This is a genomic window from Niveispirillum sp. (assembly GCF_017996735.1).
Classification (GTDB): Bacteria; Pseudomonadota; Alphaproteobacteria; order Azospirillales; family Azospirillaceae; genus Niveispirillum.
Window position 1 is genome coordinate 1 of sequence record NZ_JAGOGJ010000023.1, and the last position, 57,671, is coordinate 57,671.

The following is a 57,671-nucleotide window of genomic DNA, read 5'->3' on the forward strand; positions in this document are numbered from 1 at the left end:
ATGTATGACGGGGCCGCGATGGCGGCGCGGGGGGTGATGGTCGTTTCAATCAACTACCGGCTGGGTGTGCTAGGTTATATGGCGCATCCGGGATTGAGCGCGGAGAACCCGGACGGCATCTCCGGCAATTACGGCTTGCTGGACCAGATCGCCTCCCTACGCTGGGTCCGCGACAATATCGCGTCCTTTGGCGGCGATCCCGACAATGTCACCATTTCGGGGGAATCCGCCGGGGCGCTGTCGGTCATGTATCTGATGGCCTCTCCCCTGGCCAAGGGCCTGTTCGCCAAGGCCATCGTGCAGAGTGGCTACATGATCTCGGGCCCCGAACTGAAGAAACCCAACCATGGGGAGTTCGCGGCGGAGGCCATAGGCGCCTATATGATGGCCCAGGCCGGGGCCAATGATGTGGCGGCGATGCGTGCGGCGGATGCCCAGGCCCTGGTGGATGTGGGCGCCCGGCTGAATTATTTCCCGCTGGGTACCGTGGATGGCAAGGTGCTGACCGGGCAACTGGTCGATATATTCGACCGGGGCGAACAGGCGCCCGTCCCCGTGCTAGCCGGGTTCAATGGCGGCGAAATCCGCACCCTGCGCCACCTGTTGCCGCCCAAGCCGGCCGATGCCAAGGCCTATGAGAAAGCCATCGCCGAGAAATATGGCGACCTGGCCGACCTGTTCCTGCGGCTTTACCCCTCCGATAATCTGGAGGAAAGCATGCTGGCCGTGTCCCGCGATGCGCTGTACGCCTGGACGGCGGAACGGCTGGTGCGTAGCCAGACGGCGTTGGGGCAGGGTGGCTATTCTTACCTGTTCGACCATGCCTATCCGGCCACGGCGGAGAAGGGGTTGAACGCCTTCCATGCCGCGGAAATCCCCTATGTCTTCGGCACCATGGACCGCACGCCCGCCTATTGGCCCAAGGCGCCGGACAATCAGGTCGAACGGACCCTGTCCGCCGCCATGACCGATTATTGGGCCAGCTTCGCCAGCACCGGCAGGCCGGTGGCGACGGGGCAGCCGGACTGGCCGGTCTTTGGCAAGGATGAGGGCTACATGGCCTTCATCGATGCGCCACAGCCGGGGCGGCGCCTGATGCCGGGCATGTTCACCCTGCACGAAACCGCCATGTGCCGGCGCCGGGCTGCGGGAACGATGCAGTGGAACTGGAACGCCGGCCTGATTTCCCCGGTCCTGCCGCCCAAGGGGAAGGATTGCTGATCACGTCGCCGTTATTTCACCCTGGCGTGAAGGGGCGGCAGTCGAATTTCAGGAACAATCTGCGCCCCCGAAGCCCGCATCATGCTGCACCTACAGCCGGCCGACGCCGGGCACGGCGGCCCAGCGCCACGATGGAGAAGAAGGACACTGCACACATGGCGCAGAGATAGAGGGAGATGGACAGGGTCGACTGGTAATGCGCATAGAGCGCCGTGGCGATGATCGGTGCGAAGCCGCCGCCCACCACCGACCCGACCTGATAACCCAGCGAGGCGCCGGAATAGCGCACATCGACGGGGAACAGTTCCGCGAACAGGGCCGCCTGCGGCCCGTACATCATGCTGATGAACAGCATCTCCACCGCGATGGCCAGGACGATCAGGGGGGTGGAGGCGGTCTCCACCAGCGGGAACATGGCAAACGCCCATAGCCCGCTCAACACCGCGCCGATCATGAAGATGCCGCGCCGCCCGTAGCGGTCCGACAGGCCACCGAAGATGACCAGCACCGGCAGCATCATGGCGCTGGACGACATCACCGCCAGCAGCATGGTTTCCTGCGCGATGCCCAGCGTCGCGGTGCCATAGGCGACGATATAGGTGATGGCGATGTAGAAGCAGGTATTATTGGCGACAAACGCCCCGCCGGCCAGCAGCACGTCGGGCAGATGGTCGCGCAGCACCTTGGTCAGGGGCAGTTCCCGGGGCTTGTCCGGGGTGGTGGGCACCGCCTTGTCGAATTCCTCCGGCTCCTCCAGATGGCGCTGCACATAGGTGCCGATGGCGACCAGGACGACCGACAGAAGGAAGGGCACGCGCCATCCCCAGGATTGGAACGCGTCCGGCGATACCGCCTCGCTGACCAGCAGAAAGACGGTATTGGCCAGGACCAGCCCGACCGGCACCCCGATCTGCACGAAGCTGCCATAGTAACCGCGCCGGTTGGCGGGCGCGCTTTCGATGGCCATCAGCGCGGCCCCGCCCCATTGCCCGCCCACGGCCAGCCCCTGGGCGAAGCGCAGCAGCACCAGGGCCAGGGGCGCGAAAATCCCCGCCTGGGCATAGTTCGGCAAAAGGCCGATGGCGGTGGTAGCGATGCCCATGATCAGCAGGGCGATGGACAGCGCCCGCCTGCGCCCGAACATGTCGCCCAGATGCCCGAACAGGATGCCGCCCAGCGGCCGCACGATGAAGCCGACGGCAAAGGTGCTGAAGGCCGCGATCTGTGCCACGAAGGGCGGCATGTCGGACGGGAAGAACTGGCCCGGAAAGACCAGGGCGGCGGCTGTGCCATAGATGAAGAAATCATACCATTCGATGGAGGCGGCGGCCCCCGCCGTGGCCGCCACCTTGGTGGTGGACCGGGATTGTGCTGTCGCTGTCATGGCCTGTCCTCCGGTCAGCGGTTGGCGGCGGCGAAGGCGGCACCCTGCCGGCCCACGACATCGACCAGATCACCGATGCCGATATGCATGTCGATGCGATGCAGGCCCCAGTCGGGGAAGGTGCGGCCCTTCACGACCACGTCGCCCGGCACATCCTGTGTGCGCACATCATCCTTTCCGGCCTCCACATGCACCGCCAGATAGTGGCTGTCGCCATCGGTCACGCAAGCCGCGCTGAGCAGGCCCGGTGTGGTGACGAAGGGCGTGTCGATGCGCTGTCCGTTGCGGGTCCAGGCGAAGCCGTCGCGTGCCCAGGGGCCCAGATCGGTCTGAAAATAGGCGCGCAACGGCGCCGACCCGCCGCCCAGGCTGGCGGGATTGGTGCAGAGCCCGTGGGAATTGGGGAAGGCCTGCATGGTCATCGGCTCCACCCCCCGCCCGAACAGGCTGTTGGCCGACGGCGGGACAGTGTCGCGGAAGGAGGCGTAGGAGATGACGCAGCCCGTCTGGTCCGCCGCCCGACAGGCGGGGATATGTTTCAGCGATCCGCCGACATCGGCCCCGTTCGGCACGACAACATTGGTGCCCGGCAGGATGGCGGCGACGAGTTGCTTTTGCACCGGTTTGCCGTCGATCTCCGCCTTGATCAGGGACAGCAGCACGGCGGCCCCCTGGCTGTGCCCGATCAGGACGACGCCCCGGCCCTTGTTGTCATGCGCCATGTAATGCCGCCACGCCGCCAGCACGTCATTATAGGCCAGCGCACGGTCGGCGACAGGCCCGGCCCCGCCATTCATGCGGGCATGCAGGGAGGTCAGCGTCGCCTGACGGTAGAGCGGCGCAAAGGTCCGGCACTTGGCCCCGAACCGCGCGAACTGCACCGCCGCCACAAAACTTTCCTCTGGCCCTGCCTTCAGGTCGCTATTGCCGCCGGGATCGGTGGAAACGGTGGGATAGACATAGAAACAGTCGATGGCCGGGTCGGCGGCGCGCGTGAACGGTTCCCGCACCATGCTGCCATCGGCCTGGATGATGGTGGCCGTCAGGTCGATGGCGCAGGCATCGTCCCGGCCGGGACGGCACAGCCAACTGGCATCGTCCGCGTAATCGGCCGGTACTGTCTCTGCCTGCGCCGGGGTCAGCCCCAGCGACAGGACAGCCCCCAGCAGCAGCCGTTTCAGTCCACGCATTGCATCCTCCCAGATCATGTCGTTGGTGCCCCGGCGACGGGGTCGTTCATGTGCCCTTGATAAGCCCGGCCAGATGGCGGGCGCTGGGCTTGGGTGTCCGTGTGAAACGCTCGCGGTCCACGGACACCAGACCGAAATGCTGGCCGTATCCCTGCGTCCATTCGAAATTGTCCAGCAGGGACCAGTAGATGTAGCTGCGCACATCGATACCGTCGCGCAGGCATTGCTCCACCTCCGCCACGCTGTCATTCAGCCAGGCGACGCGGCGGCTGTCGTCGTCGGTGGCGATGCCGCTTTCGGTGACATAGATGGGCTTGGCTGTCTTTGCGGCGGCCAGACGGATCACCGATCCCAGGGCCTTGGGGTAATATTCATACCCCGCCGCCGTCATCTCCACCCCTGCCGGGGCCGCCATCGGCCCCTTGGCATCGACACGGATGCGGGTATAGGCCTGGACGCCGACAAAATCGCTCTGGTTCACCGCATCCCACCAGCCGCCATAGAGCGTGTTTTCCACCTGTGGCGCCAGGCTGTTCTCCCCCACCGCTTCCACCGCCTGGGTGGTCAGGGTGACGCCGACGGGGAAATCACCGGGGCCGGCCTTGATCGCCTGATAGGCCTTGGCGTGGGCGGCCAGCAGGTTGGGCTCGATCCGGTCGGGTTCCGCGAACAGGATGGAGGAGAAATGCGGCGACCCCGTCGCACGCCCCGCCGCCGCGATCATCGTGGCCCGCTTGGCGCGGTATTCCGGTGTCGCGGCCATGCGGAACACTTTCACCAGCAGGTGGATATTGGCCTCGTTGAAGGGCGAGGCCATGCCGATCTGATCACCCAGTGCGCGGGTCGCGCGCTCACAGAACCGGGCGAACAGGTCGGAACTGTCCGCCGCCTCCCACCCGCCCCGGCTGGCGAACCAGACCGGTACCGTAAAATGGTTGTAGGTGACGATGGGCAGCAGACCATGGTCGCGGCAGGACGCCAGCACGCGGACATAATGATCCAGTTGCGTCTGGTCGAACCGGCCTTCCTCCGGCTCGATCCGCGCCCATTCGATGCCGAACCGGTAGCAGTTCAGGCCGATGTCGCGGGCGATGGCGAAATCCTGCGCATAGCGGTTATAGCTGTCGCAGGCGCTGCCCGACGGTTCCTTGTAGACCGTCTCCGGCAGATGTTCGAGCAGCCAGCTATCGGAGTTGGTATTGTTGCCTTCGCTCTGATGGGCGGAAATGGCGGAGCCCCAGAGAAAGCCCTTGGGCGGCGCCCGGCGGGGTGCGGCCCGCGCGGCCGCGGGCCCGAGTGTGGCGGCCATGGCCATGCCCGCCAGCACCTGGCGGCGTGTCGTGCTCATCCGATCCTCCCTGACTTGTTTCTTATGGGGAAACTAAAAATCAGCCGTAGTCGGCGCGCAGGCGTGTCTTGTCGATCTTGCCCGTGGCGGCCAGGGGCATGCTGGCCACGCGCACAACGGCATCGGGCAGCCACCAGGACGGCACGCGGGGCCGCAGGGCATCCAGCAAGGCCTCATCCGCGATTTCCGTTCCCTGGTGCGGTTCGATCACCAGCACGGGGCGTTCACCCCATTTGGGATCGGCCCGGCCGACGACGGCGACCTGTGCGACCTGCGGCAGCGTGCCGATAACACTTTCGATCTCGCCGGGATTGATCCACTCGCCGCCCGATTTGATCAGGTCCTTGGCGCGGCCCGTGATGGTGATGTTGCCATCCAGATCGATGCGGGCGAGATCGCCCGTGTCGAACCAGCCATTTTCATCGACGGCCCCCTGTTCCTGGCCGAAATAGCGCTGGACCACGGCGGCGCCGCGCACCCGCAGGCGGCCTTCCTGTCCCCGCTGCTCGGGCAGGGCCACGCCGTCGGCATCGGTCAGCAGCAGATCCACGCCCATCGTGGGGCGACCGGATTGTGCCGCGTTGCGCATCGGTGCCTCTGGGGCGGCGGCGGTGCCCAGGGGCGACAGTTCGGTCATCCCCCAGCTTGTCTGGATGGTGACGCCCAGCCGCCGTTCCAGCCGGTCCATCAGGGCCTGCGGCATGGCGGCACCGCCCACCATGACGCGGCGCAGGGTGGGTGTTTCCCCGCCCGTGCGGTCCAGATAATCGGCCAGCCCCAGCCAGACCGTTGCCACCCCGGCCGCCACCGTCACGCCCTCCCGGTTGATCAGGTGGGCAAGGCTGGCCCCATCCTGGTGACGGCCGGGCAGCACCAGCTTCGCCCCCGCCGCCGGCCCGGAAAAGGGGAAGCCCCAGCCATTGGCATGGAACATGGGCACGGCGACCAGCACGCAATCGCGCGAGGTCAGTCCGCAGGCATCGGCTTGAAGCTGATGGACCGTGTGCAGATAGTTGGATCGGTGCGTATAGGTGACGCCCTTGGGCGCACCCGTCGTGCCCGACGTGAAGCAGAGGCCGGCGGGCGCATTCTCGTCTGCCCACTCCCACCCGACATCCCGGCCCAGGGTGGCCAGAAGATCGTCATAGGCCCAGACCTTCACGCCCCCGCAATCGGGCGGCGGGTCGGATGCGCCCGGCTCGTCCAGTACCACGACACACTCAATCCCGGGGCACAGTTCGACCAGCGTGCGGGCCAGTTCCGTCAGGTCGGGGCTGACGGCCAGTACACGGTTGCCGGCCTGCCGGATCATGCCGGCCAGATGGGCCGGCGACAGGCGGGGGTTCAGCGTGTGGCAGACGATGCCCACACCGACAGCCCCGTACCAGCATTCCATATGCGCCTGACTGTTCCAGGCCAGCAGGCCCAGATTGTCCCCGGCGTCCAGGCCCAGCGCCTGAAACGCGCCGGAGAGGCGCCGGGCGCGGTCGCGCAACGCCGCATAACCGATCCGGGTGGTGACCCCGCCGCCACCGGCCGTCACGACCTCCGTGGCGCCATGCCACTTGGCCGCATGCTCGATGAAACGGTCCAGCGTCAGCGCATAGGGCTGCATGGCGCCGGCTTGTAAGGGGGTAGTCATCTTGTTGCTATGCTCCCGCGCATCGCTAGGGGGATGTCTGTCGTTTCCGGGCCGCTTCTTCCCGGCAGATGGCTTCGAACCCGGCGGCCATGAATTTCGCCATGTGCCGCCGGATGGAGACAAAATCGTCGGAGGAACAAAGACCGTGGGACAGTTCGTCCAGACGGCCCGTGCGGGCCATGTTGTGCGTCATGGCGCCGGACACGAAATGGTAGCCCCAGAAGATCGTTTCCTCGTCACAGTCCGGCATGGCCTTTTTCAGCAGGTCGATCAGGGCCAGGACGACCGGGTTGAAATATTTGGTCATCTTCTCGGCACCCCAGCCGGCCGCGCTGTTGGCCTGCGCCGCGATCTTGCCGAAGGCCCGCCACTGGTCCGTCTCATCGATCTGCACATTCAGGTCGGCATCGATCCAGGAGGCCAAGGCCCCTTCGACCGTGATCTTGTCGCCCGCCTCCTCGGCATAGCGGCGCATGGATTCCAGGCGGTTGCGGGCGGAAATCGGCGCCTTGCGGGCCCATACCGCCTCGCAGATGCTGTCCTTACCGCTGAAATGGTAATGGATCAGGGTTGAACTGACGCCGACCTTGGCCGCCACATCCTTCAGCGTGAAGCCGTGATAGCCGAATTCGGCGAAGAGCTGCTCGGCCGCGTCCAGGATGCGTTCGATGGACGCTTCCCGGACACGGGCCTTGTGGTTCTTGCCACGGGCAGGTTGTTCAACGTCGCTCATGATACTCCAAACTCCCGACCTGGGGGCTCCTGCCGGGCGGCGCACTTGCCACCCGGCTCTTTCCCAGTACGGTTAAAAGGCGGCGAACCCGATGTCGAGACGCCAGGCACGTCCCTGCCGCCGCCGGCTTTCGACCAGCGCGTCGGCATGGGCGAAGGGACCGGCCTGCAGCCAGTTCCCCGCCGCCGGATGCTCGCCAATGTCCAGGTAACCAGCCTCCCCCACCGCATAGCGGGGCCAGGCGGCCTCGCCCTCGGCGCGCGGAACGCCGTCGCGGACAAAGGAAAGCCAGTAACCCATCATGGCCGCCGACAGCTTTGCCTCATCCCCGCTCAGCGGCGGTTTGGGCCAGTTCGGGCCCAGGGCCGCATCCGGTCCGACCTGCCCGAACATGTAGGGCAGTTCGCTGGCATGGAAGGCGGCCAGATTGCGGTCCCGCTGGGCCGGCGTGCTGTGCCGGAAATAATAGAGATAGGCCGGCTGTCCCGCCGCCGCCTGCTGCCGCGCCACATTCTGCGCGGCCCAGCCGTAAAGACCGTCGCGGATGGACGCGGCCGCATCCTCCTTCGGGTCGTCGCCGGGATAAAGGGCGAGATAGGCCGAGGCGCCGTCACCGAAGCGGGCACGGATATCCGCCTCATACGCCGCCTTGGTGGCGGGAATATTCTTCGGCATCAGGAAGGGCAGGGACCGGATTTCCCCCTCGTTGAAGCCGGCCAGGACGGGGACCTTGGCCTGTTCACCCAGGGCGAAACTGTCGGCAAGCTGCCGCTTCAGCACGGCACCGTCGATCACCGGCTCCGGCGCCCAGCCGGTGGCCGGACCGGCCCTGAACAGGGTCACCAGATCAGCCTTGCGCAGCGACGCCGCATCGCCGACGCCCGCCGCCTTGCCCAGGGCCGCCCCCATCGCCTCGGCCGAAGGCAGGCCCAACGTCTCCTCCCGCAGGGCGCGGTAGGCCGGCATGTAACCGCTCTGCGTGATGGCGGCGCGGAACAGGCCATGGGCCTGCGGGCTGGCCATCAGGGCGATGACGGACAGACCGCCCGCCGATTCACCCGCGATGGTAACCTTGGTCGGATCGCCACCGAAGGCAGCGATATTGTCGCGGACCCAGCGCAGCGCCGCGATCTGGTCCATCAGACCGTAATTGCCCGACAATTTGTCCGGCGATTCAGCGCTGAGCGCCGGATGTGCCAGGAAGCCCAGCAGTCCCAGCCGGTAATTGATGGACACCAAGATCACGCCCTTCTGCGCAATCTTCGTCCCGTCATAAAGCGGTTCGGAACTGCTGCCCCCCACCAGGGCCCCGCCATGGATCCAGACCATGACGGGCAGGTTCTTTGCATCGTTGGGTGCCCAGACATTCAGGCTCAGGCAATCCTCCGCCATCGCGGCCATGCCACCATAATAGAGGCTGGTGGGCACCGGTGGCGGCTGCAGGCAGGCGGGGCCGAAGCTTTTCGCCTCGCGCACGCCTTGCCAGGGCTGCGCCGGGACCGGCGGGCGCCAGCGCTGGTCGCCCGTCGGTGGCTGGGCATAGGGGATGCCCTTGTAGGACACCACCCCGTCGCTGACGGCCGTACCTTCCAGCAGGCCGCCGCCGCCGACCTGGACACGCGGCCCCGTGGCGGGTGCGGCCATCGCGGCATGCTGCCAGCCCCCGATGGCGACGGTCAGGCAAAGGCCTGTCGCCGCCATCCAGGCCCGCCACCCGGCGGGCGCGGCCGCCCTTACCATAGATTGTACCCCAGGCGCACACCGACGGTCAGCGGCCTTGTCACGGCATAGCGGCTATAGACGAACGCTTCGGGATGCACATAGGTGATGGCGTTGCGGTTGGTCAGGTTCTCGCCATACAGCGTGACGGTCAGATCGTTGAAGGTGATGCCCGTCTGCAGGTTCAGCAGCGTATAGGCGTCGGTGCTGTCATAGGTCGGGCGCGGCACGGTGGGCTTGCCCGGCGTGTTGGGGAACCCGACCGGGAACGACCCGACATGCTGGATCTGGAAACTGGTGAAGGCGGGCCGGTCGTCGAACAGCGTGTAGCTGTAGCTGCCGAAGAACGATCCCTGCAGATGCGGGGAGGCCAGACGTGACCCGTCCACGGCTCCGGAAACCTGCGCCTGCTGCGTCGACAGTTTGGTCACCTTGGCATCGTTCAAGGCGGCGTTCAGACCCAGGGTCAGGCCGCGTGTGGGCCGCACCGTGACTTCCGCTTCCAGCCCCTTGCTGACCGCCTGGCCGATATTGGTGGCGAACTGCACAGAGTCCGACACGCGGTTGGCCTGGACCTGCAGGTTCGACCAGTCGATGTAATAGGCGGCCAGATTGGCCGTCAGCTTGCCGTCCAGCCAGGTGCCCTTGATCCCCGCCTCGTAATTGGTCAGATCGTCGGAACTGGCGCCGCCGGGAATGACCAGATCGCTTGGGGTAACCGTGCTGACACTGCCGGCCCGCACATTATAGACGGGTGTGCGGTAACCCGTGGATACCGTCGTATAGAGCGTCATGTTGCGCGACGGCTCATAGGACAGGCTGGCCTTCCAGGAGGATTTTTCGGTCGACGGATAATCGCGGGTCACCGGTGCCGTGGGCACCAGCGCCAGCGGTCCCCGGATGCCGCCCAGCGCATAGGTGAAATAGGCCGAGTTGAAGCCCGACAGTACATCCACCGTCGTCTTGTACTTGCCATAGCGCAGGCCGCCGATGGCCGACAGCTTGTCGGTGATGTGCCAGGTCAGTTCCCCGAAGCCGGCCAGTTCATAGGATTCTGCATCCGTCACATTCGAATAGAAGGTGCCGTCCGGCATCAGGCCGGTGATGCCGCGTGCGGCCAGGAAGTCAGGCCGCGACGCCTGACGCGCATCCAGGAACTGGTCGCGATGCAGGTAATAGCCGCCCACCGTCCAGTCGAACCGCCCGCCCGTGGCGGAGACCAGCCGCGTTTCCTGCACCAGGGTCTTCCAGACGCCAGTGTTGAACAGGTCATAGGGGAGTGCCAGATTGAAGGTGCCGGACAGATCGACGTCGAAATGCCCCTTCTGGTGCCCATAGCTGGTCGAGCTGGTCAGGTGTGCCCAGTCGAAATCATAATCCAGCGTCGCATTATATTGCTGGGTTTGCGACGTATAGAGGTCCGGCATGGTCGTGTAGCGCTTGCGCTTGCCCAGCGACGGGGTGACCAGCGAGGCGTCTTCCGGCTGGCTGTCCTCATACAGCGCCATCAGCTTCAGGCTGAGCCGTTCGGTCGGCTGCCAGAGCAGCATGGCCCGGCCGCCCACACTTTCCAGCGTGTTGGCGTGTTTCTTCCCGGTACCGGTATTCTCCACATAGCCATCTTCGTGCCGGTAGAAGCCGACAACGCGCAGGCCCAGCTTGTCCTCCACCAGTGGCACGTTCACCATGCCGTTATAGCGCTGGCGCAGACCGTTGGAGGCCGGCGTATAGCCGCCATCCACCGACAGCGACTTGTCGGTCTGGGTCAGGTCCGGACTTTTGGTCAGGATGCGCAGGGCGCCCGACAGCGAACCCGATCCGAACAGCGTGCCCTGCGGCCCGCGCAGGAATTCCACCCGCTCCACATCAAACAGGGTGGGGTCCAGCGTCACCGAATTGCCGATGGTGGTCAGCGGCAGGTCGTTCAGATAGATGGTGGTCGTGCTTTGCAATCCGGCATCATAGCCATTGACCGAGATGCCGCGCGTCGTGACGCTGAGATTGTTGCTGCTGCGGTTATCCATCACCACGCCCGGCGTCTCCTTGGCGATGCCTTCGACGCCGACAATGCCCTTCTGGGTCAGTTCGGTCTGGGTGAAGGCCGTGATGGACAGCGGGACATCCTGCAACCGTTCGGCACGACGGGTCGCCGTCACCACGATCTCTTCCAGTACCACCGCGTCGTTCGACGGGGTCTGGGCGACAGCGGCGGACGCCGCCGCCAGCAACGCCGTTGCCGACGCCGCGCAAGCTAGGTTTCTCAATTTTTCCTCCCTGTTTCGGCGGCGTCTTGGCGACGCTTTTGCGCGAATGGACTGACGTTCTCATACCGTCCGGCCATCGTCAATACTGACTGACACGGAAGTCAGTATTAATTTTCCGGTCAGAGGCGTCGTGGCATAAAAATGGTACGATCGATCAAAATATGTTGACCGCCATCAGGGGCATCCCGTATTCGATGCCATCGTCAAGGGACTGTGCGTCCCGCCCCGGAACCTGACAGGAGTGGTTCTCATGTCCCTGGTCGTGCATCGCCGGAACCTGGACTTCTTGCTTTATGAGACCTTGGGCTTTGGGACGGTGCTGTCGGCCCCACGCTTCGCCGGCTATGACCGCGCGGCGGTGGATGCGGTCCTGGATACCGTCCAGGCCATTGCGGAGAACGAATTTCTGCCCTGTGCGGCCGATCTTGACGCGCATGAGCCGCATTTCACCGAGGGGCGGGTGCAGGTCGATGCGCGGGTCAGACGGGCGCTGGGGGCCTGCGCGGAAGCCGGTCTTTTCTCTGCCGGTTTTGATCATGAACTGGGCGGGCTGGGGATGCCGGCCACGGTGACGATGCTGATCAACGGCATCCTGGCCGCCGCCAATATCGGCATCGCCAATTACCAGCTTCTGACCGTGGCCGGCGCCAACATGCTGGCGTCTTTTGGTACGGATGAACAGAAATTGCTGTTCCTGCGGCCCATGATGGAAGGGCGCTGGTTCGGCACCATGTGCCTGTCGGAGCCGCAGGCGGGGTCGTCGCTGTCCGATATCCGCACCCGCGCGGAACCGCTGGAAGGACGCCTGCACCGCATCACCGGTACCAAGATGTGGATTTCCGGCGGCGATCATGACCTGACGGAAAACATCGTCCATATGGTTCTGGCGCGCCGTCCCGACGGGCCGCCGGGGGTGAAGGGCCTGTCCCTGTTCATCGTGCCCAAATACCGGGTCGGGGCGGATGGCACGCCGGGGGAATTCAACAATATCGCGCTGGCCGGCCTGAACCATAAGATGGGGCAGCGCGGGACCACCAACTGTCTGTTAAATTTCGGGGAAGGCGGCGACTGCCTGGGCTATCTGCTGGGCGAGCCGCACCAGGGCCTTGCCTGCATGTTCCATATGATGAACGAGGCGCGGATCGGCGTCGGTGCCAATTCCGCCATGTCGGCACAGGCGGGATATCTCTATTCCCTGGACTATGCCCGCACCCGGCCCCAGGGGCGTCCCTTGCGCAACAAGGACGCCACCACGCCGCAGGTGCCGATCATCGAGCATGCGGATGTGCGCCGCATGCTGCTGGCCCAGAAGGTGGCCGTGGAGGGGGCGCTGGCCCTGTCCTGCTATTGCACGATGCTGGTCGACCGGATGGCGACAGCCACGGACGAGACGGAACGGCGCGACCTGCACCTGCTGCTGGAACTGTTGACCCCGATGGCCAAATCCTGGCCCGCAGAACATTGCCTGGAAGCCAACAAGCTGGCCATCCAGGTGCTGGGCGGATACGGCTATACCCGCGATTATCCGGTGGAGCGCCATTACCGCGACAACCGCCTGAACGCCATCCATGAAGGCGCCTATGGCATCCACGGGCTGGACCTGCTGGGCCGCAAGGTGCGGATGGAAGGCGGATGGGCTATGGATCTGCTGGTGCTGGAGATCGGCCAGACCCAGGACGCGGCAGAGGCCCAGGGCGGTTTCGGTGACGAGATCGACGCCCTGCATGGTGCGCTGGCGGGGCTGGGCCGTGCCACCCGCGCCGTGCTTGCCTGCAAGGACCCTGAACATGCCCTGGCCAACGCCACCCTGTACCTGGATGGTTTCGGCCAGATTGTGATTGCCTGGCTGTGGTTGAAGCAGGCCGTGGCCGCCAGCCGGGCGCTGGAAAGCGGGACCGGTGCGGGGGAGACGGATTTCCACCAGGGCAAGATCGCCGCCTGCCGGTATTTTTTCCGCTACGAACTGCCCCGCGCCCTGCCCTTGCTGGTTCTGGTGGAACGGCTGGACAGCACCTGCCTCGACGTCACGCCGGCGCAGTTCCTGGGTGACTGAATTGTCCGACCGGGGGCTTGCCGCGCGGGCTTACGGGGCGGTAGTTTTGCGCCACCGAACAGCGCCGTGGGTGCCATGAGTGAGCAAGCCGCATCCGGGCCGATCGAACGACGTCGCGGAGAAAAGCAGGAACGATCCCAGCAGCGCCGGGCCCGCATGGTGGATGCCATTGTCGCGCTGCTGGCAAGCCATGGCATCGCGGGCCTGACGCACCGGCTGGTGGCGCGGGAGGCCGGTGTCTCGTTGGCCGCCACCACCTACTATTTCGACAGCAAGTTCGACATGGTTGCGGCCGCGTCGAACCGGATATTGGACGGTTACAGGTCGGCGTTCCAGCGCGCAGCCCGATCCGGTCGCCATGTGTCCGTCCATGATTATGTTGTCCGGCTGCTGATCAACGCCGTGGAGCGCGATCGGACGGGTTCCGTCTGCTGGACGGAGATCATGCTGGATGCCCCGCGCCATGCGGAAAGCCTGGCCCTGGCCCAGGAATGGTTCGCCGGCCTGCCGATGATCTGGGAAGGCATCGCCGGGGCGACGGGTGTGCCGACCCCGCAGGCGGCCGCCCGTTCGGCCGTCGATACGGTCATCGGCCTGATGCTGATGGTGCTGGGCTTGGGGCTGACGGAGGCGCAGGTCGCCGCCGTCTTCCTGCACGGTGCCGCGCCACAGCACGCCTGGGCGCCGTCCTCTGCCGTTGCCGTCCCACCGGCGGCCAAGCCCGGGCGTAAATCGGCCGAAACGCGCGACAGGATCATTGCCGCCGCCATCGCCATCCTGACGCGGGACGGCAGCGCCGCCGTCAGTTACCGGACGGTTGCTGTGCAGGCGGGGTTGGCCCCGGCGGGCCCGGCCTACCATTTCCCGACGGTGGAAGGCCTGCTGGCCGCTGCCCAGGCGCAGTTGTTCGAGAATTCGAAGCAGCGTTACCGGCTTGCCGCCGCCATGGACAGTGGCCCGCATGATCTGGAACGCCTGATCGACCGGACCGCCGTCGTGTTCCTGCGCGAAGTGACGGCCTTCGGTGATCAGAACCTGGCCAATTTCACCATCTGGCTGGAGGCATCGCGGCGACCGGAGCTGCGCCCCATGATCTGGAACAGCGTCACCGACCAGATCAGGGCCTGGAATCATGTGCTGGAAACCATGGGCGTTGCCTTGCGCCCGTTGGATGCCCTGTTGCCGCAATGTATTTTTATCGGAAAGCTGGTGCGGCTGCTGGCTGTCGGTGCCCCGTTGCAGGAACTGGAAAATGTGCGCCGCGACTTTGCCGCCGACCTGACTGCCTTGGTGGAAAGGCGTTTCTGGCTCTCACCGTGATGTCGATGCAGGTTTTCTTCACCCCGCAGGTCAGCCGGGTGCCATACAGGATCAGCAGCAACCGGGCGCCGCGACGCCGAAATGGGCGCGGCCATCTGGTGATCACGATGTCGCGCGTTGAAGCGCTCCGGCTTCTGGGGTAGAAGCGGATATAATATTATTAAATGGGATCATGCGCGGATGATCAGACTTGGACTTGTCGGGGTCGGTAAGATCGCGCGGGATCAACATGTCCCGGCCTTGTCGAAAAGCGCTGATTTCGTGCTGACGGCGACGGCGAGCCGTCAGGGCACTGTGGACGGCGTCGCGGGGTACGCATCGGTTGAAGAGATGCTGGCGGCCCGGCCCGACATCCAGGCCGTGTCGCTCTGCACCCCGCCCGGCGGGCGGTTCGAACAGGCGATGGTCGCCATCCGGGCCGGCAAGGATCTGATGCTGGAAAAGCCGCCCGCGGCCACGGTGTCGGAGGTGGAGGCGCTGGCCCAGGAAGCGCGCAAGCACGGCACGGTTCTGTTTACCACCTGGCATTCCCGCGAGGCGGCGGAGGTCGATGCCGCCCGCGATTGGCTGGCATCGCGCCGGATTGATGCGGTGCGCATCCGCTGGATGGAGAATATCCGGCAATGGCATCCCGGTCAGGATTGGATCCTGGCAGCCGGTGGTTTCGGTGTCTTCGATCCGGGCATCAACGCGCTGTCCATCGCCACGCGCATCCTGCCGGAAGCGCTGACAGTGCTGGATGCGGAGCTGGAGGTGCCGTCGAACCGCGTCAGCCCCATTGCCGCATCGATCCGGTTCCGCACCGGTGACGCGCCCGGCGACGTCCGCCTGGATTTCCTGCAGACCGGCCGGCAGACCTGGGACATCGAGGTCGACACCGATGCCGGCATGCTGCGCCTTGGCATGGGCGGCAGCATCCTGGAACTGCCCGGCCAGCCGCCGGTGAGTGGCGCTGACGAGGAATATGCCCGTCTTTACAAGCGGTTCGCAGAACTGGTGCGCACGCGCCAGAGCGATGTGGACTTGCGCCCGCTGCTGTTTGTGGCCGACAGTTTTATGATCGCCACGCGCCATCTGGTGGCCCCTTTCGACTTCTAGACCGGTTTTCGGTTGAGGGGGAACTGTTCCGGCCATGCCTTATGCCGAAAAAATATCAGATAAATAAGATGTAATCGTGATGGTCCGCGTACCGGGGGCATAAGTGAATTTTTACTTTTAGCCCCCTGAATCCCCATCGAACATTGAGGCCCGCTTGTTTTCCAATGCATCCGATGCCGTGCGTCCGCGCGGGGAACGATGTGGGAAACCATGACAGACATTTTGATGATCGCGCTGGTCCTGGGGCTGTTCGCCCTTGGCATCGGCTACGCCTACGCTTGCGAGGGAGTGTGAGGCGATGCTGGATTTGATCCTGGGGATCGTCACGGCCGTGGGCCTTGCCCTCTATCTGATCCATGTCCTGTGCCGGCCCGAGCGTTATTGAACGCCGCCGGATAGCGGAGTTTCCGACTTGACCCTGATTGGCTGGATACAGATTGCGCTGTTCTGCGCGATCATCATTGCCGTCACGCGGCCGCTGGGCGGCTACATGACGCGCATCTTCGCGGGTGAACGCACCCTGCTTTACCCTGTGCTGCGGCCGGTGGAGGCGGGCTTCTACAAGCTGGCCGGTGTCGATGACCGGACCGAACAGCATTGGCTGACCTATGCGGTGGCCATGCTGCTGTTCAATCTGGCTGGTGTGGCCTTTCTTTACGCCGTTCTGCGGTTCCAGGACCTGCTGCCGCTCAACCCGCAGGGGTTGCCGGCAGTGGCGCCGGAACTGGCCTTCAACACGGCCATCAGCTTCGTTACCAACACGAACTGGCAATCCTATGGTGGTGAAACCACCATGAGCTATCTCAGCCAGATGACGGGGCTGACGGTGCAGAATTTTCTGTCGGCGGCGACGGGCATCGCGCTGGCGCTGGCGCTGGTACGCGGCTTTGCCCGCCGGTCGGCGCGGACCATCGGCAATTTCTGGGTCGATATGACCCGTGCCACGCTGTACCTGCTGCTGCCGATCAGTATCCTGGCCGCGCTTTTCTTCGTCTGGCAGGGTGTGCCGCAGAATTTCGACGCCTATGCCATGGCCACCACGGTGGAGGGCGCGAAGCAGACCATCGCCCAGGGGCCGGTTGCCAGCCAGTTGGCCATCAAGATGCTGGGCACCAATGGTGGCGGCTTCTTCAACGCCAATTCGGCCCATCCCTATGAGAATCCCACGGCCCTGTCGAACTTTGTGCAGATGGTGATGATCTTCGCCATCGGTGCCGGTCTGACCAATCTGTTCGGTCGCGCGGTCGGCAATGAAAAGCAGGGCTGGGCCATCCTGGGGGCCATGGGCGTGCTGTTCCTGGCGGGCGTCACGGTGACGTGGTGGGCGGAGGCCGGCGGCAATCCCCTGTTTGCCGGGTTCCATATCGATCAGACCCTGGGCAACATGGAAGGCAAGGAGGTGCGGTTCGGCACCGCCATGTCGGCGCTTTTTGCCGTCATCACCACCGCTGCATCCTGTGGCGCCGTGAACGCCATGCATGACAGTTTCATGCCGCTGGGCGGCATGGTGCCCATGGTGAACATGCTGCTGGGAGAGATCATCGTGGGCGGCGTGGGGGCGGGCCTGTACGGCATGCTGCTGATGGCCGTCATTACGCTGTTCGTGGCTGGCCTGATGGTGGGCCGCACGCCGGAATATGTCGGCAAGAAGCTGGAAGCGCGGGAAATCAAGATGACCGTCCTGGCCATCCTGGCCATGCCGGCCATGATCCTGGCCTTCACGGCCGTGGCCCTGGTCATTCCCGATGGCCTGTCGGGTATCCAGGATGCGGGGCCGCATGGCTTTTCCGAAGTCTTCTATGCCTACAGCTCCGCCGCCGCCAACAATGGCAGCGCCTTTGCCGGCCTGACCGCCAGCAACGTCTGGTACACGGTGACGCTGGGCATCGCGATGTTTGTGGGGCGTTTCCTGATCATCGTGCCCATGCTGGCCGCTGCCGGGTCGCTGGCGGCGAAAAAACTGGTGCCCCCCTCGGCCGGCAGCTTCCCCACCACGGGGCTACTGTTCGTCGGGTTGCTGGTGGGTGTGATCCTGATCGTCGGCGGGTTGACCTATTTCCCCGCCTTGTCGCTGGGGCCGGTGGTCGAGCATCTGATGCTGACCGCCGCCGTGCAACCCTGAGCGGCCGGAGAAAAATCATGAGGAATGCTGATATCGTGACAGGTCACGGCAACAAGCGGCTGGCCCGGACCTCCGTCCTGGACGGCGCCATCCTGTGGCCCGCCGTCCGGGCCAGTTATGCGAAGCTGCATCCGGCGGTGCTGGTCCGCAACCCGGTGATGTTCCTGGTGGCTGTCGTGGCGGTCTTGAGCAGCGTCTTGCTGCTGCGCGACCTGGCGGCCGGGAACCAGGGCACGGGCTTTTCCATCCAGATCGTGCTGTGGCTGTGGTTCACGGTGCTGTTCGCCAATTTCGCCGAAGCGGTGGCGGAGGGTCGTGGCAAGGCCCAGGCGGCGTCCCTGCGGCGGGCGCGCACGGAAACGGTGGCCCGCCGCCTGCTGGGCGAAGGTCTGACGGATGGGGTGGAGACGGTTCCGGCGGCGGTGCTTGTCGTGGGTGATCATGTTGTGGTCGCGGCGGGCGAACTGATCCCCGGCGATGGCGAGATCGTCCAGGGCATCGCCACCGTGGATGAAAGCGCCATCACGGGGGAAAGCGCGCCCGTGATCCGCGAAAGCGGCGGTGACCGGTCGGCAGTGACGGGCGGAACGCGGGTGCTGTCCGACCAGATCATCGTGCGGATCACGGCGGCCCAGGGCGCGACCTTTCTGGACCGGATGATCGCCCTGGTCGAAGGGGCGGAACGCCAGAAGACGCCGAACGAAATCGCCTTGAACCTGCTTCTGGTCGGCCTGTCGCTGATCTTCCTGCTGGCCGTGATGTCCATTCCGGGCTTTGTCGCCTATGCCGGCGGGTCGGTGCCGGTGGTGGTGCTGGTGGCCTTGTTCGTCACGCTGATCCCCACCACCATCGGCGCCCTGCTGTCCGCCATCGGCATTGCCGGCATGGACCGGCTCGTCCGTTTCAACGTGCTGGCCACCTCCGGTCGCGCGGTGGAGGCGGCGGGCGATGTCGACACGCTGCTGCTGGACAAGACGGGAACCATCACGCTGGGCAACCGTCACGCCACCGACTTTCTGCCGCTGGCCGGCGTGACGCCGCGTGAACTGGCCGAGGCCGCCCAACTGTCCAGCCTGTCGGACGAAACGCCGGAAGGCCGGTCCATCGTTGTGCTGGCCAAGGACAAGTACGGGCTGCGTCAACCCGAAATCCCCACCCAGGAGGCCCGCTTCGTTCCCTTCGCCGCCCAGACGCGGATGAGCGGCGTCGACATCGCGGGCGTGCCCATCCGCAAGGGAGCGGTCGATGCCGTCCTGCGCCATGTCGCGGCGCTGCGCGGGACCAATCTGGTGAAGATGCCGGAACTGGAGGCGATATCCGACCGCATCGCCACGGCCGGTGGCACGCCCCTGGCCGTGGCGCGCGGTGACCGGGTGCTGGGCGTTGTGCATCTGAAGGACATCATCAAGGGCGGTATCCGGGATCGTTTCGCCGAACTGCGCCGCATGGGCATCCGGACGGTCATGATCACGGGCGACAATCCCCTGACGGCGGCGGCCATCGCCGCAGAGGCCGGGGTGGATGATTTCCTGGCCCAGGCGACGCCGGAGGACAAGCTGAACCTGATCCGCCGCGAACAGGCCGACGGGCGTCTGGTCGCCATGTGCGGCGACGGCACGAACGACGCCCCGGCTCTGGCGCAGGCTGATGTGGGGGTCGCCATGAATACCGGGACACAGGCCGCGCGTGAGGCCGGTAACATGGTGGACCTGGACAGCGACCCGACCAAGCTGATCGAGATCGTGTCCATCGGCAAGCAGTTGCTGATGACGCGCGGCAGCCTGACCACCTTCTCCATCGCAAATGATGTCGCGAAATATTTCGCCATCATCCCGGCCATGTTCGCCGGCATTTACCCCGCGCTCGGCGCCCTGAACGTCATGGGACTTGCGACGCCGCAATCGGCCATCCTGTCGGCCATCATCTTCAATGCGCTGATCATCATCGCCCTGATCCCGTTGGCGCTCAGGGGGGTGGCCTATCGGGCGCGGTCGGCGGCCAGTCAGCTTTCCCGCAATCTGCTGGTCTATGGCGTCGGCGGCCTGGTCGTGCCGTTCCTGGGTATCAAGCTGATCGACATGGCCGTGACGGCCATCGGTCTGGCATAAGGAGTTGCCATCATGTTGAAGGAAATGCGCCCCGCGCTGGTCCTGCTGGTCCTGTTCACCCTTCTGTGCGGGATTGGTTATCCCCTGGCCGTGACCGGCATGGCCAAGGCCCTTTTTCCCTGGCAGGCGTCCGGCAGCCTGATCCGCGGTGCCGATGGTGCGATCGTCGGCGCCGAACTGATCGGTCAGGATTTCAAGGGTGAACGCTATTTCTGGCCGCGCCCGTCGGCGGCGGGCGGCGGTTATGATGCCGGCGCCTCCTCCGGGTCGAACCTGGGACCGACCAGCGGTCCCCTGATCGAGCGGGTCAGAAACGAGGCGGAGCGCCTGCAGGCTGGTGAGGCCGACAAGGTTCCCGTTGACCTTGTCACGGCGTCGGGGAGCGGCCTTGATCCCCATATCTCTCCGGCTGCCGCCCGGTATCAGGTGGCCCGCGTCGCCCAGGCCCGGGGTCTGGGCCGGGCGGAGGTCGGGCGTCTGGTTGACGCGCATGTGGAACAACCGCTGCTGGGACTGTTCGGGGAACCGCGCGTCAATGTTCTGAAATTGAACCTGGCCCTGGACGCACTGGCCCGCTAAGCCGCCTCTGCCCGCAGGACAGGGCCTTCACGTCATGCGCCGACACCACCGGGTCGGCCGTGACATGAAGGCCCTGTCCTGCGCATCTTGTTCACCAACCCCATTGGACCGGCCCCATGTCGCCCAGCAACGATCCCCCCCGTGATGACCGCCGCCCGTCGCCGGATGCTCTGCTGGCGGCGGCGTCGGCCGAACGGCGGGGCAAGCTGAAGATCTTTCTGGGGGCCGCTCCCGGCGTGGGCAAAACCTATGAGATGCTGCGCACGGCCCATGCGATGATGGCCGATCACGTCGATGTGGTGGTCGGCGTCGTCGAAACGCATGGCAGGGCGGAGACCCAGGCCATGCTGGCCGGGCTGGAATTGTTTCCGCGCCGGGTGGTGGATTATCGCGGGCAGCAGCTTCTGGAGATGGATCTGGACGGCTTGCTGGCCCGCCGTCCGACGGTTGTGCTGGTCGATGAACTGGCGCACACCAACGCGCCGGGCGGCCGCCATGCCAAGCGCTATCTGGATGTGGAGGAACTGCGCGATGCGGGCATCGACGTTCTGACCACCCTGAATGTCCAGCATGTCGAGAGCCTGAACGACATCGTTGCGCGCATCACCCGCATCCGCGTGCGGGAGACGGTGCCCGATCAGGTGATCGACAGCGCCGACGAGGTGGAGGTGATCGACCTGACACCGGCCGACCTGATCAGGCGGCTGGGTGAGGGCAAGGTCTATGTCCGCGATGATGCGCAGCGGGCGCTGCGGCATTATTTCTCCCCCGGCAACCTGACGGCCCTGCGGGAACTGGCGCTGCGACGGACGGCACAGCGTGTCGATGACCAGATGGTCAATTACATGCGCAGCCACGCCATCGCCGGACCCTGGGCGGCCGGGGATCGTATCCTGGTCTGCATTTCGGACGATCTGGCCACGGGTGGGCTGGTCCGTTATGCCAAACGGATGGCCGATCGCCTGAAGGCCCCGTTCACGGCCATCTATGTCGAAACGGCCCGGCACCAGCGTCTGACCGAGACGGCGCGCGACCGTGTCGCCGAATCCCTGCGCCTGGCCGAACAATTGGGGGGCGAAGCCCTGACCCTGCCGGGCCGCACGGTGACGGAGGCCATTGTCGGCTTTGCCCATGGCAACAACATCACCCAGATCGTGATCGGCAAGACGCAGCGGTCCCGCTGGTTTGAGCTGCTGCACGGATCGGTGGTGCATGACCTGCTGCGGCTGGCCGAAGGCATATCCGTCCATGTCATCGCGGGCGAACAGGCCGATCCGGACAGCAATGCCGCGCGCCGTCCGCCCATGCGGTCCGGCAAGCGTTCCACATGGCAATGGCGGCCCTATCTTATCTCCTCTCTGTTCGCGACGGCGGCCCTGGCCGCGAGTATGGTGGTGGATGACTGGCTGGGCATGCAGAATATCAGCCTGGTTTTCCTGATGGCCGTTCTGGGCAGCGCTGTGCTGTTCGGCTTTTTGCCGGCTTTGTTCACGGCCTTCGTGTCGGTGGCCGCGTATAATTTCTTCTTCCTGCCCCCCTTGCACACCTTCACCATCCGCGACCCGTCCAACATCTGGGCACTGGGCTTTTTCCTGGCCGTGGCACTGCTGACCAGCCGGTTGACGGCGCGGGTGCGTGAACAGGCGGAAATCGCGCGCGGCCGGGCGCGGACCACGGCGCAATTATCTGCCTTTGCCAGCAAACTGGCGGGGATCGGCGATCTGGACGACCTGTCCTGGGCCTGCTGTCACCAGATTGCTCTGATGCTGACGCTACGTGTGGTCCTGCTGCTGCCGGACGAGGGGGGGCTGGCGCTGGCATCCGCCTATCCGCCCGACGACCATCTGTCCGATGCCGATCACGCGGCCGCCCTTTGGGCATTTGAGAATGGCAAGCCGGCGGGCAGGGGGGCGGCGACGCTGCCCGGCTCGTCCCGCCTTTATCTGCCGCTTCGCACCGACCGGTCGGTGGTGGCCGTTGTCGGGATCACCAATGACGATCCCACGGCCGGACCTTTGCTGACACCCGACGAGCGGCGATTGCTGGATGCCCTTCTGGATCAGGCCGCCGTGGCGATCGAGCGGGTGCGACTGGTCCGCGCCATTGATCAGGCCAAGCTTGAAAGCGAGACGGAACGGCTGCGATCGGCCATGCTCACCTCGCTTTCCCATGATCTGCGCACGCCCCTGGCCGCCATCATCGCCGCCGTGACCAGCCTGAAGGCCAATGGCGGCGCCTGGGATGGGGAAACGCGCGCGGCGCTTCTGGACACTTTGCACGTGGAGGCCGAACGTATGGGCCGTTTCGTGCGCAACCTGCTGGACATGACGCGGCTGGAGGCGGGGGCGCTGGAATTGAAGCGTGACGCCATCGATCTGGCGGATGTCGTGTCGGGCGCCGTGCGGCGGGCGGGAACGATCCTGGGCCGGCACAGGCTGGAGGTCGACATCCCCGCCGACCTGCCGCTGGTCCTGGGTGACCATCTTCTGCTGGAACAGGCCTTCTTTAATCTGCTGGACAATGCGGCCAAATACGCGCCGCCCGGCAGCGTCGTCCGGATCGTGGCCGGACGCAAGGCCGCGCATGTCCGTCTGTCGGTGATGGATGAGGGGCCAGGCGTCCCGGCGGAATGGCGGGAGCGGATATTCGACAAATTCTCCCGGGTACAGGCCCGCGACCATCAGCAGGCCGGCACCGGCCTGGGACTGGCCATCTGCCGGGGCTTTGTAGAGGCGATGGGGGGAACCGTCGCGGTCCGTGACCGCGAGGATGGACGCACCGGTGCCTGTTTCGACATAACATTGCCGGTGGACCCGCGCGGGGACCTGCCGATCGAGGACATGACCGCATGAGCAGATTGCACCGATTGCTCATCATCGAGGATGAGGCCGCTATCCGGCGGCTTCTGCGCACCATTGTCGCCCCGCATGGCTGGGAGGTAGCGGAGGCGACAACCGGGGCGGCGGCGCTTGAGCAGGTGCGCCACACCCTTCCGGAACTGATCCTTCTGGATCTCGGCCTGCCCGACATGGATGGGCTTGACCTGATCGCGCGGCTGAAGCGTGAACGGCCGGTACCCATCATCGTCCTGTCCAGCCGCGACCGCGAGGCGGACAAGGTGACGGCCCTGGATCTGGGGGCTGACGATTATGTCACCAAGCCGTTCAGCGAGGGGGAACTGCTGGCGCGTATCCGCACAGCTCTGCGGCACGCGGTCCAGCAGGTCGGCGGCCGGCCCCATATCCAGATCGGTGACCTGGATATCGATCTTGTGATGCGGCAGGTCCGCCGGTCGGGCGAGCGCGTGCATCTTTCGCCACGGGAATTCGACCTTTTGAACCTGCTGGTCCGGCATGGCGGACGTATCCTGACCCATAAGCAGATATTGGAGCAGGTCTGGGGACCGGCGCAGGCCGAAGAGGTGCATTACCTGCGTGTCTATATCCGGCAGTTGCGGCAGAAGATCGAAGCCGACCCCAACAACCCCGCCCTGATCCTGACGGAGCCGGGGATCGGTTACCGTTTCAGCGATCCGTGAGCGATATTTCGTGACCGTGTAGACCCGCCCAAAACGAATGGCGGCCCGGATCGCTCCGGGCCGCCATCGTCATTCAAACCCGCCCCGTTTACTTCACATCGAAGCGGTCGGCATTCATCACCTTGGTCCAGGCGGCAACGAAGTCATCGACAAACTTCGCCTCGCCATCGCTGCTGCCATAGACCTCGGCCAGTGCCCGCAGTTGGGAGTTGGAGCCGAAGACAAGATCGACCCGCGTCGCGGTCCATTTGATGGAGCCGTTGGTGCGGTCGCGGCCTTCGAACACGCCCTGGGTTCCATCGGTGGCGTTCCAGACCGTGCTGGCATCCAGCAGGTTGACGAAGAAGTCGTTGGACAAAACCCCCGGACGCTTGGTGAACACCCCATGCTGCGCCCCGCCGCTATTAGCGTTCAGGGCACGCATGCCGCCCACCAGCACCGTCATTTCCGGGGCCGTCAGGGTCAGAAGCTGGGCCTTGTCGACCAGCATCTCTTCCGCCGGCACCGAATATTCGGTCTTCAGGTAGTTGCGGAAACCATCGGCCACCGGCTCCAGCACCGCGAAGCTGTCGATATCCGTCTGTTCCTGGCTGGCATCCGCACGGCCCGGCGTGAAGGGTACCGTCACGGCATGACCGGCATCCCCGGCGGCCTTTTCCACCGCCGCAACACCACCCAGCACGATCAGGTCGGCCAGCGACACCTTTTTGCCGCCCGTAGCGCTGCCATTGAATCCGGCCTGGATGCCTTCCAGCACGCCCAGCACCTTGGCAAGCTGTGCCGGCTGGTTCACGATCCAGTCCTTCTGCGGGGCCAGACGGACACGGGCGCCATTGGCCCCGCCACGCTTGTCAGAGCCCCGGAAGGTGGAAGCCGACGCCCAGGCCGCACCCACCAGTTCCGGCACCGACAAACCCGACGCCAGGATGCTGGCCTTCAGGCTGGCGATATCGGCGGCATCGACCAGGGCATGATCAACCGCGGGGATCGGGTCCTGCCAGATCAGGTCTTCCGCCGGCACTTCCGGCCCCAGATACAGGGACTTCGGACCCGAATCGCGGTGGGTCAGCTTGAACCAGGCCCGGGCAAAGGCGTCGGCAAACTCTTCCGGGTTGGCACGGAAGCGCTTGGAGATTTCCAGATAGACCGGATCGGTGCGCAGGGCCATGTCGGCCGTCGTCATCATGGGGGCGTGACGGCGGGTCGGGTCATGCGCGTCGGGCACGGTGGTGGCGGCGGCCGGGTCCTTGGGCTTCCACTGGTGTGCGCCGGCCGGGCTCTTGGTCAGTTCCCATTCGTCATAGCCCAGCAGCGTATCGAAATAGGAATTGTCCCACTGTGTCGGCGTGGGGGTCCAGGCGCCCTCGATGCCGCTGGTGATGGTGTAGACACCCTTGCCGGTACCCAGGCTGTTCAGCCAGCCCAGGCCCATGGCTTCCAGCGGCGCACCCTCCGGCTCCGGTCCGACATGGGCCGGGTCACCGGCGCCATGGGCCTTGCCGAACGTGTGGCCGCCAGCCACCAAAGCCACCGTTTCCTCATCATTCATCGCCATGCGGGCAAAGGTCTCGCGGATGTCGCGGCCCGATGCCATCGGGTCCGGATTACCGTTGGGCCCTTCCGGGTTCACATAGATCAGGCCCATCTGGACGGCGGCCAGCGGGTTTTCCAGGTCGCGGTCACCGCTGTAGCGCTTGTCACCCAGCCAGGTATCTTCCTTGCCCCAGTAGATATCCTCTTCCGGCTCCCACACGTCGGCGCGGCCACCGCCAAAGCCGAAGGTCTTGAAACCCATGGATTCCAGGGCGACATTGCCGGCCAGGATCATCAGATCGGCCCAGGAGATGGCCTTGCCGTATTTCTGCTTGATGGGCCAGAGCAGGCGGCGCGCCTTGTCCAGGTTGCCATTGTCGGGCCAGGAATTCAGCGGCGCGAAACGCTGCGTGCCCGACCCCGCCCCGCCGCGCCCGTCGGACGTGCGGTAGGTGCCGGCGCTGTGCCAGGCCATGCGGATGAACAGGCCGCCATAATGGCCATAATCGGCGGGCCACCAATCCTGGCTGTCGGTCATCAGCGCTGTCAGATCGGCCTTCAGGGCGGCATAGTCCAGGCCCTTGAACGCCTCGGCATAGCTGAACCGGCCGCCGAACGGATCGGACAGGGCCGTGTTCTGGTGCAGGATCTTCAGGTTGAGCTGGTTGGGCCACCAGTCACGGTTGGAACGCCCGCCAAAGGTGGCATTGGGACGAATCCCATGCAGCACAGGGCACTTGGCAGCACTCCCCGAATTATTCCCGTCCATTCTTATTCTCCTGTCATGGATCGTTGAAGGGTGCGGACACGAAAGGGTTCGCCGCGCACAAGCGGCATCGCGCCCGTCAGGACGTCAGGTATCGGTTTTTAGGATCAACTCGACCCGTTCCGGCATAGCCCGCCGGCCCGGCACATAAGGTCCCCAGCCGTCCCGGTGAACCGGAACCCGCGATCCATCCTGAGAAGGTGACGCGACGCGGTTGAGACATGGGGGGTTCCTCATCCTCGCGGAATAAGATTTAGCAAACTTATGTGATAAGATTAAGTCGGATTTTCTGATTGCGCTAATAAGGTGAGCTTATGACTAACCTGACGTTGAAGCAGCTTCGCTATTTCGATGCCCTGGCGCGGTTGGGTCATTTCGGGCGGGCGGCGGATGATTGCGCCATCTCGCAGCCGGCCCTGTCGATGCAGATCAAGGAACTGGAGGAGGCGCTGGGCGCCGCCCTGTTCGAACGCGGGCCGCGCCAGATCTGGCTGACCGGGTTCGGGGAGGAATTTGCGGCGCGGGTGCGTGAGATCCTGCGGTCGGTGGATGAACTGGGCGATCTGGCCCGTGCGGCGCGGGATCAGTTGGCGGGGCGCCTGCGTATCGGGGTGATCCCGACGGTGGCCCCCTATCTGCTGCCCGCCATCATCGGCGATCTGACGCGGATGAATGCCGACCTGGACATCCATGTGCGCGAAACGGTGACGCCGAAGCTGCTGCATGAACTGCTGGAAGGCCGGCTGGATACGGCGGTCGTGGCCTTGCCCGTCTCCGAACCGTCACTGACCGAGGTGGCGTTGTTCGAGGAGCGTTTTGTGCTGGTCCGCCCGGCGGAAGAAGAGGGCAAGCCCGTGCCCGGGCCGGAGGCGCTGCGCGAGATGCGCCTGCTGCTGCTGGAGGAGGGGCATTGTTTTCGTGATCAGGCCCTGTCCTTCTGCAACATGAACAGCGCCTTGCCGCGCGAATTGCTGGATGGATCGTCCTTGTCCACCCTGGTGCAGATGGTGGGGGCCGGCATCGGCGTCACCCTGATCCCGGAAATGGCGGTGGCGGTGGAAACCAAATCCGCCGCCGTCTCCATCGCCCGGTTCAAGGACCCGGAGCCATCCCGCACCATCGGCATGGTCTGGCGCAAATCCAGCCCCCTGTCGAAACAGCTTCTCGACATCGCTGATCTGGTGCGCCGGTCGGGGGAGGCGCAGCGGGCGGTGCGGTGACCCCTCAGCCTGCAAACCGGTTCAGATTGGCCCGCAGCGCCTGGATATTGTCGCGCAGTTCCGTCAGTTCCTCGACTCCCATGCCGACCGCTTCCATCAAATGGTCGAAAAAGTCGGTGGTCTGGTCCTTCAGGGCGCGGCCGCTGTCGGTCAGGCGGATCAGGACCTGGCGTTCGTCGGCGGGGTTGCGTTCACGCCGCACATGGCCCGCCGCTTCCAGCCGCTTCAGGAGCGGGGTCAGCGTGCTGCTTTCCAGGAAAAGCTGTTCGCCGATCTGGCCCACGGTCTGGCCGTCCTTCTCCCACAACAGCACCATGACCAGATATTGCGGGTAGGTCAGGCCCAGCCGGTCCAGCAGCGGCTTATACACCCGCGTAAAGGCGTGGCTTGCGGAATAGAGCGAGAAGCAGATGAAATCGCCCAGTTTCAGGGCGGGAGCGTCGGACATGGCGGCACCTGTGGGGCATTGAACGGAGATGACCCTTCATATTGCATCGTGTGCGATATGATCGCAGGCGCGTTTGCTGCATGGCCGCTATCCGTTTAATTAAATCGCACACGATCAAATCGTGAGCTACTAATCCGTCCATCGAATGACGGGCACCGAACCGGCGCCCCCCAAACCGGACAGACAGGAGATCATCATGAACAGCCTGCGTAATACCGTCGCCGCCCTGGCCCTTTCCGTTGCCGCCCTGGCCGGGTCGGCCCATGCCGATGCCCCTGTGCTGGAAAACGGCACCCAGGCCTTTGTCGACGCCGTCGCGGCATCGGGGGCCAAGCCGATCTACACCTTGTCCTATAGCGATGCCCGTGCCGTTCTGGCCGGCGCCCAGGCCCAGACCTTGAAGAGTGCGGCCACCAGCGTGCAGGACACGTTCTTCCCCGTCGGTCCCACGGGCAAGGTGGCGGTGCGGATCGTGAAGCCGGAAGGGGCCAAGGGCCCGCTGCCCGTGATCATGTATTACCATGGCGGCGGCTGGGTGATGGGCGACCGCAACACCCATGACCATCTGATCCGCGAGCTGTCGGCCGCGTCGGGTGCGGCCGTGGTCTTTGTCGATTATGACCGGGCGCCGGAAGCCGTCTATCCGGCGCAGAATGAACAGGGCTATGCCGCCCTGCAGTTCGTGGCCAAGAGCGGTGCGCAGTACGGCCTTGATGGCAGCCGCATCGCGGTGGCCGGTGACAGCGCCGGCGGCAACATGGCCGCCGCCATCACCCTGATGAGCAAGCAGCGGCAAGGGGCCGCCATCCGCCACCAGCTTCTGTTCTACCCCGTCACGGATGACGTGTCGCAGAACAGTTCCTATCAGGCGTTCGGCAATGGCCCCTGGCTGACGGAAAAGGCCATGCATTATTTCCTGGATGCCACCTACCCGGCCGACAAGCGGGGCGAGGTCACGGCTTTCCCCCTGAAGGCCAGTATCGAGCAGTTGCAGGGTCTGCCCACGGCCACGGTCATCGTGGCGGAAAACGACCTGTTGCGGGACGAGGGGGAGGCCTATGCCCGCAAGCTGAACCAGGCCGGCGTGAGCGTCACCTCCACGCGGTACAACGGCACCATCCATGATTTCGTGATGCTGAACGGTCTGGCCGGAACGCCGGCCGCCAAGGCCGCCATCGCCCAGGGTGCGGCGGCGCTTAAGGTTGCCCTGGCCAAGTAATCCGAAGCCGGAAAACAGCCCGCCCGCGCACGGTGTCCCCGTCGCGGGCGGGTTTTTGCGTCTCTGGTCAGTGGCTGTTCAACCAGGCCACACTCAGGCTGGCCATGGCTTCCGCACCGATGGCAAGGCTGCTTTCATCCACCTTGAACAGGGGGGAATGGTTGGAGGGCACCTTGTCCAGCGGGATGTCGGGGGATGTCGCGCCGACCCAGAAGAAGAAGCCGGGGATCTTTTTCTGGAAAAAGCTGAAATCCTCCGCTCCCGTCGTCTTGCTGCCTTCCACCAGATTGCCCGGCCCCGCCACCTGTGCCAGCACGGGGACGGCCCAGGCGGTCAGGTTGCGGTCGTTGTCGGTGACGGGATATCCGGTTTCGATGGTCACCGTCGCCGTGGCCCCCGCGCTTTCGGCGATGTTCTGGGCCACCCGGCGGATGCGCTCATGCACCTCCTGCCGCATCCCTTCGTCGAAGGTGCGGATGGTGCCCACCATTTCCGCCTTGTCGGGGATGATGTTGGAGCGCACGCCGCCATTCAGGGCCCCCACCGTCACCACGGCCGGTTCCTTGATCACCTCCATATTGCGGCTGACGATGGTCTGCAGCCCGACCAGGATCTGGGCCGAGGTGACCAGCGGGTCCACCCCGGTCCAGGGCCGGCCGCCATGCGCCTGTCGCCCCTGCACCACGATCTTGAACATGTCGGCCGCCGCCATGGCCGGGCCGGGACGATAGGCGATGGTGCCGGCATGATAGGCGGAACCCAGATGCAGGCCGAAAATCGCCTGTGGCTTGGGTTCCGTATCCAGCACGCCCTGCGCCACCATCAGTTCGGCACCGCCTTGCTCCCCCTCCGGCGCCCCTTCCTCCGCCGGCTGGAAGATGAACTTCACCGTGCCGGGCAGGTCCGCCCGCCGCTTGGCCAGCAGTTCGGCCACGCCCATCAGGATGGCGACATGCCCGTCATGGCCACAGGCATGCATGACGCCCACATCCTGGCCGTTATAGGTGGTGCGCACCTTGGACGCGAAGGGCAGGTCCACCTGTTCGGTCACGGGCAGGGCATCCATATCGGCGCGCAAGGCCAGCACGGGGCCGGGCTTGCCGCCTTTCAGCACGGCCACGACGCCGGTATGGGCCACGCCGGTCTGCACCTCCAGCCCCAGCTTTTTCAGGTGGTCGGCCACCAGCTTGGCGGTGCGCGTCTCCCGGTTGCCCAGTTCCGGATGCTGATGGATGTCGCGGCGCCAGGCGATGATCTTCGCCTCCAGCGCCTTGGTGTCGGCTTTCACAAAGGCGGGTACCGTGGGGGCATCAGCGGCCCACACCACCGGGGACAGCAGGGTCAGGGCCGCTACGGCGGCACCGGCCATGCGCAGGGATGTCTTCAGCGTCATCATCGCAACCCGCCGTCAGTGGGAGGAAAGATAGGCGACGGTCAGGGCCGCCATGGACTGTGCCCCGACCAGCAGGCCGCGTTCATCCACCTTGAACAAGGGTGAATGGTTGCTGGGCGCCTGATCCAGCGGCACATCGGGATCGGTGACACCAATGAAGAAATAGAAGCCGGGGATTTTCTGCTGATAGAAGCTGAAATCCTCTGCCGCCAGCCCCTTGGGCGCCAGGCTGACCTTGTCCTTGCCGGCCACCTGTTCCAGCACGGGCACAGCCCAGGCGGTCAGGTCCCTGTCATTGACGGTGACGGGATAGCCCAGGTCGATCTCCACCTCTGCCGTCGCGCCATGGGCGACGGCGATGCCGGTCGCCACTTCCTTCAGCCGGCGGTGGACCTGTTCGCGCATGCCGGGGTCCAGCGTCCGGATAGTGCCAGTCAGATCGGTTTCGTCGGGGATGATATTGCTGCGCACCCCGCCATTGATGGCACCCACCGACACCACCGCCGGTTCCTTGATCAGTTCGACATTGCGGCTGACGATGGTTTGCAGACCCGTGACGATGGCCGATGCCGCCACGATCGGATCGGTCCCGGCCCAGGGATAGGCCCCGTGCGTCTGCTTGCCCTTCACCTTGATGCGGAACGTGTCGGACGCCGCCATCACGGGGCCGGGCCGGTAGGAGACTTGGCCGATATGATCATCTGACCCGACATGCAGGCCGAAAATGGCCTGCGGCCTGGGATCGGCGGACAGCACGCCCTGCTTGATCATCAGTTCAGCCCCACCTTCCTCTCCTGTCGGCGCGCCCTCTTCCGCCGGCTGGAAGATGAACTTCACCGTACCCGGAAGCTCCGCACGGCGTTTGGCCAGCAGTTCGGCCACGCCCATCAGGATGGCGACATGGGTGTCGTGCCCGCAGGCATGCATCACTCCCACTTCCTTGCCATTATAATTGGTGCGCACCGTCGATGCGAAGGGAAGATCCACGCGTTCGGCGACGGGCAGCGCATCCATATCGGCGCGCAATGCCACCACGGGTCCGGGCTTGGCCCCCTTCAGGACGGCCACGACACCGGTATGGGCCACCCCGGTCTGCACCTCCAGCCCCAGCTTCTTCAGGTGATCGGCCACCAGCTTGGCGGTCCGCACCTCCCGGTTGCCCAGTTCGGGATGCTGATGGATATCGCGGCGCCAGGCGATGATCTTGGCCTCCAGCGCCCGTGCATCCTCCATCACATAGGTGGGGACGGGCGGCGCGCCGGCGGCGTGGGCACGTGGCGGCAGGGCCAGGGCGGCCAGCGCCGCGCCTGTCAGCAGGATGGTGCGCATCGTCTGCCTCACCTCAATGGCTTTGCAGATAGGCGACCGTGACAGCGGCCAGTGCCTCCGCCCCGGTCAGCAGCGAGGCCTCATCCACCTTGAACAGGGGCGAATGGTTGCTGGGTGCCTTGTCCAGCGGCACATCGGGCCCGGTGGACCCCACCCAGAAATAGAAGCCGGGGATCTGCTGCTGGAAATAGCTGAAATCCTCTGCCCCGCCGGCCTTCGGCCCGACGCTGACATTCTCCGCCCCCGCCACCTTTTCCAGGATGGGGGCGGCCCAGGCGGTCAGGCCCGGATGATTGTCGGTGACGGGATAGCCCAGGTCGATACGCACCTCTGCCGTGGCCCCCTGGCTCTCGGCGATATTCTCAGCAATCTCCTTGATGCGGCGATGGATCTGCTCGCGCATCTTGGGATCGAAGGTACGGATGGTGCCGATCATTTCCGCCTTGTCGGGGATGATATTGTTGCGCACGCCGCTGTTCAGCGCGCCAACCGACACGATGGCCGGTTCCTTGATCAGTTCGACATTGCGGCTGACGATGGTCTGCAGGCCCATCACGATCTGGGACGCGGTCACGATGGGATCGACGCCGGCCCAGGGATAGGCGCCGTGCGTCTGCCGCCCCTTCACCGTGATATGGAAACTGTCCGCCGCCGCCATGGCGGGACCGGAGCGGTAGCTGATCGTGCCGGCGCGGCCGGCGGAGAACAGGTGCAGGCCGAAAATGGCTTCCGGTTTCGGGTCCTTGGACAGGACGCCTTCCTTCACCATCAGTTCCGCGCCACCTTCCTCCCCCTCCGGCGGGCCTTCCTCCGCCGGCTGGAAGATGAACTTCACCGTGCCCCGCAATTCCCCCTTGCGCTTGGCCAGCAGTTCGGCCACGCCCATCAGGATGGCGACATGGCCATCATGGCCACAGGCATGCATGACGCCCACATCCTGGCCGTTATAGGTGGTGCGCACCTTGGACGCGAAGGGCAGCTCCACCTGCTCCGTGACGGGAAGCGCGTCCATGTCGGCCCGCAGCGCAACCACGGGACCGGGCTGGGCCCCTTTCAGGATGGCCACGACGCCGGTATGGGCCACGCCCGTCTGCACCTCCAGCCCCAGCTTTTTCAGATGGTCGGCCACCAGCTTGGCCGTGCGCGTCTCCCGGTTGCCCAGTTCCGGATGCTGGTGGATATCGCGGCGCCAGGCCACGATCTTGGGTTCCAGCGCCTTCACGTCGGATTTGATATAGGCGGGGATGTCGGGGGTCGTGCTCTGTGCCACAACCGGTGGAACAAGCAGGGGCAGCGTCAGTGCTGCCAGCAACCCGAGGGCTCCCCGCCCGAACCCGATCCGACCTGTCACCCGCATTTGATTTCTCCGTATGGATGATGCTTGCGGGCAAAGGTGACAGGGGACGGCAGGCGGCGCAATGATATGGTTGAACCGCACGTCAGGATTGGTCAGGCGACCGAGCGGCTTCTGCCGGTGTTACGGGAACCGGCAGACCTCGCCCGTGACCTCGACGAAGGAGCGGGCGCCGGCACCGACCGTCAGGCGCACTTCCTTGTCGGCGGTGATCAGATTATGGGTCAGGGGCAGGGTGCCGTTCATTTCTTCCGTCTTGCCGGCGGCATCGGTGAAACGGAGTTTCACGGGCTTGGTCGGATCGTACCAGGCCTCGGGACTGCCCCCTTCATTGCGGGCGGGCACGCCCTCTCCCGTCACGATGATGGCGCCATCGGCAAAGGCGACCTGGGTGTTCGACCCTTTATAGATGGGGGTGGGCAGAACGAACCGTTTGGTCTCCGGCCGGGCGCAGGAACGTGGATTGCTGGTCTGCTCGATCACGAAGGCGATGCGCTCGGGATTGACGCCTTCCGCCAGCTTGCGGGCCATCATTTCGGTCAGCTTGGCCAGATCGCCACCGGGTACTTCCCGCTGCAGGCGGATTTCCAGCTCATTGGCACGGACCTCCTGGGTCTGTGCGATCTGCTGCAACTGCTGGGCGCGGCGTTCGGCCTTGTCCTTGGCCGCGATCATGTTCGCCAGTTCCTCCTGCATGGAACCTTCGCGCGATTTCAGTTGCTCCACCCCCACCAGATAGGAGAAGCCGGCCACGCCGCCCAGCAGGATCAGCCATAGCGCAACCTTGCCCACACGGGCCCAGATGCGACGGCGGTAGCGGCGATGGTGATCGTAAAGGCCGTAGCTCATGTCTTCACAAGGCGAATCAAGGGGATGGGACGGGCCGACCCTGCGGTGACCACAGGGTTCGACCCTACCCAGCCTGTAAGTGAATTACAAGCGTCAGCCCCGTGACTTCAACCCTTGGGCAGCGCCTTCTCGATCGCGGCCGTCAGTTCGGCGGAGTCAGGGGTGACCTTCGATCCATAGGCCTCGATCAGGGTGCCGTCGGTACCGATCAGGTATTTATGGAAATTCCACTTTGGTTCGCCCTTCTGTTCGGCCATCCACTTGTAAAGCGGGTGGGCGCTGGCACCCTTCACCGGCTCCTTCGTGGTCATGGGGAAGTCAATGGCGAAATTGACCTCGCAGAATTCCTTGATTTCCTTGGTGGAGCCGGGCTCCTGCCCGCCGAAATCATTCGACGGCACGCCCAGGATGACAAGGCCCTTGTCCTTGTACTTCTCCCACAGGGCCTGCAGGCCCTTATATTGCGGGGTGTACCCGCACATGGAGGCGGTGTTGACCACCAGCACGGCCTTGCCGCGATAGCTGTCGAGCTTCAGCGGGCCGCCTTCGATGGCGGTGAAGCTGTAATCATAGGCGTTGGCCGCCTGCGCCGTGCCCGTCATGCCCATCACCCCCGCCATCATCGCCAGCCCGCCGGCCAGCGCCAGGAAGCCCCGCCGGCCCGTGAACGCCATGTTACCCATGATGCACCCTCGAAAAAGAAACTAAGACCAGAATGTAGTACGGGCGGGGCGCGCGTCCAGTGATCAAAGCCGGGTCGCCACCTGACGGCCGCCCGTATTGTTCTCCAGACAGCGTTCAAGCGCCACCGCGCGGCGACCATCGGCCCCCTCTCCGGGCATGGAGGACTGGATATAGGTGGCGCAATTGGCGAAATGCGGATGTTCGTCCGCCACCTGCAACGGCGGGCTGACCGTGCCTGGACCGCCACAGGCGGACAGAAGGAGAAGCGGAAACAGGATCAGGGCCAAGCGGCGCATCGCCGCCTCCATCATTGGTTCATGACTAAGCTGTCACGCACTATCGGCCCGTCACCTCTTGCCCGAATGTGATCCGCCGCACAGATTGATGGGCATGGCAGCCGACAGGAGAGAATGTGATGACCGACACTGCCCCGCCCGACTGGCTGCTGACGTCCGACAGCCGTCTGGTCATCATCGATGTGCAGGACCGGCTGCTGGCCGCCATCGACGGCGCCGACGGCATTGTCAGCAATTGTGAAAAGCTGGTGCGGGCGGCCCAGCGTCTGGGTATCCCCGTGGCCGCCACCGAACAGAACCCCGTTGGCATCGGCCCCACCACGGCAGCGCTGGCCGCCCTGATCCCGCTGCGCTTCGGCAAGGTACATTTCTCCGCCACGCGGGAGGCGGACTTCCTGGCCTGGGCGGCGGGTGGCGGCACTCTGGTCCTGGCCGGAACGGAGGCGCATGTCTGCGTCCTGCAGACCGCCCTGGGTCTGAAGGCGCTGGGGCTGCGGGTTGCTGTGGTGATGGATGCCGCCGGGTCGCGGCGGGAGGAAAGCCGTCAGGCCGCCTTCAACCGGCTGCGCGCGCACGGGGTGGAACTGGTGACGGTGGAAATGGCGTTGTTCGAATGGCTGGAACGCTATGACCGGCCGGAATTCCGCGAAGTGCTGCGTCTGATCAAATAGCGGCTTACCCCGCCTCGGCGATCCGGGTCAGGGCATCGATGTCGCATGTCACCCGCCCATGGCCCAGATCGGTGATGGCCCCGCCGCGTTTGAAATCGGAAATCGTCCGGCTGGCGGTTTCCAGGGTGATGGCCAGAATGGCGCCCATATCCTCCCGCGTGAACAGGCGCACGGGCGCATAGGGCGTTTCATCGGCCAGCAGCAGCAGCAGGCGGGCCACCCTTTGCCGCGCATTGCCCGTGGACAGGTTGGCCAGGAACCCGTCGGCCGTGCTCAACGCCTCATGCCATTTTTCCATCAAGCGCTGATGAAGGCGCGGGGTGCGTTCTTGAAGCTGGCGTATGGTCGCGACGGGGATAAGGCAGAATTCCACGGGCTGCAAGGCGACCGCGATATGATCGTATTGCGGCTTCACCAATGCTTCCAGCCCCGCGACGCCGCCCACACGCACCAGCCGCACGATGCGCTGCGTGCCGTCGGGCAGCAGCGTGACCAGCTTCACCAGACCGCGACGGATGGTCAGGATCGACGAGGCAACATCGCCCATGCCGTAAAGCTGGGTGCCGGCCTCGACATGCACCTCCTCGATGGGGGTGTGGATATGGGCAAAATCCGCAGCCTCCAGGTCGGCGAACAGGACCAGATGGCGCACGCCGCAGCTATGGCAGGCGGCGGTGCCCTTCCATGCCGCGTCGATCTGTGTCGCCTTCACCATTGCCCTCCCGAACGGTCCGGGCCGCACTATGCGCCGGCTGGCGTGTCGGGCAAATGCGACCTTTCGCCGTTCGGGAGATTACCATACGGCCTGCTGGACCAGGTCATGCTTCACCCGCTGCGGGCCGTCATCCTCCCGTCTGGGGATATATTTATATTCGACAGCTCCATAGGAAAGGGTGACCGTCTCTGTCGGGATATCACCGGTGCCGCCACCGATGGACACGTTGGAGACGATGATCGTCTCCAGCACGATTTCCAGATATTTCACCTCCCTGCCATCTCCGCTGGGGCGATAGGCACAGAAGATGCCTTTGGCGATGCTCTTGCCGCTCCAGCACAGTTTCAGAAGGTCGTCGGTCGAGGCATCGGTATATTTGGTGAAGGAGAAGTCCGAATGGCTGGCCTGCTCCACCGTACCGCCGCTGGCGCCGTTCCGCGTCGGGGAGGTGGGCTGGTTGAAGGAATGGTTCCAGGACAGGACCTGGATTTCACCCTCATGCCCACTCGCCGTTGCCTCTCCCTTCACCAGGGGGTTGATCAACTTAAGGAACATGCCGCCGGCCATGATCACCATCCTATAAATATCTATAGGATATATGACAGGCCAGGGCGTCGCCAGTCAAACCCGGATTGGACCGTGGCTCAGAACGGGCTGATGGCTTCCAGCACCTGCTGGCCCCAGCGCGGGGTCTGCACGTCGGTCAGGTTGCCGCGACCGCCATAGGAGATGCGGGCTTCGGCGATCTTTTCATAGGAGATGGTGTTGGCGGACGTGATGTCTTCCGGCCGGATGATGCCGGTCAGGGTCAGTTCGCGTACCTCGTTATTGACGCGGACCTCCTGCTTGCCATTCACCACCATGTTGCCGTTGGGCAGAACCTGCACGATCAGGGCGGCGACCTGCAGGTTGATCTGCTCCTGGCGCTGGATCTGACCGGTGCCGGCGCTGTTGGTGGTACCGGTGGCGCTCACCAGGGTGGACGGGTTGACGGTGTTGGGCAGGATATTGTTGGTGCTGGCCTCCAGCCCGAACAGGTTGGGGATGCCGATGCTGTCGCTGCCGTCGCGGGTGCGGCTGGTATTGTTCTGCATCTGGGCGCGGTCATTGATCTGGATCGTGACCGTCATGATGTCGCCGACCCGTGCCGCGCGCTGATCCTTGAAGAAGGCGCGCGCCCCGGACCGCCACAGCGAATTGGCCTGCCGTTCCTGCACCGGCGCTTCCGGCATCGGCAGGCGCACGGGGCGGTAATTGGGATTGCGTGAGGGGTCCTCGATGCCCGACAGGGCCGGGGTCTGGCCGATGGCGGCCAGCTTGTCCGTGACGCAGCCCGTCAACGGCAGCACGGCCAGCGACAGCAGCAGGGTGGTGCGGATGGAACGGGGCAGGGTACGGGCGGACATCTCGGTTCTCCTTACCGGGCCGCCTTCTTGGACGGGCCCGACACTTGACTGACAGGGGTGGGGATCTGGCCCGCGGGACGGACAGCCACCAGATTGGGGCCGGCCACCACGGCTTCGATCACTCTGTTGGAGGACGTATTCACAATCCGTACCAACTCACCCTGGGCCCCGTCGGACAGCGCCTTTCCGGAGGCGGTCAGGCTCATCGTTTCGGTCTGGAGAAGGATGGTGACGGCCTGACCCTTGGCCACCACCACGGGTTCCCGCACGTCGCGGGCATTCACGGCCTGGTTCGGGGCGATGGCCCGGCGCAGGGATTTTCCAACAATTTCAGAGGCTTCGACAACGACACCGGCCTGCATGCGGTCGCGGGGCTGCCGGATCCAGGTGATGTCGGCCTCCCCCACCAGTTCGCCCTGGGCCATGCGGCGCGACAGGACGGGCAGTTCCACCATGTCGACGACACGGGCGCCCACGGTCTGGCGCACGGCTTCCGGCCCCTGTGCCGGGGCAATGATTTCCGCCGTCACCCGGCCGCGCGGGGCGTCATAGGCAAGATTTTCCACGCGCACCGTGGCGTCGTTGCCGGCCGGCAAAAAGAAGGTCAGGCTGCGGTTATCCATCAGCACATCGGCCCCGTCGCCGATGCCCGCCTGTTGCAGCGCCTGGCGCAGACCATCGGCGATCACCTCGTTGCCCACCTGGACGGAAGCGCGTTCCACGATGATCCGGTCGGCCCCGCCCGACGCACGCCAGTCGATGCCGTTGCTGGCGGCGATGCGCGACAGGGTCGGCGCATCCAGGTTGGCACGGCGGCCGGGGGCAGGGGCCATCATCACGGGACGCACCGCCTGATCCCCCGACAGCCCGTCGAACAGGTCGCCCAGCAGAATCTGCCCATCGGCGACCGTGGCGGCCGGCTTCAGCGTGGCGGCACCGGCAGTGGCGGTACCCAGCAACGTGGCGGCGAACAGCAGGGCGGCGAAGCGGTTCATGGCGGGCACTCCGGGGGCGGGCTAGGCAAATTTGTCCCATCACCGGCACGAAGCTGCCGGTGTCGGTCTTAACGGGCGTCAGAAGCCGGGATCAGCGCAACTGGCTGACCGACTGCATCATCTGATCGGTGGTGGAGATGACGCGGGAATTCATTTCATAGGCGCGCTGGGCGGTGATCAACTGGGTGATCTCGGCCACGATATTGACGTTGGAGGTCTCCACAGCACCCTGCATCACACGGCCAAAGCCGGGGGCACCGGGATTGCCGGTGATGGCCTGACCCGAAGCCGGGGTTTCCAGCAGCAAGTTATCGCCGATGGCTTCCAGGCCGGCATTGTTGGGGAAGGCCGCCAACTGGATCTGGCCGACATTCTGCGGCACGGTCTGGCCATCGATCTTGGCCAGGACTTCGCCGTTCGGGTTGACGGTGATATCCACGGTGTTCTGCGGCACCACGATGCCGGGCAGCACCTGATATCCGTCGGCCGTGACCAGCGTGCCTTCGGCGTTAAGCTGCAGCGAACCGGCGCGGGTGTAGGCGGTTTCACCGTTGGGAAGCTGGATCTGGAAGTAGCCCTGGCCGTTGATGGCCAGGTCCAGCGTGTTGCCCGTCGGGTTGATATTGCCCTGTTCGTTGATGCGGTAGATGGCGGCGGCCTTGACGCCCAGGCCCACCTGGATGCCCGACGGGACGATGGTGCCGGCGTCGGAGGAGGTGGAGCCCACGCGGCGCTGGTTCTGGTACAGCAGGTCCTGGAATTCGGCCCGCTGACGCTTGTAACCGGTCGTCGTCATGTTGGCGATGTTGTTGGAGATGGTTTCGACGTTGAGCTGCTGAGCCAGCATGCCGGTGGCGCCGATGGAGAGGCTACGCATGGTTCCGATCCTTCTTGCTGGCTTGATTACTGAGCGCGGGCGAGCTTGCCGATGGCGCCGCGAATGCGCTCATGCTCGGTATCGATCATCTTCTGAACGTTCTGGTAGGTGCGCAGCACATCGATCATCTGCGTCATCTCCACCACGCTCTGGACGTTGCTGCCTTCGATGGCGCCCTGGGTGACCTGGGGCTGTTCGACGGCAATTTCTTCCTGGTTGGCTTCATACAGGCCGCCACCCAGTTCCATCATCTTCTGCTGGTCGGCGAAGGTGACGATCTTCAGCTTGCCCAACGGGCCGGCCTCGGTCGACACCGTGCCGTCGCCGGCGATCCGGATCTGGGTGGCGTCGGCCGGGACGGCGATGCGCTGGTTGTTGGTGTCCAGAACCGGCAGGCCGGAATGATCGACGATCTCGCGGTTATTGTTGAGCTGGAAGGCGCCGCCACGGTTGTACCGGGTGCCGGTCAGCGTTTCGACAGCGAAATAACCCTCACCGCGCAAGGCGACGTCCAGATCGTTATTGGTGACGGTCAGCGGACCGGCATCGACATTGCGCAACAGGCCGTAATCCTGGACGAAGCTCATCCGGTCGCCCTGGCGGTCCGGACGCTCCAGATACTCCAGGAACAGCATGCGCTGCGACTTGAAGCCGGTGGTGTTCATGTTCGCGATGTTGTTCGACACCACGTCCATCTGCCGGCGCAGCGCTTCCTGGCGGGACAGGGTGATGTAGAGTGAATTTTCCATCGCTCGAATTCCTCATGCTGGCCGGTGGCCGTTGCTTGCCGGAATGAAAAGCAAAGGGCGTGCCAACTGTGTGGGGGTGGCGGATTTCCGCCCTTTCCTGTTGCGCCAAACCGGGGGGCGGCAAATAATGCCGGGACCATGATCCTGCCCGACGTCCTGGCCCCCGGCCTCCACCTCGTCTTCTGCGGTACGGCCCCGTCCCGCGTCTCCGCGGCCAAGGGGGCGTACTATGCCAACCCCGGCAATGCCTTCTGGCCGACCCTGGTGCGTGTCGGGCTGGTGCCGGCCGGATGGCGTGCCGCCGACTTTGCCCGCATGAACGATCTGGGCCTGGGTCTGACCGACCTGAACAAGGTGGAGATCGGCAATGATGTCGATCTGACGCCGGACGGGTTCGACATTCCCGGCTTCCAGGCCAAGATGCGCGCCCACTGCCCGGCGGCCATTGCCTTTACCAGCAAGAACGGTGCCCGCCTGTTCCTGGGGTCCAAGGCGCCGCTGCCCTGGGGACGGCAGCCGGCGGATTGGGAGGGGATGGCGCTTTTTGTCCTGCCCTCGCCATCGGGGCAGGCGCGCGCCAGCTTTTCCCTGGGCCCATGGCAGGAGGCGGCCGCCTTTGTCGCTGCAAGACGGCCGGCACCCGTGCTAGGGTGACCGCCAGACAGGTTTGCCGGGGTGAGGGACATGCCCGATCAGGACGATATCGATGCCATGTTTGGGGAAATGGCGAATGGCGGTTCCGTTCGCGCCCTTCCTGAACAGCAGGAGATTTCCGCCGTCTATGATACGGAGGTGGAAATGAGCGTGGTGCTGGGCACCTCCACCATCCGTGTGCGCGATCTGCTGAAACTGGGTCGCGGCGCCATCGTGGAACTGGATCGCAAGATCGATGACCTGTCGGACATCGTGGTTTCCGGCCGCATGGTGGCACGGGGGGAAGTGACGATCGTTGAGGACAAGATCGCCGTCACCTTCCGGGAATTTGCCCGCATCAACCATTGACCTTGCTGGCGGCGGGCGCGGGAACAGGTGCCGCCTGTGACCGCCCGCACAGCGCCCTTGTCTGAATTCCGCATGGTTCATGTCCGACCAGGGGGAAGATGATGGACAAGCTGCAGGCGATGCAGGTTTTTGTGCAGGTGGTGGAACTGAACGGTTTCGCCCGGGCCGCCGACAAGCTGGGCCTGCCGCGCGCATCGGTGACCACCATCATCCAGAACCTGGAAGCCCATCTGGGCACCAGCCTGTTGCAGCGGACCACCCGGCGCCTGTCCCTCACGGCCGACGGGGAGGTTTTCCATGAACGCGCCCTGCGCATCCTGGCCGAGGTGGAGGAGGTGGAGACCGGCTTCATCGAAGGCCGCCGCCATCCCAAGGGAAGGCTGCATGTCGATATGCCCACTTCCATCGGGCGGCTGGTGGTGATCCCGCAGTTGCGGGAGTTCCATGAACGCTATCCCGATATCGAATTGAAGCTGGGCATGAATGACCGGCAGATCGATATCGTGCAGGAGGGGGTGGATTGTGTGCTGCGGGTCGGTGACCTGGCCGACAGTTCCATGATCGCCCGCCGCCTGGGCCTTCTGTCGCGTATCACCTGTGCCAGTCCTGGCTATCTGGAAAAGCACGGGGTGCCGCAAGGGCTGGATGATGTCGCGAGGCATCTGGGTGTCCGCTATTTCTCCCCGCATCTGGGCAACCGCTCCTACCCGTTCGACTTCGTGACTGACGGGGTGGAGATCGAAATCCCGCTGAACGGCGCTATCGCCGTCAATGACAGCGAGGCCTATATCGCCTGCGGGGTGCAGGGCTATGGGCTGATCCAGCCGGGATTGTTCATGGTGCTGGAACAGTTGCGGCGGGGTGAACTTGTAGAGGTGCTGCCGGAGTACCGGCCCCGGCCCATGCCCATCTCCGCCGTCTATCCACCCAACCGCCAGCCGTCGCAGAAGGTGCGGCTGTTCGTGGATTGGGTGGTCAGCCTGTTTGAAAAATGCCCGATCCTGCAGGGCGACGATAAGCCGTTCGCCTGCTATCAGCAGGCGGTGGCGTGAGGCGGGCGGGCTGGCCGTCCTGCGCGCACCAGGGATTGTTCGGATAATCCGAATTCTGTTGTCTGAAAATCGTGATTTATTCGTCGCCCTAAATGGGTGATGCTGCAACTGCTCACTGACCTGCGGACGTTTGTTCGCGGGCCATACTCTATTTTTGTTGGTGGAATATGTTGTTTTCCAAGCCCTTGCGAAATTGCATGGGTGCCAGATGAAAAAGATTTAATGCCTGCGACGGCCATCACAGCGGCGATGCAGCAAACCCGATAAACCTGAGAATTGAGGGAGCCTCACCCGACCGGGTGTGGTTCCAAACCCGAAACAAAGGTGTTGGACAAGGGGCCCGGATCGCCGGGCATCCAAGGGCGGCGCTGTCCCTGACAGGCCAGCCTTGTGTGATCCCCCGTCGATGAACGGCGGCGGGAAACCCTGTTCTGCACCCTTCTGGCAAGGAGTGGTACCCATGTCGATGACGCGTTCCAAGCTGGCCTGGATGATGGCAGCGGGTGTGTCGCTGGTGGTGATCTCGCTGGCAACGCTGCAGGGGCAGGCCGAAGAAAAGCCCGTGGCCGTTGCCGCGATGCCCGCCGTGGAGGTCGACGTGGCCCCCGTGGTGGCACGCAAGGTGGTGGACTGGCAGAGCTATTCCGGACGTCTGGAAGCCGTGGAACGGGTGGATATCCGCCCCCGTGTTTCCGGTACCATCACAGAGGTGCATTTCAAGAACGGGGCGCAGGTGAAGAAGGGTGACGTCCTGTTCACCATCGATCCCGCCCCCTATCGTGCCGAGGTGGCGCGGGCGGAGGCACAATTGGCCGCCGCGCAGGCCCGCGTACGCTTCACGGGCGCCGAACTGGACCGTGCCGCCAAGCTGGTGGCCGACAGCACCATCACCCGCCGCACCCTGGATGAACGCGAGCATAATGCCCGCGACGCCCAGGCCAGCCTGCGGGCAGCCCAGGCCGAGCTGGACGTGGCGCGGCTGAACCTGTCCTATACGGCGGTGACGGCCCCGATCGCCGGCCGTGTTTCCCGTGCGGAAATCACGGTGGGCAATGTCGTGGCGGCGGGCGCCACGGGGACGCCGCTGACGACGCTGGTGTCGGTATCGCCGATCTATGCCTCCTTCGACGTGGATGAGCAGACCTATCTGCGCCATATCGCGTCGGTGAAGGATCAGGCGGGCGTGCCGGTGCAGTTGGGCTTGGCGAACGAGGCGGAATATTCCCGCGCCGGTACCATCGACGATGTCGATAACCGGCTGGACCCCGTGTCGGGTACCATCCGCGTCCGTGCCCGTTTCGACAATGCTGATGGCATGCTGGTCCCCGGCCTTTATGCCCGCGTCAAGGTGGGCGGGTCCGATCCGCAGGCAGCGGTGATGGTGGATGAACGCGCCATCGGCACCGATCAGGACAAAAAGTTCGTGCTGGTCGTCGGCGACGATAACCGCGTCTCCTACCGCCCCGTCCTGCTGGGCAGCCGGCAGGAAGGTCTGCGCATCGTCACCGGTGGCTTGCAGCCGGGTGAACGCATCATCGTCAACGGCATGCAGCGCGCCCGTCCTGGCGACGTGGTGAAGCCCAAGGCGGTGGCCATGGAGCGCCCGGTGACGCAGGTCGCGGCGCGGTAAGCCCCCCAATTCCGCCCCTCGCCCGCGATAGCGGGAGAGGGAGGGGCCCGGGCGCGCAAGCGTTCGGGAGGGGTGAGGGCTCCCCCCCCATCGTTGCTCCTTCACCCTCCCATCGGCTGACACCGATGGACCCCTCCCTCTCCCACTGACGTGGGCGAGGGGCGGCGAATACCCCAATCCGAAGCCCACCCCATCCCGTGCGATCCGCGCGGACCCCGAGGCTTGTCATGAACATCTCCCGTTTCTTCATCGACCGCCCGATCTTCGCGGGTGTGTTGTCGGTGATCGTGTTCCTGGCGGGGTTCATTTCCCTGTTCCAGTTGCCGGTCTCCGAATATCCGGAGGTCGTACCGCCCTCCGTCGTCGTGCGCGCCCAGTATCCGGGTGCGAACCCCAAGGTCATTGCCGAAACCGTCGCCTCCCCGCTGGAGGAACAGATCAATGGCGTTGAGGATATGCTGTATATGCAGTCCCAGGCCAACAGCGATGGCAACATGGCGCTGACCGTGACCTTCAAGCTGGGCACCGACCCGGACAAGGCCACGCAGTTGGTGCAGAACCGTGTCGCCCAGGCGCTGCCGCGCCTGCCGCAGGATGTGCAGCGGTTGGGCGTGACGACGGTGAAATCGTCGCCGACCCTGACCATGGTGGTGCATCTGCGCTCGCCCGACGACCGCTATGACATGACCTATCTGCGCAACTACGCCGTCCTGAATGTGCGCGACCGGTTGGCCCGCATCTCGGGTGTGGGTGAGGTATTGCTGTGGGGTTCGGGCGATTACGCCATGCGTGTCTGGCTGGACCCGCACAAGGTGGCCGAACGCGGCATGACGGCCAACGACGTCGTCAATGCCATCCGGGATCAGAATGTCCAGGTGGCCGCCGGCGTCATCGGCGCCAGCCCGTCCGTGCCCGACGCGCCCCTGCAATTGTCGGTGAACGCTCAGGGCCGTCTGAAGTCGGTCGAGGAATTCCAGGACATCGTCCTGAAGACCGATGGCGGTGCCGTCACCTATCTGCGCGATGTGGCGCGGGTGGAACTGGCCGCGTCGCAATATGGCCTGCGGTCGCTACTGGATAACCAGCCGGCGGTGGCCATCGCCATCAACCAGGCGCCCGGCGCCAACGCACTGGCCATTTCCGAAACGGTGCGGGAGACGATGGCCGAGCTGCGGGCCGACATGCCCGACGGCGTGGAATATTCCATCGTCTATGACCCGACCCGCTTCGTGCAGGCCAGCATCGATGCCGTGATCCATACGCTGCTGGAAGCCATCGCGCTGGTCGTGCTGGTGGTGATCGTCTTCCTGCAGACCTGGCGTGCCTCCATCATTCCGCTGCTGGCCGTGCCCGTGTCCATCGTCGGCACCTTCTCCCTGATGCTGCTGTTCGGCTTCTCCATCAATGCGCTGTCGCTGTTCGGCATGGTGCTGGCCATCGGCATCGTGGTCGATGACGCGATCGTGGTGGTGGAGAATGTGGAACGAAACATTGCCGAGGGACTGTCGCCCAAGCTGGCCACCTACAAGGCCATGCAGGAGGTGAGCGGCCCCATCATCGCCATCGCCCTGACCCTGGTCGCCGTGTTCGTGCCGCTGGCCGCCATGTCCGGCCTGTCAGGCGAGTTCTACAAGCAGTTCGCGATGACCATCGCGATCTCCACCGTCATCTCCGCCTTCAACTCGCTGACCCTGTCCCCGGCCTTGTCGGCCCTGCTGCTGAAAGGTCATCACGACAAGCAGGATTGGCTGACCAAGGCCATGAACAAGGTGCTGGGGGGCTTTTTCCGGGGCTTCAACCGCGTATTCCAGCGCGGGTCGGAAGGATACGGCAAGGGTGTGGGCGGCGTGGTCCGGCACAAGGGGGCGATGATGCTGCTCTATGTGCTGCTGCTGGGTCTGACCGTGGTTCTGGGCCGTGCGGTGCCGGGTGGCTTCGTGCCGGCGCAGGATAAGGAATATCTGATCGCCTTCGCACAGTTGCCCACCGGCGCCTCCCTGGATCGGACGGAGGATGTGATCCGCGCCATGACTGACATCGCCCTGAAGCAGCCCGGCGTCGATCATGCCGTGGCCTTCCCCGGCCTGTCGGTGAACGGCTTCACCAACTCGTCTTCCGCCGGCATCGTCTTCGCCACCCTGAAGCCCTATGAGGAGCGGCAGAAGGACGGCCTGTCGGCCAACGTCATCGCCATGTCCCTGCAACAGCAGTTCAATGGCGTGAAGGAAGCCTTCGTCGCCGTGTTCCCGCCGCCGCCCGTCATGGGCCTGGGTACGCTTGGCGGGTTCAAGATGCAGTTGGAGGATCGCGGGTCGCTGGGGTACGAGGCCCTGGCCAAGGCCGCCAATGATTTCGTGATGAAGGCACGCCAGACCCCCGAACTGGGGCCGACCTTCAGTTCTTATGAAATCAACGTGCCGCAGTTGGATGTGGACCTGGACCGTGTGAAGGCCAAGCAGTTGGGCGTGCCCGTCACGGACGTGTTCGAGACGATGCAGGTCTATCTCGGCTCCCTCTATGTCAACGACTTCAACACCTTTGGCCGCGTCTATCAGGTGCGGGTGCAGGCGGACGCCCCGTTCCGTGCCCATGCCGATGATATCGGCCTGCTGAAGACCCGCAACGACCAGGGCGTGATGGTGCCGCTGTCGTCGCTGGTGCAGGTGACACAGAGCTACGGCCCCGAAATGGTGGTCCGCTATAACGGCTACACTGCCGCCGACATCAATGGCGGCCCGGCCCCCGGTTATTCCTCCGGTCAGGCCGAGGCGGCGGCGGAGCGGATCGCGGCGGAAGTGCTGCCGCGCGGGATCAAGTTCGAATGGACCGACCTGACCTATCAGCAGATCCTGGCGGGCAACGCTGCCCTGTGGGTGTTCCCCATCTCCGTCCTGCTGGTCTTCCTGGTGCTGGCCGCCCAGTATGAAAGCCTGACCCTGCCGCTGGCCATCCTGATGATCGTACCGATGAGCCTGATGTCGGCCCTGGCCGGTGTCTGGATCACGGGTGGGGACAACAACATCTTCACCCAGATCGGCTTCATGGTGCTTGTGGGCTTGTCAGCGAAGAACGCGATCCTGATCGTGGAATTCGCCCGTGAGCTGGAAACCCATGGCCGTACCGCGGTTCAGGCCGCGATCGAGGCCAGCCGGTTGCGTCTACGCCCCATCCTGATGACCTCCATCGCCTTCATCATGGGCGTGGTGCCGCTGATCACCTCCACGGGGGCAGGCGCGGAGATGCGTCAGGCCATGGGTGTGGCCGTGTTTGCCGGCATGCTGGGTGTGACCGTGTTCGGCCTGCTGCTGACCCCGGTCTTCTATGTCCTGTTGCGCTTCATGGTCGGTGCCAACCGCCGGCAGCCGCAGCCGGCGGTTCCGGCGGGCATGGTGGCCGCCGGGGACTGACCCCACGCACAAGCAAAACCCCCGCCGGAGCGATCCGGCGGGGGTTTTTGTTTCAGGTCTTCCGCTTATGCATCTTGTGCCACAAAAACAGGCCGCCCAGGCCCAGGATGGCCAGGATGATCACGGCATCGAACCGGTGCAGCCAGGTGCGCAGGGTGGGGTCGTTGTTCCACTGTTCCCCCAGCATCACCCCGACATAGGCCAGCGCAAAGCACCAGGGCCAGGAGCCAAGGAAGGTGTAGATATGGAACGGTAGCTTCTTCATGCCCACGATGCCGGCGGGCAGCGCAATGAAGGTGCGGATGACGGGCAGCAGCCGGGCAATGAACACGGCGGCATTGCCGAAGCGGGCGAAGAACCGGTCGGCCATGTCCAGGTCATGTGCATCCAGCAGCACATACCGGCCCCAGCGCAGGATGGCTGCCCGACCCCCATATCGCCCCACCAGATAGGCCACTTCAGACCCGATATTGCAGCCGATGGCGCCGGCGGTGGCCACCAGCATCAGGTTCAGCGTGCCCGTGGAAACCAGATAGCCCGCGAACGGCATGATGATTTCCGACGGCAGGGGGATGCAGGCGGACTCGATCCCCATCAGCAGGGCCACGCCGGCATAGCCCATGGCGTCGATCACGCCGACAATCCAGCCGGCCACCAGTTCCAGAATATGCGCAATCAATTTCGGCTCCGCTCGCGGTGACATTCAGCCCTTGGTCGCGGCAGAGACCATGAATGACGCCCGCACCGCAAGGGGGCGATGGGACAGGAGGGCCCGTCACGATCCGGCGCGGTCGGGGAGAACGCGAGCGCCTTGGCGTGACGGGCCTTCGGGGGACAGGGCCCCCGGCAGAAGCGCCCCGTCAGGGGGTGATGGTGACGCTGGTGCTGGCCGGCTGGACGTTCCAGCCACGGACCGCCACCTTGGGCGTGCCCGACCCGGCCGCATCCGCCGGATAGGTGACGGTGACCTGTCGTGTCTCACCCGGCAGCAGCGTCACGTAATTGTCGCTGATATAGGCGGGCAGGATGCGGCTGCCATCCGCCTTTTGCGGGGTCAGCTTGGCCAGCAGGGCCGGGGACGTACCCTGGTTGGTCAGGCTGACATCCCAGGCCACCTCCCCATTACCGCCGACCTTGCCCTTGGCGGACAGGGCGACTGGTGTCGCGGGCAGTTCGTTCAGGCGCTGGTGCGACGGGGCGTCGGCCGCCACCCAATAATCATTGCGCGACAGCACCGCCCCGGCCCCGTCGGTCAGTTCCAGGCTGACCAGCACCAGCTTCTCTGCGGCCAGCGGCCCCTTCAGGTCCAGCGTGAAGGGGTGGATGGCGATGCCGGCGGCGATATCGACTTTGTCCGTGCGGTCCGACAGGGCCAGGCCTGCCAGCGACCGTACCCGGGTGGTCAGGCGCAATCCCTGGCGCGGCATCTGGCTGTTATTGATCAGGGTGATGCGATGGTCGGGCAGGTCCAACTGTGCATGCACCGGCTCCGATGCCTTTTTCACACCATAGAAGGCGCCATGCGTGTCGTAATCATGGGTCAGGATCTGCCACATGGTGCTGGGCCAGGCGGGCTGGGTCATCCACAGCATCCGACCGGAATGTTTTGTCCATAGGCCGGCATTCATGCCTTCGAAGATGGCGCGGTAGCCCTCATAATTCAGCATCTGGGCCTTGCGCTCGAAATCCTCCAGGCTGGTGGCGGGGCCGAACTTCACCGCCATGGCATCCATGAAGGTCTGGACGGCGCCATTCCCCGTCTGATGCCAGTCGTGATAGGCCCAGCTATCGGAAATGGGCCACAGCTCCGTTTCCGGCATGGCGGCTTTCAGCGCCTCCACGGTGGGGAAGGACGGGGTGCCCAGTTCCACCGAGAAACCTTGGGCATGTTCGGTGAAATAGGTGTCCGGCTCCCGGTAGTTATAGGGGCCGCTGCCGGCCAGGTTCACGCGGTTGGAGGAGCCGGTATAATGGCGGGTGCCATCCTCCGTCCGGATCATCTCGGCCAGCGCCTCGTTCAGGATCGGCTGCGGCACGCCTTCATTGCGGCCGAACCACAGGACGATGGACGGATGGTGACGATAGCGGCGGACCGTGTCGGCGGCATTGGCCATGAACAAGGGAACGTCCTGCGGCTCCAACTGATAATCCTGGGTGGAGGCCCAGAAATCGTTCAGCACCATCAACCCGTATTCATCGGCCAGTTCGAAGAACTCCTCCTCGGTATTCTGGCCGACCCAGTTGCGGATGACGTTCACATGCGCGTCGCGATGCAGGCGGAAATAGGGTTCCAGCCGGTCCTTGGCCACCCGTTTGCGCCAATCGTCGGTGCCCCAGTTGCCGCCGCGCGCCGCGATGCGCACGCCGTTTACCTTGATCACCAGATGGGGCGACAGGTCGGCGGCCTCCACCGGCTTCACGGCGGGGGAATTCTCGGCACCGGGATAGAGCGAGGCGGCCCAGCCGTCCGGCACCTTGCGGATGCCTTCATGGCTGACATCGATGATCTTCTCGCCCCGTGCCTTGGCCTCGGTCAGGTCGACCTCCACCCGGCGCAAGGCACCCTTCTGGTCCATCAGTGACAGCTCATAGGTCACTTCGCGCAGGCCGAAGCGGATATCGCGGCTGTCGGAGGACTGACCATCGGCGGCGACACTGACCGTCATGTCGTGCAGCGCCGGTTCCCCATAGCCATTGGGCCACCACAGCTTGGGGTTCTTCACGGAAAGCTGCGGGAATTCGGCGGGCGACAGGGTGACGGCACCGCCGCCGGCCGGGATGCTGGCCTGCTTGGTCACGGTGATGCCGTCAAAGCTGGCCGTCACGGTGGCGTTGATGGCTTTGCCGGACAGGTTCCACATCGGGACCGTCACGGTGACATCGGCTTGCGACCCGTCATTGCGGGGCAGGGAGGTGATGATCTGGGTATCGCCCAGGCGCAGATCACCGGTTGCGCGCAAGGTCACGTCGCGCCAGAGACCGGTATTGCGGTCCCGCACCGACGGTATCCAGTCCCAGCCTTCCGACGCCACGAAGGTCGGCCCGTCCAGCGCCATGATGCCGCCATTCTCGCCCACGGCGGAGGTCAGGCTTTCCTCGTGGGGCAAGCCGGGGCGGGGCGGGGGGCTGACCCGGATGGCCAGCGCGTTGGGCCGGCCCGGTTTGGCGACGCCCGTCACGTCGAAGCGGCCCCGGATGAAGGCGCCCTTCATGGCGCCCAGCTTCTGTCCGTTCAGCCAGACCTCTGCCTGATAATTCACGCCGTTCAGGACCAGTTGCAGGCGCCTGCCCGCCTGATCGGCCGGTACCGTGAATTCCGTGCGATACCAATAATCCTGCTTGTTCAGGCTTTCAGGGATGGCCAGATTGTTCAGCCCATAGTCCGGGTCGGGATAGACACCGCGATCGACCAGCGTGGTCAGCACCGTACCGGGCACAGTGGCGCTGTACCAGGATTTGGCATCGAAGCCCGGTTGCGACAACGCAACTGCACCGGCCGCGGCCTTGGGTGCTTCCACCAGCTTCCAGGCGCCCAGCACCCATTCCCCGGCGGTCTTCGGGGCCAGAGCCGGGGTTTCAACCAGGGGCTTGGCGACGGGGGTGGAGAATCCGGTCTTGGCCTTGGGCCGGGTCCAGGGGTCCTGGGGGGCGACCTGCCCATACATCTGCCGCACCTGGACGGGCCAGGTGGGGGCACCGCTTTCGAAATTGGTCAGGTCGACCACCGGCTTGGCGCCGGTCAGGCCCTTCACCTCATCCGCCGACAAGGCGCGGGGCAGGGCGGAGAAGCCGGCCAGACGGCCCGCGAAGGGTGTCGCATCTGCGGGCACGAAGGGGGCGCTGCGGCTACGGCGCGGTGCCAACTGGATCTGGGCCAGGGCTGCCGGGGTCCGGGCGGCGCCGCTGGCCACCTCCTCCCTGCCATCGACATAGAGGCGGACCTTGCCCCCGTCGAAACTGGCTGCCAGGAACACCCATTGGCCGGCCGCCAGCGCCTTGCCGCCGCTGACCAGCGTGTCCCCCGCCAGCAGGGCCGGCTTGCCATCGGCCAGCGCCAGGAACCAGGCCGGCGCCTTGCCGTCCGCCGTGGCGAACCCACCCAGCAGCGTACGGCCCTTGGCCGCCACCGCTTCGCCCTGTACCCAGCCATACAGGGTGAAGGGGGTGTTGGCGGGCACGGGTGTGCCGGGCGATTGTTTTTCATCCAGTTTCGGTTTGGCGATGCCGTCACCGCCCGCCGGGAATTCCGCATCGAACGGGCCGAAGCTGCCGGTCCCCAGGCCGCCGCTGCCGCCCAGCCCCTGGTGCGCCTGTCCCAAGGCCAGCGGCACCGCCAGCCCCAGAGCCAGCGTGGTCATCAGGGATGTGCGCAGCCAGCGCCGTACAACTGCCTTGTTCATTCGCGGTTTCCTTCCCTGGCCGGCCCCTTGCCAGGGCCTTTTCTCATCATCCGCATCGCCGATCCACATGACCGACAGCGATGTCAGGATTAATAAATCAAATTTCATAATTCGAAAAGAGCCGATGCACAGGCGCCCCCCATTTCAACCGGCGTCGCGTTCCGGATTGCGGGATGGGCATGCCGGGCAGGTGCGGTTGGGGATGGACCCGGACGCGCCTGTGGTCCATCCTGCGGCCGCCAAGAAGCGCGCCACCTGCCGCCGGGAGAATTTGGGCACATGACTGCCAAGATCGACATCCATCACATCCCCCATGCCTCGCCGACGCCCGCCGATGTCCGGGCAAAGCTGATCGCCGATCCGGGTTTCGGCAAGATCTTCTCCGACCACATGGTCACGGTACGCTGGTCGGCGGACAAGGGCTGGCATGACGGGCAGCTTCGGGCGCGGGAGGCGTTCACACTGGACCCGGCCGCCGCCGTCCTGCATTACGCCCAGGAAATCTTCGAGGGCATGAAGGCCTATCGCACCAAGGATGGTGAGGTCCTGCTGTTCCGGCCGCTGGAAAATGCCCGCCGGTTCAACCGGTCGGCCGAACGCATGGCCATGCCCGACCTGCCGGAGGAGATTTTCCTGCAGGCCGTGGAAACGCTGGTCCGCGCCGATGTGGACTGGATTCCGGGTGGCGATGGCGCCAGCCTGTATCTACGCCCCTTCATGTTCGCCGATGAGAGCTTCCTGGGCGTGAAGCCGGCCGGCAGCTATATTTTCTGCGTCATCGCCTGCCCGGTGGGCGCCTATTTCAAGGGTGGGGCCAAGCCGGTGTCGGTCTGGGCGTCGCAGGATTATACGCGCGCCGCCGCCGGGGGCACCGGTGCCGCCAAGTGCGGCGGCAATTACGCGGCCAGCCTGATTGCCCAGGCGGAGGCCATCCGCAATGGCTGCGATCAGGTGGTTTTCCTGGACGCGGCGGAAAAGAAGTGGGTGGAGGAACTGGGCGGCATGAACGTGTTCTTCGTCTTCGATGACGGCACGTTGCAGACCCCGCCGCTGACCGGCACCATCCTGCCCGGCATCACCCGCGACAGCATCATCAAGCTGGCCCGCGCCGACGGACTGACCGTGAACGAGGCGCCTTATTCGTTCGCGCAGTGGCAGGCCGACGCCGCCTCTGGCCGTCTGCGCGAAGTGTTTGCCTGCGGTACGGCTGCGGTGGTTTCGGCCATCGGCACCGTCCGGCACAAGGAAGGCAGCTTCACCATCGGTGGCGGCAGCGACGGGGAGATCACCCGCACCCTGCGCACCCGCCTGACCGCCATCCAGCGGGCCGAGGCGCCGGACACGATGGGCTGGCGGCACAAGGTGGCCGTGTAACGGGAACGGAAGCCCGTTCGCACCCTCCCGCCGCTACCGCGGGCGGGAGGGTGGTCCGGCGAGGGGATGACGGCCGTCAATTTTCCCGGTTGGCCCAACGAATGAAACGCCCGGTATTGATGGCGATCTGAAGTATTGAAGCGTATCTCAGCTCCTGATCCCGCGTCGGGATGTCGGGCCATGATTCGGCCAGCCGACGCAGTTTGGGCATGTCCAGCAGTTCGTTGACGGCGGCCGATGCTTCCAGTCCTTCGATCGCGGCCATCCAATAGGGGCGTGCCCGGGTCATCCGGTGGTGCCATTCCGGGCAACTGAGATAGGTGCGGGGCCGCATCCGCACATTATCGGGCACCCGCCCCGCCAAAACCCGCCGGGCAAGGCTGCGGGTGACCCCGTTCTGTAAGAACTGATCGGCCGGTATGGCCAGACAGAAATCGATCATGCGGCGATCCAGCAGCGGCGCGCGGACATCCAGGCCCAAGGCGTGGAAGGGCGCCCGGTTCTTGTGCCAGAAGGTCAGGACCTTGGAAATTTCCCGGACCAGGCCCTCCCGATCCGTGCGCCCTTCAAAGGGACGGGTCCATCCCTTCGCTGCGGTGCTGTTGGCCAAGCCGTAGCGGGCCACAGCCTCCGGCCGGATCAGGTTCATGTCCGACCATTGGTGCAGATCATGGCCGCGCAGTTGCCGGATTTTCCGCCGTAACGACGAGGGCAAGCCCGGATAGACGGCGCGGCCGAGCAGGTACCAGCGCCACGGACGGCCATCCTTCTCCATCAAGGCGTGAATCTCCCGGCCCAGTGACAGCCACCGTCCGTTACGGAACAAGGAAGGCAACAGATCGAAGCCGTCGCGGCTGAAGGTCAGGTTGCCGCCAACTCCGCTCAGAATCCGGCAAGGGGCGAGCCGGGAAAGTGCGGTTTTCCGGCTATGTCCCCATCCCACAGATGACGAGTTGCCTATCCCCATCGGTGACACGTCGAACTGTGATACCGGGTCGATCTCCTCCGGCGCCAATCCCCCCGCCTCGATCCGGTGCGGGCGCAGGTTGGGATAGGCCGAGGCGGTGGCCAGCACCGCCGGCCATTCATCGCCCGAGTGTCCGGGAATCTCATAGGGAATGGGCGCGCCACTCTCGCTCACCGTGGTGAAACAATCGATGGTCAGATGCGGTGCAAGACGGGCGGCGGCGGTGACGATGGCCGTCGTATCCAATCCACCTGTCAGATCGGCCGCCAGCCGGCCACCCGCCGGCAGGTGGCAGCCGACCACGCGGTCCAGCACCTCCCGGGCAGCGTCCACATAATCCTGTTCCCGGCGGAAACGGATCGGCGGCGCGTCACCGGGCCGCCAATACGTCTGTTTGCGGATGCCGGAACGGCTGATCCGCCATAACTGGCCAGGGGGAATCCGGTCGATGCCCCGAAAAGGCGTGCGCTCCGGAGGAAGATCCCGTTCCCACATCCACAAGGCCATGCATTCCAGATCGGCGGTTCCCCCGTCCCCCTCCAGATAGGGGCGCAAAACCCGCGGATGGCTGGCGAAGGTGAAGCAGCCGAAAAGCGAGGCCGTATAGACGGTCTCCTCACCGGTGGCATCGACGGCCAGGACCATTTCGGCGGTGGTTGCATCCCACACCGCCAGCACAAAACCGCCAATCAGCCGGGGCAGTGCGCCATCACCCCACCTTTCCCAGGCAGCGGCGGCCAGCGCGGCATCCGATAGATCGTCGCCGTGCCCCAAGGCGGCGCACACATCATCCCGGTTATCGAGACGGCCGACGAAGGCGACGGGGATTGTCTGGCCAATGGTGTGGATATGGCCGGGGGGCCGAACCCATAGTGCCCCGCCATCATCACCCACAACATGGTTGTTCAAGGGGGAGATGCCCGGCGCGATACGACGAACCGCCGCCACCGCGCCGGCGTGGGATCGGGCAGTGGCGCCGACGATGGATAGGTCATGCATGGACAAAAGATGACCTGCGGAAGTGGCTGATCATCAGGGCGCCGGATGCCCTACTCCCGCAGATGCTTCATCAAGAGAATACGCTGTGAGCATCCGAGATATCCTCGTTGCCGGAGGTGCCACTTACCAGGGTTGATTGAGCCAGCGGCATCACCGTCAGTTTCGGTGCGGACCATGGCCGCCGGGATACGGCAGGCGTGGCGTCTTCGGTACGGGAGGCATCCATAGGGTGCTCCATTGAGATATTCTCCGAAAACAGGAGGAAGGATTGATAAAGCAAAGTGCCTTAATTATCGATGGTTGTCCAGCCGTGTCCGGCATACCCGAAAACAATCGCCGGGACCGGCCCTATCGGCCTTCCGTTGATTTGGATGCGTAGGGCCACGTCCTGTTTTCGTCTAGCATGATGTTGACCGATACCCGCCAGTAATTAAGTGTCTCGTTTACAACATACCCGCCATCATGTTCAGTATTTGACCTGAAAACAACAAATCTTCCGGACTTGTAGGTGATCTTGTGGTCTTTTAAAAAGAATTCGCCGCCGTCTGCGGCGTTCCAGATCGGATTCAGGAACCCCAGAATTGTCCACACGCCGGCATCGCGCGTGTCGACATGAAAATTTGTACGCGATGTGCTGGACTTCGCGCCGACATGAATCCGAAAAATATTAGGCGGAAGATGGACGTTATATTGTTTCTTTGCCATGTCCCTGATTCTGAACACGATGGCTCGGAAATATCCACTGAAGAGCTGGTTGGTTGATTGTCCCCGGTCTTCTATATGCAGTCCCGGAAAACTCATGAACGGGATGTTGGGCAGCGCCGGACTGTTGGATGTCCGGGATAATGTCCAGCCATCAGTGTTCAACAGGCTGTGGTAGAGCCAGAGCAATTCCTCGCCGCTGATCACGGAATCGAAGATGTAATGTTCCGGCGGGGTGGCGGCGGGTGCCCCCTGCGGCCTGACGATATCCTGCGCCATCCAACTTCCCCCAATCGTTCTCGTGAACGTTGTCGACTATTGCCGATTGATAGCCCATGAGGATGCTGAATGCCAGTGGAGGGGCCCGGCTGGTGGCACATCACCCCCTTCCTGCCGTCCTCAATAGTGGTCCTCCCTGTCCTGTGGGTTCGTATCGGGAGCAGGGACCGATTTTCAGGAAGGGATGGGCATCATGGTTCCCGGGTTGGATATCAATTGGTGTCTATGAGGCGGGCTTGTGCGCAGAAGAAATATTTCCATGTGTCTGTAAGTTGATGACGCCGTTAAAATTGCACACAAGGTGTCATTTATTTCAAATAATAATAATTCATAAATAAATATTCATTCACATTGACTTGCGATCAATTAATGACTTTAAACATATGGATTTATTTTAAATATACATAACATAAACGCCTTCTTTTAATTTCAAGTGTATTCAATTTTCTACGAATATTCTTGTAGTTGTTACTGATTACAAGTAAAATTGTATATATAAACGGTGACACGACCTAAGATTTAATGATACCGTCTGATCCGCGCTAAATTCCGTCTTGTGGGAACGCTACCTGTATCCATCGGATCGGGGTCGAGCGATGGCGTTCCCGCATAAGCAAGGGAGGTTCCTATGGGTGACTATTATATTGGAGAAATCCGCCTTTTCCCTTATAATAATATTCCCCGAGATTGGCACATCTGTGATGGTACTATACTACCAGTACAAAATAATGCCGCGCTGTTCAGTTTGATTGGTAATTATTTTGGTGGTGATGGCAGGAACAATTTTGCCCTTCCCAATCTTCAAGGGCGGGTTGTTGTTGGCTCGCATGATCCAAGTCAGCATCTCCCCGCCACGGTGGGTGGAAGTTTCGGCTCTGATCTCATCACGCTCACTGATGCTCAGATCCCTCCCCACACTCATAATCTGATGGGCGTCGCGGCTCAGGGTTCGCCAACAGTCGGGGCAAAGGGGGCCTTTATTGGCGAAGCCGCGAGTCCATCTCCAGTCCCGCCAGGGGCGCCGGCGGCCCCGCCG

At 64.4% G+C, this 57,671-nt stretch carries 45 protein-coding genes (1 of these 45 running past the window's edge); 20 read left to right on the plus strand and 25 right to left on the minus strand.

The genetic code is table 11. The features are described from left to right. Positions 1-1,221 (plus strand): carboxylesterase family protein (locus KBA48_RS09840; RefSeq protein WP_292905710.1); only part of this gene is annotated, 1,221 nt, incomplete at its 5' end. Between the two features lie 79 nt (positions 1,222-1,300). Here the strand turns inward: KBA48_RS09840 and KBA48_RS09845 are convergent. From KBA48_RS09845 to KBA48_RS09875, 7 genes are all read right to left on the minus strand, one after another. Beyond that, the gene (locus KBA48_RS09845; RefSeq protein WP_292905712.1) at positions 1,301-2,605 is read right to left on the minus strand and encodes an MFS transporter; all 1,305 of its coding nucleotides are present in this window, start codon (positions 2,603-2,605) and stop codon (positions 1,301-1,303) included. 14 nt (positions 2,606-2,619) lie between these two features. After that, on the minus strand, positions 2,620-3,795 hold the full coding sequence (locus KBA48_RS09850) for a DUF3089 domain-containing protein (RefSeq protein WP_292905714.1): 1,176 nt from the start codon (positions 3,793-3,795) through the stop codon (positions 2,620-2,622). A 46-nt stretch (positions 3,796-3,841) separates the two neighbouring features. Beyond that, positions 3,842-5,143, minus strand: a complete 1,302-nt coding sequence (locus KBA48_RS09855; RefSeq protein WP_292905716.1) for a glycoside hydrolase family 1 protein — start codon at positions 5,141-5,143, stop codon at positions 3,842-3,844. A 40-nt stretch (positions 5,144-5,183) separates the two neighbouring features. Further along, a complete protein-coding gene (locus tag KBA48_RS09860) occupies positions 5,184-6,785 on the minus strand; it encodes an AMP-binding protein (RefSeq protein ID WP_292905718.1) in 1,602 nt (533 codons plus the stop codon). Positions 6,786-6,810: 25 nt separating this feature from the next. Next, the gene (locus KBA48_RS09865) at positions 6,811-7,518 is read right to left on the minus strand and encodes a TetR/AcrR family transcriptional regulator (protein ID WP_292905720.1); all 708 of its coding nucleotides are present in this window, start codon (positions 7,516-7,518) and stop codon (positions 6,811-6,813) included. A 72-nt stretch (positions 7,519-7,590) separates the two neighbouring features. Beyond that, on the minus strand, positions 7,591-9,219 hold the full coding sequence (locus KBA48_RS09870) for a carboxylesterase family protein (protein WP_292905722.1): 1,629 nt from the start codon (positions 9,217-9,219) through the stop codon (positions 7,591-7,593). 32 nt (positions 9,220-9,251) lie between these two features. Continuing rightward, the gene (locus tag KBA48_RS09875; protein ID WP_292905724.1) at positions 9,252-11,501 is read right to left on the minus strand and encodes a TonB-dependent receptor; all 2,250 of its coding nucleotides are present in this window, start codon (positions 11,499-11,501) and stop codon (positions 9,252-9,254) included. A gap of 250 nt (positions 11,502-11,751) precedes the next feature. Between KBA48_RS09875 and KBA48_RS09880 the strand changes: the two genes are divergently transcribed. The 9 genes from KBA48_RS09880 to KBA48_RS09915 all read left to right on the plus strand — a co-directional run bounded on the left by KBA48_RS09880 (position 11,752) and on the right by KBA48_RS09915 (position 24,319). Beyond that, positions 11,752-13,554 (plus strand): acyl-CoA dehydrogenase, encoded by a 1,803-nt coding sequence (locus tag KBA48_RS09880; RefSeq protein WP_292905726.1) that lies wholly within the window; start codon positions 11,752-11,754, stop codon positions 13,552-13,554. A gap of 75 nt (positions 13,555-13,629) precedes the next feature. Further along, the gene (locus KBA48_RS09885; protein WP_292905728.1) at positions 13,630-14,874 is read left to right on the plus strand and encodes a TetR/AcrR family transcriptional regulator; all 1,245 of its coding nucleotides are present in this window, start codon (positions 13,630-13,632) and stop codon (positions 14,872-14,874) included. A 180-nt stretch (positions 14,875-15,054) separates the two neighbouring features. Further along, on the plus strand, positions 15,055-15,972 hold the full coding sequence (locus KBA48_RS09890; RefSeq protein ID WP_292905730.1) for a Gfo/Idh/MocA family oxidoreductase: 918 nt from the start codon (positions 15,055-15,057) through the stop codon (positions 15,970-15,972). Positions 15,973-16,270: 298 nt separating this feature from the next. After that, entirely contained in the window at positions 16,271-16,357 is an 87-nt protein-coding gene (locus KBA48_RS33025; protein ID WP_367273830.1) for a potassium-transporting ATPase subunit F, read from the plus strand. Between the two features lie 27 nt (positions 16,358-16,384). After that, positions 16,385-18,094, plus strand: coding sequence for a potassium-transporting ATPase subunit KdpA (gene kdpA / locus KBA48_RS09895; protein WP_292905732.1), 1,710 nt, complete (start codon positions 16,385-16,387; stop codon positions 18,092-18,094). 17 nt (positions 18,095-18,111) lie between these two features. After that, positions 18,112-20,202 (plus strand): potassium-transporting ATPase subunit KdpB, encoded by a 2,091-nt coding sequence (gene kdpB, locus KBA48_RS09900; RefSeq protein ID WP_292905734.1) that lies wholly within the window; start codon positions 18,112-18,114, stop codon positions 20,200-20,202. Between the two features lie 12 nt (positions 20,203-20,214). Further along, positions 20,215-20,781, plus strand: coding sequence for a potassium-transporting ATPase subunit KdpC (gene kdpC, locus KBA48_RS09905; protein ID WP_292905737.1), 567 nt, complete (start codon positions 20,215-20,217; stop codon positions 20,779-20,781). A gap of 116 nt (positions 20,782-20,897) precedes the next feature. Beyond that, positions 20,898-23,633 (plus strand): sensor histidine kinase KdpD, encoded by a 2,736-nt coding sequence (locus KBA48_RS09910; protein ID WP_292905739.1) that lies wholly within the window; start codon positions 20,898-20,900, stop codon positions 23,631-23,633. Continuing rightward, a complete protein-coding gene (locus KBA48_RS09915; RefSeq protein ID WP_292905741.1) occupies positions 23,630-24,319 on the plus strand; it encodes a response regulator in 690 nt (229 codons plus the stop codon). The genes KBA48_RS09910 and KBA48_RS09915 overlap by 4 nt, the downstream gene beginning before the upstream one ends. 88 nt (positions 24,320-24,407) lie before the next feature. Here KBA48_RS09915 and katG read toward each other — a convergent pair whose 3' ends face one another. Beyond that, entirely contained in the window at positions 24,408-26,621 is a 2,214-nt protein-coding gene (gene katG, locus KBA48_RS09920) for a catalase/peroxidase HPI (RefSeq protein WP_292905743.1), read from the minus strand. Between the two features lie 311 nt (positions 26,622-26,932). Between katG and KBA48_RS09925 the strand changes: the two genes are divergently transcribed. Beyond that, complete coding sequence (locus KBA48_RS09925; RefSeq protein ID WP_292905745.1) at positions 26,933-27,838, plus strand: hydrogen peroxide-inducible genes activator; 906 nt, start codon at positions 26,933-26,935, stop codon at positions 27,836-27,838. A gap of 4 nt (positions 27,839-27,842) precedes the next feature. On the opposite strand, the gene KBA48_RS09930 is transcribed toward KBA48_RS09925, so the two are convergent. Continuing rightward, complete coding sequence (locus KBA48_RS09930) at positions 27,843-28,286, minus strand: MarR family winged helix-turn-helix transcriptional regulator (protein WP_292905747.1); 444 nt, start codon at positions 28,284-28,286, stop codon at positions 27,843-27,845. 196 nt (positions 28,287-28,482) lie between these two features. Between KBA48_RS09930 and KBA48_RS09935 the strand changes: the two genes are divergently transcribed. Next, entirely contained in the window at positions 28,483-29,505 is a 1,023-nt protein-coding gene (locus KBA48_RS09935) for an alpha/beta hydrolase (protein WP_292905749.1), read from the plus strand. Positions 29,506-29,572: 67 nt separating this feature from the next. Here the strand turns inward: KBA48_RS09935 and KBA48_RS09940 are convergent, their stop codons facing one another. The 6 genes from KBA48_RS09940 to KBA48_RS09965 all read right to left on the minus strand — a co-directional run bounded on the left by KBA48_RS09940 (position 29,573) and on the right by KBA48_RS09965 (position 35,410). Then, a complete protein-coding gene (locus tag KBA48_RS09940) occupies positions 29,573-30,901 on the minus strand; it encodes an amidohydrolase (protein ID WP_292905751.1) in 1,329 nt (442 codons plus the stop codon). Between the two features lie 12 nt (positions 30,902-30,913). Next, on the minus strand, positions 30,914-32,227 hold the full coding sequence (locus KBA48_RS09945) for an amidohydrolase (protein WP_292905753.1): 1,314 nt from the start codon (positions 32,225-32,227) through the stop codon (positions 30,914-30,916). Between the two features lie 13 nt (positions 32,228-32,240). Further along, positions 32,241-33,584 (minus strand): amidohydrolase, encoded by a 1,344-nt coding sequence (locus KBA48_RS09950; RefSeq protein ID WP_292905755.1) that lies wholly within the window; start codon positions 33,582-33,584, stop codon positions 32,241-32,243. Between the two features lie 120 nt (positions 33,585-33,704). Beyond that, the gene (locus tag KBA48_RS09955) at positions 33,705-34,430 is read right to left on the minus strand and encodes a hypothetical protein (RefSeq protein ID WP_292905757.1); all 726 of its coding nucleotides are present in this window, start codon (positions 34,428-34,430) and stop codon (positions 33,705-33,707) included. 107 nt (positions 34,431-34,537) lie between these two features. Then, positions 34,538-35,113: a glutathione peroxidase gene (locus tag KBA48_RS09960; RefSeq protein WP_292905759.1), complete on the minus strand. Its 576-nt coding sequence runs from the start codon at positions 35,111-35,113 to the stop codon at positions 34,538-34,540. Between the two features lie 63 nt (positions 35,114-35,176). Next, positions 35,177-35,410, minus strand: coding sequence for a hypothetical protein (locus tag KBA48_RS09965; RefSeq protein WP_292905761.1), 234 nt, complete (start codon positions 35,408-35,410; stop codon positions 35,177-35,179). 119 nt (positions 35,411-35,529) lie between these two features. On the opposite strand from KBA48_RS09965, the gene KBA48_RS09970 reads away from it, so the two are divergent. Continuing rightward, on the plus strand, positions 35,530-36,081 hold the full coding sequence (locus KBA48_RS09970; RefSeq protein WP_292905763.1) for an isochorismatase family protein: 552 nt from the start codon (positions 35,530-35,532) through the stop codon (positions 36,079-36,081). Between the two features lie 4 nt (positions 36,082-36,085). On the opposite strand, the gene KBA48_RS09975 is transcribed toward KBA48_RS09970, so the two are convergent. From KBA48_RS09975 to flgF, 6 genes are all read right to left on the minus strand, one after another. Next, on the minus strand, positions 36,086-36,796 hold the full coding sequence (locus KBA48_RS09975) for a Crp/Fnr family transcriptional regulator (RefSeq protein ID WP_367273829.1): 711 nt from the start codon (positions 36,794-36,796) through the stop codon (positions 36,086-36,088). A 78-nt stretch (positions 36,797-36,874) separates the two neighbouring features. After that, on the minus strand, positions 36,875-37,363 hold the full coding sequence (locus KBA48_RS09980) for a type VI secretion system tube protein Hcp (RefSeq protein WP_292905765.1): 489 nt from the start codon (positions 37,361-37,363) through the stop codon (positions 36,875-36,877). A 77-nt stretch (positions 37,364-37,440) separates the two neighbouring features. Continuing rightward, complete coding sequence (flgH, locus tag KBA48_RS09985; RefSeq protein WP_292905767.1) at positions 37,441-38,202, minus strand: flagellar basal body L-ring protein FlgH; 762 nt, start codon at positions 38,200-38,202, stop codon at positions 37,441-37,443. A gap of 11 nt (positions 38,203-38,213) precedes the next feature. Beyond that, positions 38,214-39,197 (minus strand): flagellar basal body P-ring formation chaperone FlgA, encoded by a 984-nt coding sequence (gene flgA / locus KBA48_RS09990; protein ID WP_292905769.1) that lies wholly within the window; start codon positions 39,195-39,197, stop codon positions 38,214-38,216. Positions 39,198-39,288: 91 nt separating this feature from the next. Then, on the minus strand, positions 39,289-40,074 hold the full coding sequence (flgG, locus tag KBA48_RS09995; RefSeq protein WP_292905771.1) for a flagellar basal-body rod protein FlgG: 786 nt from the start codon (positions 40,072-40,074) through the stop codon (positions 39,289-39,291). 26 nt (positions 40,075-40,100) lie between these two features. After that, complete coding sequence (flgF, locus tag KBA48_RS10000; protein WP_292905773.1) at positions 40,101-40,823, minus strand: flagellar basal-body rod protein FlgF; 723 nt, start codon at positions 40,821-40,823, stop codon at positions 40,101-40,103. A 138-nt stretch (positions 40,824-40,961) separates the two neighbouring features. Between flgF and KBA48_RS10005 the strand changes: the two genes are divergently transcribed. From KBA48_RS10005 to KBA48_RS10025, 5 genes are all read left to right on the plus strand, one after another. Then, on the plus strand, positions 40,962-41,477 hold the full coding sequence (locus KBA48_RS10005) for a mismatch-specific DNA-glycosylase (protein WP_292905775.1): 516 nt from the start codon (positions 40,962-40,964) through the stop codon (positions 41,475-41,477). Between the two features lie 30 nt (positions 41,478-41,507). Further along, complete coding sequence (gene fliN / locus KBA48_RS10010) at positions 41,508-41,825, plus strand: flagellar motor switch protein FliN (RefSeq protein ID WP_292905777.1); 318 nt, start codon at positions 41,508-41,510, stop codon at positions 41,823-41,825. Between the two features lie 98 nt (positions 41,826-41,923). Beyond that, complete coding sequence (locus tag KBA48_RS10015) at positions 41,924-42,877, plus strand: LysR family transcriptional regulator (RefSeq protein WP_292905779.1); 954 nt, start codon at positions 41,924-41,926, stop codon at positions 42,875-42,877. Positions 42,878-43,337: 460 nt separating this feature from the next. After that, positions 43,338-44,507, plus strand: coding sequence for an efflux RND transporter periplasmic adaptor subunit (locus tag KBA48_RS10020; protein ID WP_292905781.1), 1,170 nt, complete (start codon positions 43,338-43,340; stop codon positions 44,505-44,507). 227 nt (positions 44,508-44,734) lie between these two features. Continuing rightward, positions 44,735-47,914, plus strand: a complete 3,180-nt coding sequence (locus KBA48_RS10025; RefSeq protein ID WP_292905783.1) for an efflux RND transporter permease subunit — start codon at positions 44,735-44,737, stop codon at positions 47,912-47,914. 52 nt (positions 47,915-47,966) lie between these two features. Here KBA48_RS10025 and KBA48_RS10030 read toward each other — a convergent pair whose 3' ends face one another. Both KBA48_RS10030 and KBA48_RS10035 read right to left on the minus strand, forming a co-directional pair. Beyond that, entirely contained in the window at positions 47,967-48,593 is a 627-nt protein-coding gene (locus tag KBA48_RS10030; protein WP_292905785.1) for a DedA family protein, read from the minus strand. A 181-nt stretch (positions 48,594-48,774) separates the two neighbouring features. Continuing rightward, positions 48,775-52,314, minus strand: a complete 3,540-nt coding sequence (locus tag KBA48_RS10035) for a LamG-like jellyroll fold domain-containing protein (RefSeq protein WP_292905787.1) — start codon at positions 52,312-52,314, stop codon at positions 48,775-48,777. A gap of 279 nt (positions 52,315-52,593) precedes the next feature. Here KBA48_RS10035 and KBA48_RS10040 point away from each other — a divergent pair, with 279 nt between their 5' ends. Then, entirely contained in the window at positions 52,594-53,688 is a 1,095-nt protein-coding gene (locus KBA48_RS10040; protein WP_292905789.1) for a branched-chain amino acid aminotransferase, read from the plus strand. Between the two features lie 76 nt (positions 53,689-53,764). On the opposite strand, the gene KBA48_RS10045 is transcribed toward KBA48_RS10040, so the two are convergent. Together KBA48_RS10045 and KBA48_RS10050 are read right to left on the minus strand one after the other, a co-directional pair. Further along, the gene (locus KBA48_RS10045; RefSeq protein ID WP_292905791.1) at positions 53,765-55,654 is read right to left on the minus strand and encodes an asparagine synthetase B family protein; all 1,890 of its coding nucleotides are present in this window, start codon (positions 55,652-55,654) and stop codon (positions 53,765-53,767) included. 348 nt (positions 55,655-56,002) lie between these two features. Next, positions 56,003-56,635: a hypothetical protein gene (locus KBA48_RS10050; RefSeq protein WP_292905793.1), complete on the minus strand. Its 633-nt coding sequence runs from the start codon at positions 56,633-56,635 to the stop codon at positions 56,003-56,005. Positions 56,636-57,263: 628 nt separating this feature from the next. On the opposite strand from KBA48_RS10050, the gene KBA48_RS10055 reads away from it, so the two are divergent. Further along, positions 57,264-57,671 carry the 5' portion of a phage tail protein gene (locus KBA48_RS10055; protein WP_292905795.1) on the plus strand. It continues 156 nt past the right edge of the window, so the window shows 408 of its 564 coding nt (coding positions 1-408); the start codon lies at positions 57,264-57,266; its stop codon lies beyond the right edge, outside the window.

Bases quoted from the DNA above. Each gene is read 5' to 3' on its own strand.
- kdpC (WP_292905737.1), top strand. From the start codon at position 20,215: ATGTTGAAGGAAATGCGCCCCGCGCTGGTCCTGCTGGTCCTGTTCACC.
- KBA48_RS09935 (WP_292905749.1), top strand. From the start codon at position 28,483: ATGAACAGCCTGCGTAATACCGTCGCCGCCCTGGCCCTTTCCGTTGCC.
- flgF (WP_292905773.1), bottom strand. From the start codon at position 40,823: ATGGAAAATTCACTCTACATCACCCTGTCCCGCCAGGAAGCGCTGCGC.
- KBA48_RS09860 (WP_292905718.1), bottom strand. From the start codon at position 6,785: ATGACTACCCCCTTACAAGCCGGCGCCATGCAGCCCTATGCGCTGACG.
- KBA48_RS10020 (WP_292905781.1), top strand. From the start codon at position 43,338: ATGTCGATGACGCGTTCCAAGCTGGCCTGGATGATGGCAGCGGGTGTG.
- fliN (WP_292905777.1), top strand. From the start codon at position 41,508: ATGCCCGATCAGGACGATATCGATGCCATGTTTGGGGAAATGGCGAAT.
- KBA48_RS09940 (WP_292905751.1), bottom strand. From the start codon at position 30,901: ATGATGACGCTGAAGACATCCCTGCGCATGGCCGGTGCCGCCGTAGCG.
- KBA48_RS09910 (WP_292905739.1), top strand. From the start codon at position 20,898: ATGTCGCCCAGCAACGATCCCCCCCGTGATGACCGCCGCCCGTCGCCG.
- KBA48_RS09850 (WP_292905714.1), bottom strand. From the start codon at position 3,795: ATGCGTGGACTGAAACGGCTGCTGCTGGGGGCTGTCCTGTCGCTGGGG.
- KBA48_RS09965 (WP_292905761.1), bottom strand. From the start codon at position 35,410: ATGCGCCGCTTGGCCCTGATCCTGTTTCCGCTTCTCCTTCTGTCCGCC.
- KBA48_RS10035 (WP_292905787.1), bottom strand. From the start codon at position 52,314: ATGAACAAGGCAGTTGTACGGCGCTGGCTGCGCACATCCCTGATGACC.
- KBA48_RS09890 (WP_292905730.1), top strand. From the start codon at position 15,055: ATGATCAGACTTGGACTTGTCGGGGTCGGTAAGATCGCGCGGGATCAA.
- KBA48_RS09950 (WP_292905755.1), bottom strand. From the start codon at position 33,584: ATGCGGGTGACAGGTCGGATCGGGTTCGGGCGGGGAGCCCTCGGGTTG.
- KBA48_RS10045 (WP_292905791.1), bottom strand. From the start codon at position 55,654: ATGCATGACCTATCCATCGTCGGCGCCACTGCCCGATCCCACGCCGGC.
- KBA48_RS09855 (WP_292905716.1), bottom strand. From the start codon at position 5,143: ATGAGCACGACACGCCGCCAGGTGCTGGCGGGCATGGCCATGGCCGCC.
- flgG (WP_292905771.1), bottom strand. From the start codon at position 40,074: ATGCGTAGCCTCTCCATCGGCGCCACCGGCATGCTGGCTCAGCAGCTC.
- KBA48_RS09865 (WP_292905720.1), bottom strand. From the start codon at position 7,518: ATGAGCGACGTTGAACAACCTGCCCGTGGCAAGAACCACAAGGCCCGT.
- KBA48_RS09945 (WP_292905753.1), bottom strand. From the start codon at position 32,227: ATGCGCACCATCCTGCTGACAGGCGCGGCGCTGGCCGCCCTGGCCCTG.
- KBA48_RS10025 (WP_292905783.1), top strand. From the start codon at position 44,735: ATGAACATCTCCCGTTTCTTCATCGACCGCCCGATCTTCGCGGGTGTG.
- KBA48_RS10050 (WP_292905793.1), bottom strand. From the start codon at position 56,635: ATGGCGCAGGATATCGTCAGGCCGCAGGGGGCACCCGCCGCCACCCCG.
- kdpB (WP_292905734.1), top strand. From the start codon at position 18,112: ATGAGGAATGCTGATATCGTGACAGGTCACGGCAACAAGCGGCTGGCC.
- KBA48_RS09960 (WP_292905759.1), bottom strand. From the start codon at position 35,113: ATGGGTAACATGGCGTTCACGGGCCGGCGGGGCTTCCTGGCGCTGGCC.
- KBA48_RS09925 (WP_292905745.1), top strand. From the start codon at position 26,933: ATGACTAACCTGACGTTGAAGCAGCTTCGCTATTTCGATGCCCTGGCG.
- KBA48_RS09955 (WP_292905757.1), bottom strand. From the start codon at position 34,430: ATGAGCTACGGCCTTTACGATCACCATCGCCGCTACCGCCGTCGCATC.
- KBA48_RS09980 (WP_292905765.1), bottom strand. From the start codon at position 37,363: ATGGCCGGCGGCATGTTCCTTAAGTTGATCAACCCCCTGGTGAAGGGA.
- KBA48_RS09975 (WP_367273829.1), bottom strand. From the start codon at position 36,796: ATGGTGAAGGCGACACAGATCGACGCGGCATGGAAGGGCACCGCCGCC.
- KBA48_RS09930 (WP_292905747.1), bottom strand. From the start codon at position 28,286: ATGTCCGACGCTCCCGCCCTGAAACTGGGCGATTTCATCTGCTTCTCG.
- flgA (WP_292905769.1), bottom strand. From the start codon at position 39,197: ATGAACCGCTTCGCCGCCCTGCTGTTCGCCGCCACGTTGCTGGGTACC.
- KBA48_RS10005 (WP_292905775.1), top strand. From the start codon at position 40,962: ATGATCCTGCCCGACGTCCTGGCCCCCGGCCTCCACCTCGTCTTCTGC.
- katG (WP_292905743.1), bottom strand. From the start codon at position 26,621: ATGGACGGGAATAATTCGGGGAGTGCTGCCAAGTGCCCTGTGCTGCAT.
- KBA48_RS33025 (WP_367273830.1), top strand. From the start codon at position 16,271: ATGCTGGATTTGATCCTGGGGATCGTCACGGCCGTGGGCCTTGCCCTC.
- KBA48_RS09885 (WP_292905728.1), top strand. From the start codon at position 13,630: ATGAGTGAGCAAGCCGCATCCGGGCCGATCGAACGACGTCGCGGAGAA.
- KBA48_RS10040 (WP_292905789.1), top strand. From the start codon at position 52,594: ATGACTGCCAAGATCGACATCCATCACATCCCCCATGCCTCGCCGACG.
- KBA48_RS09915 (WP_292905741.1), top strand. From the start codon at position 23,630: ATGAGCAGATTGCACCGATTGCTCATCATCGAGGATGAGGCCGCTATC.
- flgH (WP_292905767.1), bottom strand. From the start codon at position 38,202: ATGTCCGCCCGTACCCTGCCCCGTTCCATCCGCACCACCCTGCTGCTG.
- KBA48_RS10015 (WP_292905779.1), top strand. From the start codon at position 41,924: ATGATGGACAAGCTGCAGGCGATGCAGGTTTTTGTGCAGGTGGTGGAA.
- KBA48_RS09880 (WP_292905726.1), top strand. From the start codon at position 11,752: ATGTCCCTGGTCGTGCATCGCCGGAACCTGGACTTCTTGCTTTATGAG.
- KBA48_RS09870 (WP_292905722.1), bottom strand. From the start codon at position 9,219: ATGGCGGCGACAGGCCTTTGCCTGACCGTCGCCATCGGGGGCTGGCAG.
- KBA48_RS09845 (WP_292905712.1), bottom strand. From the start codon at position 2,605: ATGACAGCGACAGCACAATCCCGGTCCACCACCAAGGTGGCGGCCACG.
- KBA48_RS09970 (WP_292905763.1), top strand. From the start codon at position 35,530: ATGACCGACACTGCCCCGCCCGACTGGCTGCTGACGTCCGACAGCCGT.